Origin of the sequence: Streptomyces flavotricini (genome assembly GCF_020639365.1) — a bacterium.
GTDB classification, from domain to species: Bacteria; Actinomycetota; Actinomycetes; order Streptomycetales; family Streptomycetaceae; genus Streptomyces; species Streptomyces flavotricini.
Window position 1 is genome coordinate 4,838,879 of sequence record NZ_JAINUL010000001.1, and the last position, 54,077, is coordinate 4,892,955.

Annotated in this window: 62 protein-coding genes, 1 tRNA gene and 1 pseudogene (1 of these 64 cut by a window edge); 42 read left to right on the forward strand and 22 right to left on the reverse strand. The window is 72.6% G+C overall.

Annotation, left to right across the window (positions count from 1 at the left end):
* Positions 1-166 precede the first annotated feature (166 nt).
* The 12 genes from K7B10_RS21965 (at position 167) to ygfZ (ending at position 9,278) form a co-directional block, all read left to right on the forward strand.
* Positions 167-1,492: a hypothetical protein gene (locus K7B10_RS21965; RefSeq protein ID WP_229345287.1), complete on the forward strand. Its 1,326-nt coding sequence runs from the start codon at positions 167-169 to the stop codon at positions 1,490-1,492.
* Positions 1,493-1,610: 118 nt separating this feature from the next.
* Positions 1,611-2,321, forward strand: coding sequence for an LmeA family phospholipid-binding protein (locus tag K7B10_RS21970; RefSeq protein WP_229338288.1), 711 nt, complete (start codon positions 1,611-1,613; stop codon positions 2,319-2,321).
* A 162-nt stretch (positions 2,322-2,483) separates the two neighbouring features.
* Positions 2,484-2,567 carry a putative leader peptide gene (locus K7B10_RS41635; RefSeq protein ID WP_350206375.1) on the forward strand — a complete coding sequence of 28 codons (84 nt, stop codon included), beginning with the start codon at positions 2,484-2,486 and terminating at the stop codon, positions 2,565-2,567.
* Between the two features lie 177 nt (positions 2,568-2,744).
* Complete coding sequence (locus K7B10_RS21975) at positions 2,745-3,590, forward strand: sulfurtransferase (protein WP_229338290.1); 846 nt, start codon at positions 2,745-2,747, stop codon at positions 3,588-3,590.
* A gap of 63 nt (positions 3,591-3,653) precedes the next feature.
* Positions 3,654-3,944: a DUF1416 domain-containing protein gene (locus K7B10_RS21980; protein WP_229338292.1), complete on the forward strand. Its 291-nt coding sequence runs from the start codon at positions 3,654-3,656 to the stop codon at positions 3,942-3,944.
* A 56-nt stretch (positions 3,945-4,000) separates the two neighbouring features.
* Positions 4,001-4,336 carry a DUF3099 domain-containing protein gene (locus K7B10_RS21985; protein ID WP_372481558.1) on the forward strand — a complete coding sequence of 112 codons (336 nt, stop codon included), beginning with the start codon at positions 4,001-4,003 and terminating at the stop codon, positions 4,334-4,336.
* Between the two features lie 113 nt (positions 4,337-4,449).
* Positions 4,450-5,223: a hypothetical protein gene (locus tag K7B10_RS21990; RefSeq protein WP_229338296.1), complete on the forward strand. Its 774-nt coding sequence runs from the start codon at positions 4,450-4,452 to the stop codon at positions 5,221-5,223.
* Positions 5,220-6,041 carry a hypothetical protein gene (locus K7B10_RS21995; RefSeq protein ID WP_229338298.1) on the forward strand — a complete coding sequence of 274 codons (822 nt, stop codon included), beginning with the start codon at positions 5,220-5,222 and terminating at the stop codon, positions 6,039-6,041. Before K7B10_RS21990 ends, K7B10_RS21995 begins: the two co-directional genes overlap by 4 nt.
* A complete protein-coding gene (locus K7B10_RS22000; protein ID WP_229338300.1) occupies positions 6,038-6,928 on the forward strand; it encodes a hypothetical protein in 891 nt (296 codons plus the stop codon). Before K7B10_RS21995 ends, K7B10_RS22000 begins: the two co-directional genes overlap by 4 nt.
* Positions 6,929-7,203: 275 nt before the next feature.
* Positions 7,204-7,776: a heme-binding beta-barrel domain-containing protein gene (locus K7B10_RS22005; protein ID WP_229338302.1), complete on the forward strand. Its 573-nt coding sequence runs from the start codon at positions 7,204-7,206 to the stop codon at positions 7,774-7,776.
* A 67-nt stretch (positions 7,777-7,843) separates the two neighbouring features.
* On the forward strand, positions 7,844-8,299 hold the full coding sequence (locus K7B10_RS22010; RefSeq protein WP_229338304.1) for a Fur family transcriptional regulator: 456 nt from the start codon (positions 7,844-7,846) through the stop codon (positions 8,297-8,299).
* A 10-nt stretch (positions 8,300-8,309) separates the two neighbouring features.
* Complete coding sequence (gene ygfZ, locus K7B10_RS22015) at positions 8,310-9,278, forward strand: CAF17-like 4Fe-4S cluster assembly/insertion protein YgfZ (protein ID WP_229338305.1); 969 nt, start codon at positions 8,310-8,312, stop codon at positions 9,276-9,278.
* A 15-nt stretch (positions 9,279-9,293) separates the two neighbouring features.
* On the opposite strand, the gene dtd is transcribed toward ygfZ, so the two are convergent.
* Positions 9,294-9,719, reverse strand: a complete 426-nt coding sequence (dtd, locus tag K7B10_RS22020) for a D-aminoacyl-tRNA deacylase (RefSeq protein WP_229338307.1) — start codon at positions 9,717-9,719, stop codon at positions 9,294-9,296.
* Between the two features lie 163 nt (positions 9,720-9,882).
* On the opposite strand from dtd, the gene K7B10_RS22025 reads away from it, so the two are divergent.
* The 7 genes from K7B10_RS22025 (at position 9,883) to K7B10_RS22055 (ending at position 14,704) form a co-directional block, all read left to right on the forward strand.
* Positions 9,883-10,491, forward strand: a complete 609-nt coding sequence (locus K7B10_RS22025; protein ID WP_229338309.1) for an RsiG family protein — start codon at positions 9,883-9,885, stop codon at positions 10,489-10,491.
* Positions 10,492-10,575: 84 nt separating this feature from the next.
* Positions 10,576-11,820 carry a GNAT family N-acetyltransferase gene (locus tag K7B10_RS22030; protein WP_229338312.1) on the forward strand — a complete coding sequence of 415 codons (1,245 nt, stop codon included), beginning with the start codon at positions 10,576-10,578 and terminating at the stop codon, positions 11,818-11,820.
* A 15-nt stretch (positions 11,821-11,835) separates the two neighbouring features.
* Positions 11,836-12,603, forward strand: a complete 768-nt coding sequence (locus K7B10_RS22035; protein ID WP_229338314.1) for a putative protein N(5)-glutamine methyltransferase — start codon at positions 11,836-11,838, stop codon at positions 12,601-12,603.
* An 80-nt stretch (positions 12,604-12,683) separates the two neighbouring features.
* Positions 12,684-13,136: a helix-turn-helix transcriptional regulator gene (locus tag K7B10_RS22040; RefSeq protein WP_229338316.1), complete on the forward strand. Its 453-nt coding sequence runs from the start codon at positions 12,684-12,686 to the stop codon at positions 13,134-13,136.
* Between the two features lie 62 nt (positions 13,137-13,198).
* On the forward strand, positions 13,199-13,612 hold the full coding sequence (locus tag K7B10_RS22045) for a helix-turn-helix domain-containing protein (protein ID WP_229338318.1): 414 nt from the start codon (positions 13,199-13,201) through the stop codon (positions 13,610-13,612).
* Positions 13,613-13,638: 26 nt separating this feature from the next.
* Positions 13,639-14,214: a hypothetical protein gene (locus tag K7B10_RS22050; RefSeq protein ID WP_229338320.1), complete on the forward strand. Its 576-nt coding sequence runs from the start codon at positions 13,639-13,641 to the stop codon at positions 14,212-14,214.
* 142 nt (positions 14,215-14,356) lie between these two features.
* Positions 14,357-14,704, forward strand: a complete 348-nt coding sequence (locus K7B10_RS22055; RefSeq protein WP_229338322.1) for a DUF2516 family protein — start codon at positions 14,357-14,359, stop codon at positions 14,702-14,704.
* A 44-nt stretch (positions 14,705-14,748) separates the two neighbouring features.
* Here the strand turns inward: K7B10_RS22055 and K7B10_RS22060 are convergent, their stop codons facing one another.
* The 3 genes from K7B10_RS22060 to K7B10_RS22070 all read right to left on the reverse strand — a co-directional run bounded on the left by K7B10_RS22060 (position 14,749) and on the right by K7B10_RS22070 (position 18,424).
* On the reverse strand, positions 14,749-16,062 hold the full coding sequence (locus tag K7B10_RS22060) for a PP2C family protein-serine/threonine phosphatase (protein WP_229338324.1): 1,314 nt from the start codon (positions 16,060-16,062) through the stop codon (positions 14,749-14,751).
* A gap of 234 nt (positions 16,063-16,296) precedes the next feature.
* Positions 16,297-17,358, reverse strand: a complete 1,062-nt coding sequence (locus tag K7B10_RS22065; RefSeq protein WP_229338326.1) for a C40 family peptidase — start codon at positions 17,356-17,358, stop codon at positions 16,297-16,299.
* Between the two features lie 253 nt (positions 17,359-17,611).
* On the reverse strand, positions 17,612-18,424 hold the full coding sequence (locus tag K7B10_RS22070; RefSeq protein ID WP_229338328.1) for a class I SAM-dependent methyltransferase: 813 nt from the start codon (positions 18,422-18,424) through the stop codon (positions 17,612-17,614).
* A 305-nt stretch (positions 18,425-18,729) separates the two neighbouring features.
* On the opposite strand from K7B10_RS22070, the gene mshA reads away from it, so the two are divergent.
* From mshA to K7B10_RS22085, 3 genes and pseudogenes are all read left to right on the forward strand, one after another.
* A complete protein-coding gene (gene mshA, locus K7B10_RS22075; protein WP_372481444.1) occupies positions 18,730-20,112 on the forward strand; it encodes a D-inositol-3-phosphate glycosyltransferase in 1,383 nt (460 codons plus the stop codon).
* A complete protein-coding gene (locus K7B10_RS22080; protein ID WP_229338330.1) occupies positions 20,105-20,593 on the forward strand; it encodes a type III secretion system chaperone family protein in 489 nt (162 codons plus the stop codon). Before mshA ends, K7B10_RS22080 begins: the two co-directional genes overlap by 8 nt.
* 246 nt (positions 20,594-20,839) lie before the next feature.
* Positions 20,840-21,046 (forward strand): annotated as a pseudogene (locus tag K7B10_RS22085) (IS982 family transposase); the annotation flags it as partial.
* Between the two features lie 22 nt (positions 21,047-21,068).
* On the opposite strand, the gene K7B10_RS22090 reads toward K7B10_RS22085, so the two are convergent.
* Entirely contained in the window at positions 21,069-22,343 is a 1,275-nt protein-coding gene (locus K7B10_RS22090; protein WP_229338333.1) for an MDR family MFS transporter, read from the reverse strand.
* A 188-nt stretch (positions 22,344-22,531) separates the two neighbouring features.
* On the opposite strand from K7B10_RS22090, the gene K7B10_RS22095 reads away from it, so the two are divergent.
* Together K7B10_RS22095 and K7B10_RS22100 are read left to right on the forward strand one after the other, a co-directional pair.
* A complete protein-coding gene (locus K7B10_RS22095; RefSeq protein ID WP_229338335.1) occupies positions 22,532-23,290 on the forward strand; it encodes a phosphoglyceromutase in 759 nt (252 codons plus the stop codon).
* A gap of 263 nt (positions 23,291-23,553) precedes the next feature.
* The gene (locus K7B10_RS22100) at positions 23,554-24,537 is read left to right on the forward strand and encodes a hypothetical protein (protein WP_229338337.1); all 984 of its coding nucleotides are present in this window, start codon (positions 23,554-23,556) and stop codon (positions 24,535-24,537) included.
* A gap of 121 nt (positions 24,538-24,658) precedes the next feature.
* On the opposite strand, the gene K7B10_RS22105 is transcribed toward K7B10_RS22100, so the two are convergent.
* Together K7B10_RS22105 and phoU are read right to left on the reverse strand one after the other, a co-directional pair.
* Positions 24,659-24,811 (reverse strand): hypothetical protein, encoded by a 153-nt coding sequence (locus tag K7B10_RS22105; protein WP_229338339.1) that lies wholly within the window; start codon positions 24,809-24,811, stop codon positions 24,659-24,661.
* A 129-nt stretch (positions 24,812-24,940) separates the two neighbouring features.
* Complete coding sequence (gene phoU, locus K7B10_RS22110; protein ID WP_030858619.1) at positions 24,941-25,618, reverse strand: phosphate signaling complex protein PhoU; 678 nt, start codon at positions 25,616-25,618, stop codon at positions 24,941-24,943.
* 216 nt (positions 25,619-25,834) lie between these two features.
* Here phoU and phoR point away from each other — a divergent pair, with 216 nt between their 5' ends.
* The gene (phoR, locus tag K7B10_RS22115) at positions 25,835-27,058 is read left to right on the forward strand and encodes a two-component system sensor histidine kinase PhoR (protein WP_229338341.1); all 1,224 of its coding nucleotides are present in this window, start codon (positions 25,835-25,837) and stop codon (positions 27,056-27,058) included.
* A 61-nt stretch (positions 27,059-27,119) separates the two neighbouring features.
* Positions 27,120-27,791 (forward strand): two-component system response regulator PhoP, encoded by a 672-nt coding sequence (gene phoP / locus K7B10_RS22120; protein WP_466527820.1) that lies wholly within the window; start codon positions 27,120-27,122, stop codon positions 27,789-27,791.
* A 95-nt stretch (positions 27,792-27,886) separates the two neighbouring features.
* On the opposite strand, the gene K7B10_RS22125 is transcribed toward phoP, so the two are convergent.
* Positions 27,887-28,567, reverse strand: coding sequence for a DUF461 domain-containing protein (locus K7B10_RS22125; protein WP_229338343.1), 681 nt, complete (start codon positions 28,565-28,567; stop codon positions 27,887-27,889).
* 648 nt (positions 28,568-29,215) lie between these two features.
* Between K7B10_RS22125 and K7B10_RS22130 the strand changes: the two genes are divergently transcribed.
* From K7B10_RS22130 to K7B10_RS22155, 6 genes are all read left to right on the forward strand, one after another.
* A complete protein-coding gene (locus K7B10_RS22130) occupies positions 29,216-29,698 on the forward strand; it encodes a CarD family transcriptional regulator (protein ID WP_003953493.1) in 483 nt (160 codons plus the stop codon).
* 246 nt (positions 29,699-29,944) lie between these two features.
* The gene (gene ispD / locus K7B10_RS22135) at positions 29,945-30,691 is read left to right on the forward strand and encodes a 2-C-methyl-D-erythritol 4-phosphate cytidylyltransferase (RefSeq protein ID WP_229338345.1); all 747 of its coding nucleotides are present in this window, start codon (positions 29,945-29,947) and stop codon (positions 30,689-30,691) included.
* Positions 30,681-31,190 (forward strand): 2-C-methyl-D-erythritol 2,4-cyclodiphosphate synthase, encoded by a 510-nt coding sequence (gene ispF, locus K7B10_RS22140; protein ID WP_229338347.1) that lies wholly within the window; start codon positions 30,681-30,683, stop codon positions 31,188-31,190. The genes ispD and ispF overlap by 11 nt, the downstream gene beginning before the upstream one ends.
* 87 nt (positions 31,191-31,277) lie before the next feature.
* The gene (gene cysS, locus K7B10_RS22145; protein WP_229338349.1) at positions 31,278-32,678 is read left to right on the forward strand and encodes a cysteine--tRNA ligase; all 1,401 of its coding nucleotides are present in this window, start codon (positions 31,278-31,280) and stop codon (positions 32,676-32,678) included.
* A gap of 101 nt (positions 32,679-32,779) precedes the next feature.
* Positions 32,780-33,751, forward strand: a complete 972-nt coding sequence (gene rlmB, locus K7B10_RS22150) for a 23S rRNA (guanosine(2251)-2'-O)-methyltransferase RlmB (RefSeq protein WP_030300786.1) — start codon at positions 32,780-32,782, stop codon at positions 33,749-33,751.
* 158 nt (positions 33,752-33,909) lie between these two features.
* The gene (locus tag K7B10_RS22155; RefSeq protein WP_229338351.1) at positions 33,910-35,475 is read left to right on the forward strand and encodes a DoxX family protein; all 1,566 of its coding nucleotides are present in this window, start codon (positions 33,910-33,912) and stop codon (positions 35,473-35,475) included.
* Positions 35,476-35,561: 86 nt separating this feature from the next.
* On the opposite strand, the gene K7B10_RS22160 is transcribed toward K7B10_RS22155, so the two are convergent.
* From K7B10_RS22160 to K7B10_RS22170, 3 genes are all read right to left on the reverse strand, one after another.
* A complete protein-coding gene (locus tag K7B10_RS22160) occupies positions 35,562-36,341 on the reverse strand; it encodes a nucleotidyltransferase family protein (protein WP_229338352.1) in 780 nt (259 codons plus the stop codon).
* 54 nt (positions 36,342-36,395) lie between these two features.
* Positions 36,396-36,809: a hypothetical protein gene (locus K7B10_RS22165; protein WP_229338354.1), complete on the reverse strand. Its 414-nt coding sequence runs from the start codon at positions 36,807-36,809 to the stop codon at positions 36,396-36,398.
* A gap of 178 nt (positions 36,810-36,987) precedes the next feature.
* Positions 36,988-38,076: an ABC transporter ATP-binding protein gene (locus tag K7B10_RS22170; protein WP_229338357.1), complete on the reverse strand. Its 1,089-nt coding sequence runs from the start codon at positions 38,074-38,076 to the stop codon at positions 36,988-36,990.
* A gap of 222 nt (positions 38,077-38,298) precedes the next feature.
* On the opposite strand from K7B10_RS22170, the gene K7B10_RS22175 reads away from it, so the two are divergent.
* Positions 38,299-38,373 (forward strand) — tRNA-Thr (locus tag K7B10_RS22175).
* Between the two features lie 88 nt (positions 38,374-38,461).
* Positions 38,462-38,863 (forward strand): hypothetical protein, encoded by a 402-nt coding sequence (locus K7B10_RS22180; protein ID WP_308284618.1) that lies wholly within the window; start codon positions 38,462-38,464, stop codon positions 38,861-38,863.
* Positions 38,864-38,879: 16 nt separating this feature from the next.
* On the opposite strand, the gene K7B10_RS22185 is transcribed toward K7B10_RS22180, so the two are convergent.
* Positions 38,880-40,259 carry an NAD(P)/FAD-dependent oxidoreductase gene (locus tag K7B10_RS22185; RefSeq protein ID WP_229338360.1) on the reverse strand — a complete coding sequence of 460 codons (1,380 nt, stop codon included), beginning with the start codon at positions 40,257-40,259 and terminating at the stop codon, positions 38,880-38,882.
* 154 nt (positions 40,260-40,413) lie between these two features.
* Here K7B10_RS22185 and K7B10_RS22190 point away from each other — a divergent pair, with 154 nt between their 5' ends.
* The 3 genes from K7B10_RS22190 to K7B10_RS22200 all read left to right on the forward strand — a co-directional run bounded on the left by K7B10_RS22190 (position 40,414) and on the right by K7B10_RS22200 (position 42,698).
* Positions 40,414-41,163 carry a DsbA family protein gene (locus tag K7B10_RS22190; RefSeq protein WP_229338362.1) on the forward strand — a complete coding sequence of 250 codons (750 nt, stop codon included), beginning with the start codon at positions 40,414-40,416 and terminating at the stop codon, positions 41,161-41,163.
* A 5-nt stretch (positions 41,164-41,168) separates the two neighbouring features.
* Entirely contained in the window at positions 41,169-42,062 is an 894-nt protein-coding gene (locus tag K7B10_RS22195) for an aminoglycoside phosphotransferase family protein (RefSeq protein WP_229338364.1), read from the forward strand.
* A 120-nt stretch (positions 42,063-42,182) separates the two neighbouring features.
* Entirely contained in the window at positions 42,183-42,698 is a 516-nt protein-coding gene (locus K7B10_RS22200; RefSeq protein WP_229338366.1) for a GNAT family N-acetyltransferase, read from the forward strand.
* 28 nt (positions 42,699-42,726) lie between these two features.
* Here K7B10_RS22200 and K7B10_RS22205 read toward each other — a convergent pair whose 3' ends face one another.
* Both K7B10_RS22205 and K7B10_RS22210 read right to left on the reverse strand, forming a co-directional pair.
* Positions 42,727-43,230 (reverse strand): FBP domain-containing protein, encoded by a 504-nt coding sequence (locus K7B10_RS22205; RefSeq protein ID WP_229338368.1) that lies wholly within the window; start codon positions 43,228-43,230, stop codon positions 42,727-42,729.
* Between the two features lie 67 nt (positions 43,231-43,297).
* Positions 43,298-44,290: a zinc-binding dehydrogenase gene (locus K7B10_RS22210; RefSeq protein WP_229345289.1), complete on the reverse strand. Its 993-nt coding sequence runs from the start codon at positions 44,288-44,290 to the stop codon at positions 43,298-43,300.
* Positions 44,291-44,442: 152 nt separating this feature from the next.
* Here K7B10_RS22210 and K7B10_RS22215 point away from each other — a divergent pair, with 152 nt between their 5' ends.
* Positions 44,443-45,120 carry a pentapeptide repeat-containing protein gene (locus K7B10_RS22215; RefSeq protein WP_229338370.1) on the forward strand — a complete coding sequence of 226 codons (678 nt, stop codon included), beginning with the start codon at positions 44,443-44,445 and terminating at the stop codon, positions 45,118-45,120.
* A 54-nt stretch (positions 45,121-45,174) separates the two neighbouring features.
* On the opposite strand, the gene K7B10_RS22220 is transcribed toward K7B10_RS22215, so the two are convergent.
* The 4 genes from K7B10_RS22220 to K7B10_RS22235 all read right to left on the reverse strand — a co-directional run bounded on the left by K7B10_RS22220 (position 45,175) and on the right by K7B10_RS22235 (position 48,908).
* Positions 45,175-45,678, reverse strand: a complete 504-nt coding sequence (locus tag K7B10_RS22220) for a hypothetical protein (RefSeq protein ID WP_229338372.1) — start codon at positions 45,676-45,678, stop codon at positions 45,175-45,177.
* 82 nt (positions 45,679-45,760) lie between these two features.
* Complete coding sequence (locus K7B10_RS22225) at positions 45,761-46,945, reverse strand: M4 family metallopeptidase (RefSeq protein ID WP_229338374.1); 1,185 nt, start codon at positions 46,943-46,945, stop codon at positions 45,761-45,763.
* A gap of 209 nt (positions 46,946-47,154) precedes the next feature.
* On the reverse strand, positions 47,155-47,796 hold the full coding sequence (locus tag K7B10_RS22230; RefSeq protein WP_308284619.1) for a response regulator: 642 nt from the start codon (positions 47,794-47,796) through the stop codon (positions 47,155-47,157).
* A complete protein-coding gene (locus K7B10_RS22235) occupies positions 47,793-48,908 on the reverse strand; it encodes a sensor histidine kinase (protein ID WP_229345290.1) in 1,116 nt (371 codons plus the stop codon). The genes K7B10_RS22230 and K7B10_RS22235 overlap by 4 nt, the downstream gene beginning before the upstream one ends.
* A 354-nt stretch (positions 48,909-49,262) precedes the next feature.
* On the opposite strand from K7B10_RS22235, the gene K7B10_RS22240 reads away from it, so the two are divergent.
* Both K7B10_RS22240 and K7B10_RS22245 read left to right on the forward strand, forming a co-directional pair.
* A complete protein-coding gene (locus K7B10_RS22240; protein ID WP_229338376.1) occupies positions 49,263-49,829 on the forward strand; it encodes a GlcG/HbpS family heme-binding protein in 567 nt (188 codons plus the stop codon).
* Between the two features lie 42 nt (positions 49,830-49,871).
* Positions 49,872-51,296, forward strand: coding sequence for a M1 family metallopeptidase (locus K7B10_RS22245; protein WP_229338378.1), 1,425 nt, complete (start codon positions 49,872-49,874; stop codon positions 51,294-51,296).
* 47 nt (positions 51,297-51,343) lie between these two features.
* Here K7B10_RS22245 and K7B10_RS41300 read toward each other — a convergent pair whose 3' ends face one another.
* The 3 genes from K7B10_RS41300 to K7B10_RS22255 all read right to left on the reverse strand — a co-directional run bounded on the left by K7B10_RS41300 (position 51,344) and on the right by K7B10_RS22255 (position 52,567).
* Positions 51,344-51,670, reverse strand: a complete 327-nt coding sequence (locus K7B10_RS41300) for a GNAT family N-acetyltransferase (protein WP_308284620.1) — start codon at positions 51,668-51,670, stop codon at positions 51,344-51,346.
* Between the two features lie 52 nt (positions 51,671-51,722).
* A complete protein-coding gene (locus tag K7B10_RS41305) occupies positions 51,723-51,884 on the reverse strand; it encodes a hypothetical protein (RefSeq protein ID WP_308284621.1) in 162 nt (53 codons plus the stop codon).
* A gap of 107 nt (positions 51,885-51,991) precedes the next feature.
* Positions 51,992-52,567 (reverse strand): TerD family protein, encoded by a 576-nt coding sequence (locus K7B10_RS22255; protein WP_229338380.1) that lies wholly within the window; start codon positions 52,565-52,567, stop codon positions 51,992-51,994.
* A 182-nt stretch (positions 52,568-52,749) separates the two neighbouring features.
* On the opposite strand from K7B10_RS22255, the gene arfB reads away from it, so the two are divergent.
* Positions 52,750-53,175, forward strand: a complete 426-nt coding sequence (arfB, locus tag K7B10_RS22260; protein WP_229338383.1) for an alternative ribosome rescue aminoacyl-tRNA hydrolase ArfB — start codon at positions 52,750-52,752, stop codon at positions 53,173-53,175.
* A gap of 23 nt (positions 53,176-53,198) precedes the next feature.
* On the opposite strand, the gene K7B10_RS22265 is transcribed toward arfB, so the two are convergent.
* Positions 53,199-53,768, reverse strand: coding sequence for a flavin reductase family protein (locus K7B10_RS22265; RefSeq protein WP_229338385.1), 570 nt, complete (start codon positions 53,766-53,768; stop codon positions 53,199-53,201).
* A 303-nt stretch (positions 53,769-54,071) separates the two neighbouring features.
* On the opposite strand from K7B10_RS22265, the gene cdgB reads away from it, so the two are divergent.
* Positions 54,072-54,077, forward strand: the beginning of a protein-coding gene (cdgB, locus tag K7B10_RS22270; protein ID WP_229338395.1) for a diguanylate cyclase CdgB. It continues 1,761 nt past the right edge of the window; only the first 6 of its 1,767 coding nucleotides appear in the window; its start codon is at positions 54,072-54,074; its stop codon lies off the right edge, out of view.

Here is a 54,077-nt window from a genome sequence, read left to right on the forward strand (position 1 = left end):
CGGCGCCCCGGCTCCCGCGGCCGGCTGGCAGCCGGGTGGCGGGGCGCCCGCCGCCTCCGCCCCCGAGGCCGGCTGGGGCCGGAGCGAAGAGGCGCCCGCCGCCTCCGGCTGGGCGACGGGCGGTGGCTCCTGGAGCGAGGGCTCCGCCGCGGAACAGACGGCGTACCTGCCGCCGCAGCCCGCCGCACCGGCGGCCGACGCCGCCGAGCAGACGGCCTTCCTCCCGCCCTACCCGGGCCCGGCCGCCTCCCAGGCGGCCGCCGGTGCGCCGTACCCGTACCCGGGTTCCGACGCGGGCGGGCGTCAGCCTGCCGCCGCCGCGGCCGAGACCGCCTACCTGCCGCCGTACCCGGGGCCCGGTGCGGCCGAGCCGCAGGCGCAGCCCGTGGTCCCCGAGGGGTGGTTCCGGGACGAGGCGCCCGCCGCCCAGCCCCCCGCCCCCGGCGGCGACCGGGCGCCGGGCGGGTCAGGCGCGGGATGGGCCGACGGGTCCGCCGCCGAGCAGACCGCCTACCTCCCGCCGCAGTCCGCCGCCCCGCAGGCCGCCCCGGCGGGTGGCGCCGCCGAGCAGACCGCCTTCCTGCCGCCCTACCCGGGCCCCGGTTCCGGCTCCGGGGAGCCGGCCGCCGGCGCCCCCGCCCCGGTCGCGGCCCCGGCCGCTTCCGCGGCTCCGGCCCCCGCGGACGGCGAGGAGCCCGAGTACTCCCCGCCCACCCTCGGGGGGAACACCGTGCGGGCCGTCGATCCGGCCCAGGCGCGGGCCGAGGGGCGTTCGCCGATCATCGATCCCGGGCCGCAGCCGGCCATACTGACCGCCGCGCTCGGGCTGCTGCTGGCCGGCGCCGCCGCCGTCGGGGACTTCGCCCTCCTCGCACCCCTGATCGTCCTCCAGGGGCTCACCGCGGCCGGCTGGTTCCGGCTCAACGGCATGTGGCCCGCCCGCCAGGGCATCGCCCTCGCCTTCCTCGGAGCCCTCGTCGCCGACGCGGCCGTGCTCGCCGTGGACGACACGTACGGCCCCGGCGCGATCATCGGCACCCTCGGCGCCTGGGTGCTGCTCACGCTGGTCCTCCAGCTGCGCAGCCACGCCGACCCCGACGAGCGGATGTACGGGCTGATGGCCTCGGTGACCTCCGCCGCGCTCGCCATCGTCTGCGCCGGCTACCTGGCGGCCGACTCCGCCGCCGTCAGCGTCGGGGCCGCGGCCGTCGCGGTCGCCGTCTTCACCCGCGCGCTGCCGCTGCCGACCCCGGCCTCCGTCGGCGTCTCGCTGGCCGCCGCCGCCGGAGCCGGCATCGCCGTCGGCGGGCTGACCTCCGTCGGCGTCGGCGGGGCGCTGCTCGGGCTGGCCGCCGGGGTGTGCGCGCTGATCGGGCTGCGGGTGGCCGCGTACGACTACCCGTCCAAGTTCGTCCACATGACGGCCGGTGTCGCGCTGCCGCTGGCGGCGGCCGCTCCCGCCGTCTACCTCATCGGGCGGGTGGTCGGCTGACGCGGGGCGCGGGGCGCGCGGCGGCGCCCGCAGCCCGGTCCGCTCCGGTCCTGACGGCCCCCGTACGGCCGTCCATGGTCAACTAGAACGCACGTACCGGTCTACAGGGGGAGGGCACGTGCGGTTCCTGCGCGTCGTTGTGATCATCGGAGTCGTGCTGGGGGCGCTGTTCGCCGGCGTCGACCGCTGGGCGGTGAACTACGCCGAGAACCGGCTGGCCGAGCGCATACAGGCCCGCCAGGGGCTGGCCGGGTCCACGGAGGTGGACATCCACGGGTTCCCGTTCCTGACCCAGGCGCTCAGCCACGACCTCGACCGCGTCGACGTGAAGCTCAAGGGCGTCGAGGCAGTGTCGGACGGCCGCAAGACGCGGCTCTCGGAGCTCGACGCCGGCTTCCACGGCGTGAAGCTGAACGGGGACTACAGCGGGGGCACCGCGGAGCGGGCCGAGGGCACGGCCCTCGTCACGTACCGGGACCTGACCGAGGCCTCGCAGACCGGCGTGACGATCACGTACGGCGGAGCGCCCGGCAAGGTGAAGGTGACGGCGGCCGTGGAGGTCCTCGGCCGCAGGCTCGCCCCCAGCGTGGTGTCGACGGTCACGCTCGTGGACGCCCCCGGCGGCGGCAAGACGGTCCGCGTCCGGGCCGACGAGGTGCCGGGCGAGGGCCTGCCCGGGATCGAGAGCGCGGTCCGCAAGAAGACCGACTTCGACCGCAGGCTCGACAGCGGACTGCCGTCCGGGCTCAAGCTGACCGCGCTGACCTCGGACGAGTCCGGCGTACACCTCACGCTGAGCGGTACGGACGTGGTGCTGGCCGGATCGTGAGACGGTGCCGTCCGATCCGCAGAAGGGCCGGTCGCGCGAAGGCCCCGGGAGGCGGTGCGGCAGCCACCCCAGGGGCTCTGCATCCCACTATCCGGACGATCCTGTCTCGGAATATGACACACCGGTGACAGGGCGGCCGATTCGTCCCTACGATCCATGGCTATGAAGCATCAGCAGGCGGACCTCACGAAGCGACGGGCAGTAGACCTGTGTCGCGTCGCCGCCATGCTCTGTCGATCCATGTGACCTGTGAGCGCTTCCGCTCCATCAGCCGGACGACCGTCCTTCCCGCGTGACCGCACCGCAGCCGCCCCCTCCTGCCCGCTGACGCCTCCCCGCGCAGGGCCCGAGGAAGCGGCCCGCAGCGGTACGCACCAGGAGTACCCGCAGATCCCGCCGCACACTGCCCCGGAGGAGAACACCATGAGCCGCAGCGACGTCCTCGTAGACGCCGACTGGGTCGAGGCCCACCTGAACGACGCGAACGTCGTCATCGTCGAGGTGGACGAGGACACGTCCGCGTACGACAAGAACCACATCACCAACGCCGTCCGGATCGACTGGAAGCAGGACCTCCAGGACCCGGTCCGCCGCGACTTCGTGGACCAGGAGGGCTTCGAGAAGCTCCTCTCCGCCAAGGGCATCTCCAACGAGGACACGGTCGTCCTCTACGGCGGCAACAACAACTGGTTCGCCTCCTACGCCTACTGGTACTTCAAGCTGTACGGCCACCAGGACGTCCGCCTCCTCGACGGCGGCCGCAAGAAGTGGGAGCTCGACTCCCGCGACCTGGTCGACGGCACCGAGGTCCCCAACCGCCCGGCGACCCAGTACAAGGCCCAGCCGCAGGACGCTTCGATCCGCGCCTTCCGCGACGACGTCGTGGCCGCGATCGGCACCCTGAACCTGGTCGACGTCCGCTCGCCCGACGAGTTCTCCGGCAAGCTGCTCGCCCCGGCCCACCTCCCGCAGGAGCAGTCGCAGCGCCCCGGCCACGTGCCGAGCGCCCGCAACATCCCGTGGTCGAAGAACGCCAACGACGACGGCACCTTCAAGTCCGACGAGGAGCTGACGGCCCTCTACCAGGCCGAGCAGGTCGACCTCGCGAAGGACACCATCGCGTACTGCCGCATCGGTGAGCGCTCCGCGCTCACGTGGTTCGTGCTGCACGAGCTCCTGGGCCAGGAGAACGTCAAGAACTACGACGGCTCCTGGACCGAGTACGGCTCCCTGGTCGGCGTGCCGATCGAGCTCGGCGCCAACAAGTAACCACGACGGCCGGGCACGCGACGCCCTCCGTAGATACGACCTCTCTAGGACAGGACAGAGAACATGTGTGGAGCACAGATCGGCGGGCCCGACCTCGCGACGCTCAAGCCCGGTGAGACGGCCATCCAGGGCCAGGTGACGCGCGACGGCGAGCCCGTCGTCGGCTACGTGCGCCTGCTCGACTCGACCGGCGAGTTCACGGCCGAGGTCCCGACCTCGGCGACCGGCCAGTTCCGCTTCTACGCGGCGACCGGCTCGTGGACCCTGCGCGCCCTGGTCTCCGGCGGCCAGGCCGACCGCGCCGTGGTCGTGGCCGAGGCCGGCGGCGTGACGGACGTGGCGATCGCGGTCTGAGCACCGCACGCCTGAATGACCGGCCGAAGGGCCGCACCCCCGGGGGTTGGACGCCACTGGAACGGGGTGCGGCCCTTCGTGCCGTCGCGAACCTGCACGCCGTCCCCCTCCGGCCCTACGCTGGAGACATGTACGCCCGGCGGCGCCGCGTCTACTTCGTGCTCATGGGCGGATGCGTCTTCCTCTTCGTGTCCGCCTGGTCCTTCGTGCGGCTGTTCTCGGTCGAGGCGGCCGTGGCCCTGTGCGTGGTCGCCATGGTCATCCCGCCGGTCGCCGCGATGATCGCGAACCGCCGGGGACCGGAAGACCGCTGGTGGGACGATCCCTCGGGGGATCCGAAGTCCGACGAGTGGTGGGACGAACTGGACGGAAAGCGGCGGCACGAGGACTGAGGCGCCGCGAGATGACAATGTAATGAGCGCGTGTACAACCACCCCTCTCCCGTACAGGTCATGCGTGTGCACGGGTGATCACCCGATGCCCCATGTCCTGTGGGGGGACTTCCTTGGAACACGCAGAGACCATCCCTGAGCAGCCTGCCGGGGAGGAGACCGCAGTCCGCCGCCCTCGCGACGGCCGCCGTACGGTCCTCCTGATCGCCGGCGCCGTCGTACTCGGCGTGCTCGCGGGCACGGTCACCGGCTACGCGATCCAGTACGACCGCGAGCCCACGCCGCTGCCGCCGCTGGCGCAGCAGAAGATCGACCAGCCGAAGCCGCAGGCTCCCGACGAGTCGACGAGTGCCCGCACGATCAACGCCGGGCGCTGGCACAAGACGGACGACGTCCTGACGAAGCTCCTGATCGAGGCACCGCCCGGAGTGGAGGTCCGCTACTCGGGCAGCCAGTCCCCGGACGAGTTCTCGGCGGACTTCTACAAGGAGCCGGGTGGCGGCCTCACCAGCCAGATCGGCCACGGCGTGCGGCGGATCGCCATGCTGGACTGGGCGCAGGACGACCGGAACTTCGTCACGGTCCGGCTCTTCCAGTACCGGGACCGTTCCGGTGCCGACTGGTACCAGCACGCCCACAGCTACCTGGAAAAGAAGGAGTACGCGGGCAACCCCGGCAAGGACCTGCCCGGCGTGCCTGCCGGCTTCGGCCACTTGTGGGTGGATTCCGAGCAGCGGGAGAAGCCCGGTTACCTCCCGACGAAGTCAGTCCGGGCCGTTGCCCGGCGCGGCGACATCGTCATGGAAATCGAATACGTGAACAACCGCGGTGTCGTCGACGAGAACGAGGTCGTCGAGATCGCCAAGCGGCAGTGGGAGCGGCTGTGAGCGAACCGCAGGACGGCGCCGTAGCCGTGACGACCGAGCCGGCCGCCCCCGGGGCCGGGCAGGCCCCCGCGCCCCGGACGCGCGGACGCAGGACCGCGGCGCTGATCGCGGGCGGAGTCGTCGTCGCCGTCCTCGCGGGCGGGGCCCTCTGGGGTGCCGGGCGAATCGCCGATGCCGACCACGCCGCGCAGACCCGCTACTGGAGCGCGTCGGACGCCGGTACGCGGCCCACCGCACAGCCGGAGCCGACCGTGCCTCCGAACGAGCTGACGGGCAAGCTGCTGCCGTTCTCCGGCGATTTCGAGCGTGGCCCGGACATCGACGAGGACGGCAACGACTTCTACGTGTCGGGCGAGCGCGCCCTCCAAACTCTCAAGGACGCGCGCTCCGGGCTGTCCGGCGAGCAGAGGGCGGAACGGGACAAGGCGCTGGCCGACCTGAAGCTCAAGGGAATGGCCGGACGCAGCTACCGGCAGAGCCGCGAGAGCCAGGTGGCGGAGATCCAGCTCACCCAGGCCGATCCTCAGACCCTTGTGAAGTTCTCCGAGTTCAGCAAGAAGCTCCTGGAGCTGACCGGAGGCGACCGCGATGCCCCGAAGATCGAGGGCTTCCCGGACGCCGCGTGCGCACTGGAGACCCTCGGCAAGGAGAAGGTGGACGACAAGAACAAGATCGGGGCCATGGACTGCGTGGCGCTGCAGGGCGATGTCCTCGTGGCCTTCCGGATGTACGGGCCGAAGCCCTTCTCGGCGAACGCCGGCGCTGACCTGTTCAAGCGGCAGCTGAACCACCTGAAGTCCCCCGGGGAGTCCGTGTGACCGAGCAGAACACCACCGACCGCGCCCCCGCAGGCGACACGGCGCCGGTCGAGCCGGATGCGGCCCAGCCTGCACCGGCCGCCGCCCCCAAGGGCCGCCGCAAGCTGTTCGCCGCGCTGCGCTGGACGGCAGCCGTCGTCGTCTTCGCCGCCGTCGGCACAGCCGTCACGTACGGGATCACCCGGGTCGAGCGCACCGACGTCCCCGGTCTGTCCACCAAGGACGACGGTCGCTGGAACTACCCGGCGCTGGCCAAGCCGCAGCTGCCGGCGGGCGCCCCGCTGCCGTTCGCCGAGGACAACCCGGAGGCGATCCACTACGCCGGTCTGAACCAGCTGCTGCTTCCCGCTCCGGTCGGCGCGACGCCCGACTCCGGACCGAAGCCGGAGAAGGACGAGGCGGTGACGGTGGACACCTTCCTGGAGGAGTACCGGCCCGCCGAGCGCGAGAAGCTCAAGACGCAGCTCGTGAACGAGGGGCTGCGCCAGATCGCCGGGCGCGGCTGGACGACCCCGGACGGCACCCGTACCCGCATCTACCTGCTGCGTTTCCACGGTCCGCGATTCGTGGACGCTTTCCAGGGCTGCACCTTGTCCACGGGTCTGACCAACGTCTCCGCGCTGGAGGCGGACCCGGTCTGGAGCGAGGTCAAGAGGAGCCAGCGCAACGATCTGGGGAGGGACAGCGCGGCCTCCGGCCCCTCCTGGCGCAGTGCGCACGACGTCACCCTCTACCAGGAGGCCAAGCCGGCGGGCGACGAGCAAGTCCGGATGGGCTGCGTCCAGTCGGGCGACATCCAGGCCCTGGTCCTGCAAACCCGCAAGGGGGAGGCTCCGGTCGTCCCCTTCCACCAGACGGTGATCCTGCAGAGCCAGCTGCTGGGCTGACACCTGACGGGAAATGCCGTGCGGCCTACCTCACGGAGTGCGCCGGTCCCCGGGCCAGTAGGCTTGGGGACCGGCCCCGTACACGCCCACATCACTTCGAGGAGCACCCCGTGCTTGAGGCATTCTTCACCTCCCTGCTGGTCCTGGTCTGCGTCGGCGTGCTCGCCTTCACCGGCCTCGCAGTGAAGAAGCTGTACCAGGGCCAGCGCTGATCATCCGATCGGCCGCCGTCCCGGACCCGGAACCCCTCCCACAGATCGCCTGAGCAGCCACACATGATCCAGATCCCGTCCGACCTGAACCCGGGCCTCGTGCCCCTCGCCTTCCTCCTCGGTACCTGGGAGGGCGCGGGCGTCTTCGACTTCCCCGGCGAAGAGAAGTGCAACTTCGGCCAGGAAGTCGTCTTCGGCCACGACGGCCGGGACTTCCTGGAGTACACCTCCCACAGCTGGGTCCTCGACGCCGAGGGCAACAAGGTGCGGCCGCTGGAGTCCGAGTCCGGCTACTGGCGCATCGACAAGGACCGCAAGGTCGAGATCGTCATGGTCCGCGACCAGGGCGTCGTCGAGGTCTGGTACGGCGAGCTCGCCGACCAGAAGCCCCAGATCGACCTGGCCACGGACGCCGTCGCCCGCACCGCCGCCTCCGGCCCGTACAGCGGCGGCAAGCGCCTCTACGGCTACGTGAAGAGCGACCTGATGTGGGTCGGCGAGAAGGCCACCCCGGACGTCGAGCTGCGCCCGTACATGTCGGCCCAGCTCAAGAAGGTCGTCACCCCGGAGGAGGTCGCCGAGATGGCGCGCAACCTCCCGGACATGCCGGACGACGGCATCGCCTTCTTCCGCTGACGGTTCTTCCACGAAAGGGGACCGCGGGCTCGGCCCGCGGTCCCCTTCGCGCGCTTACACTGGCCGGGTGGGGAGCATCGGAGACACCGAGAGTGCCGACTGGAAGAGCGACCTGCGGCAGCGCGGCTACCGGCTGACCCCGCAGCGCCAGCTCGTGCTGGAAGCGGTCGACAGCCTGGAGCACGCGACACCGGACGAGATCCTCGCCCAGGTGCGCAAGACCGCGTCCGGGGTCAACATCTCCACCGTCTACCGCACGCTGGAGCTCCTGGAGGAGCTGAAGCTGGTCTCGCACGCCCACCTCGGGCACGGGGCCCCCACGTACCACCTCGCCGACCGGCACCACCACATCCACCTGGTCTGCCGCGAGTGCACCGACGTGATCGAGGCGGACGTGGACATCGCCGCCGAGTTCACCGCGAAGCTGCGCGCCACCTTCGGTTTCGAGACCGACATGAAGCACTTCGCGATCTTCGGGCTCTGCAAGAAGTGCGCCGCCAAGCACCAGGACACCCCGTCGTAGGCTTGGTGGCATGACCAGCAGCCCCTTGCTCCATCTCCCCGGCGCCGTACCGGCCGAAGGCCGCGACGAGGGCGTCGCCGCCCACTACGGAGAGCTGTACGGCGAACAGCGCGCGCTCGCCGACGGCCGAGGTTTCGTCGACCTCTCGCACCGCGGAGTCGTCACCGTCACCGGACCGGAGCGGCTGAGCTGGCTGCACCTGCTGCTCACCCAGCACCTGACGGAACTCCCGCCCGGGCAGGCCACCGAGGCGCTGATCCTCTCCGCCAACGGCCACATCGAGCACGCGCTCTACCTCGTCGACGACGGCGAGACCGTGTGGGCGCACGTGGAGCCCGGCACCCAGGAGGCGCTGATCGCCTACCTGGAGTCGATGAAGTTCTTCTACCGCGTCGAAGTCGCCGACCGCACCGCCGACTTCGCCGTCGTCCACCTGCCGGCCGGCTCCATCGCCGAGCTCGCCAAGGAGCACCCCGTACGGGAGACCCCGTACGGCCGCGACGTCTTCCTGCCCCGCGCCGAGCTGGAGGCCTTCGCCGCCTCCCACGGGCCCGCCGCGGGCCTCCTCGCGTACGAGGCCCTGCGCGTCGAGGCGCACCGGCCGCGGCTCGGACTGGAGACCGACCACCGCACCATCCCGCACGAGCTGGGCTGGATCGGGACCGCCGTGCACCTGCAGAAGGGCTGCTACCGCGGCCAGGAGACGGTGGCCCGCGTCCACAACCTGGGGAAGCCCCCGCGCCGCCTGGTCTTCCTGCACCTGGACGGCTCCGAGGTGCTGCTCCCGGCGCACGGCACGCCGATCCGGCTCGCCGCCGACGGTGAGGAGGGCCGCCAGCTGGGCTTCGTGACCACCGCGGTCCGCCACCACGAGCTCGGCCCGATCGCGCTCGCGCTGGTCAAGCGGAACGTGCCGGTCGACGCCCCGCTGCTGGCCGGCACGACGGCCGCCGCGCAGGAGGTCGTCGTCGCGCCGTAACGGCGCCCCCGCGGTTCAGATGTCGATGACGACGGTGAACGGGCCGTGGTTGGTCAGCGAGACGCGCATGTCCGCGCCGAACCGGCCCGTCTCCACCGTCGCCCCCAGCGCCCGCAGCTGCGCGACGACCTCGTCGACCAGCGGCTCGGCGACCTCGCCGGGCGCCGCCGCGTTCCACGTGGGGCGCCGGCCCTTGCGGGCGTCCCCGTAGAGCGTGAACTGCGAGATCACCAGGAGCGGCGCGTCCACGTCGCTGCAGGACTTCTCCGCCTCCAGGATCCGTACGGACCACAGCTTGCGCGCCAGCTGCGCCGCCTTCTCCGGGGTGTCGTCGTGGGTCACCCCCACCAGCACGCACAGCCCCTCGCCGACGATCTCGCCCACGGTCTCGCCGGCCACGACGACGCTCGCGCCGTCCACCCTCTGCACCACTGCTCGCATACCACCTGTGTATCAGGCGTGCACCCATCAGGGGCCGATCGGGTGGAGTGGGACTGCACCTGCACCACGGAGAGTGGCACGATGCACGCAGGCGGTGCTTCTCCCCCGGCCCCACGGGCCGGGGGAGACCCCATGCACCGGTCGAGGGGACGGACACGTTCACATGAATACTTCTGGTACATCCGTACCGGCATCACCCGTACCGGCATCACCCGCGGCCACTGCGCCGGGCACGGTCCGCCCGCCCGTGCAGCGCACGGGCGGGGAGCAGGCGCTGACCACGCCCGCGACCGCGCTCGGGCTGCCGGAGCTGCGGACGCTGCGCCGCGACGCGCAGCGCGACGAGGCCGATCTGAGCTACGTACGCAGACTCCTGCAGGGCCGGATCGACATCCTGCGTGCCGAACTGGCCCGGCGCAGCGACCCGGAGGCCCCGGTGACCCCGGAGCCGCCGGTGGTGGACCGGCTCTCGGAGATCCTCGCCGACGCGCCCTCCAGCCGCAGCGCCTCCGCCCGGCACGTCACGCTCTGCACCCCGCACAGCGAGGAGTTCCGGCTGCTGGCGGCGGAGATGCTGTCGGACGTGGAGCTGTCGGACCTGGCCGCCCGTACCGACGGCGAACTGCACGACGCGATGGGCCGGTTGGTGCGGTACGAGCAGCAGGTCTCGCGGCGCCGGCAGCAGCTGCAGCGCACGGCCGACGACTGCAGCGCGGAGATCACCCGGCGCTACCGGGAGGGCGAGGCACAGGTGGACGACCTGCTGGCGTAGCCCGCGCGGGGTCGTCCGTCCGGCGCGGTCCGGCGCGGGTAATTCACGCGACGAGGACCGGAGCGGCGGTTAGCGTGGCCGGTTATGAGTGCTGCCGTCCGGCCGATCGCCGAATCCGAATTCCCCGAGTGGCTCCAAGCCGTACACAGCGGCTTCCTGCGCCCTGAACGCGCCGACGCATCCGAAATCGCCCAGCGCGCCAAGCACACCGACTTCGCCCGCACGCTCGGCGCCTTCGACGAAACCACCGGGCGCTGCGTGGCCACCTTCCGCTCCTTCGCCCAGGAGCTGACCGTCCCGGGCGGGGCGAGCGTGCCCGCCAGCGCCGTCACCAACGTCGCCGTGCTGCCCACGCACCGACGGCGCGGTCTGCTGACCCGGATGATGGCCACCGAGCTGGCGGCCGCGCGGGAACGCGGCGACGTCGTGTCCACGCTGATCGCCGCCGAGTACCCGATCTACGGGCGGTACGGGTACGGGCCCGCCGCGTCGATCGCCGAGTGGGAGATCGACGTGAGCCGCACCGGGCTCGACCCGCGCTGGTCCGGGCCCGCGGACGGGGGCCGGATCGAGCTGGTGGACGCGGCCGAGGCACGCGCGATCGGACCCGGGCTGCACGAGGGGCTGCGGGCGGTGTCGCCCGGCACGGTCAGCCGGAACGCGCGCTGGTGGAGCCTGGCCACCGGACTGGAGGAGATGTCCTCCCGCCCGTACCAGGAGAAGTTCCACGCCGTGTACCGGACGGCGCAGGGCGAGCCGGCCGGTCTCGTCGTGTACGGGGCCGACGCGCACTGGACGGACGCGAAGGTCCCGCTCAACACCGTGCAGGTCAAGGACCTGATCGCGGTCACGCCGGAGGCGCAGCGCGCGCTGTGGCACTTCCTGTGCTCGATCGACTGGGTGCTGAAGGTCCGCACGGGCTACCGCGCCCCCGACGACCTCGTGGCCCAGCTGCTGCCCGACCCGCGCGCCGCCAGGATCGTGACGGCCTCGGACTTCCTGTGGGTGCGCGTGCTGGACGTCGTACGGGCTCTGGGCGCGCGGACGTACGCGGTGCCCGGGGTCCTGGTGCTGGAGGTCACGGACCCGGCCGGTCCGGCCGCCGGGCGCTACCGTCTGGACGCGGGCACGGGGGAGTGCGCGGCCACCGGGGAGCCGGCGGACCTGCGGCTCGACGCGTCGGCGCTGGGCTCCCTGTACCTCGGCGACGAGTCGGCGGCGCGGCTCGGCGCGCTCGGGCGGATCGTGGAGGAGCGGCCGGGGGCGCTGGCGCTCGCGGACGCGGTGTTCCGCACGGCGCGCCGCCCGTGGTGCCCGGACATCTTCTGAGAGGGATCGGATCCAGTGACTTCGATTGTCGAAACCCTGCGGGCGGCGGGCTGCGTCTTCGCGGAGGAGGAGGCGGAGCTGCTGACGGCCGCCGCCGAGGACGACGGGCACCTGGCGGCCCTGGTGGCCCGCCGGGCCGGCGGTGAACCGCTGGAACACGTCGTCGGCTGGGCCGATTTCTGCGGGCTGCGCATGCGCGTGGGCGAGGGGGCCTTCGTACCGCGCCGGCGCACCGAGTTCCTGGTGCAGGAGGCGGTGTCCCTGGGCCGGCCGGACGCCGTCGTCCTGGACCTGTGCTGCGGGGTCGGCGCGCTGGGCGCGGCGGTGGCGGCGCAGCTGGGCCCGCGGGTGGAGCTGCACGCGGCGGACATCGACCCGGCGGCGCTGGCGTACGCGCGGTTGAACGTGGCTCCGTACGGCGGACAGGTCCACGAGGGCGACCTGTACGCGGCGCTGCCCGACTCGCTGCGCGGCCGGGTGGACCTGCTGCTGGTCAACGCCCCGTACGTGCCGACGGAGGAGATCGGGCTGCTCCCGTCGGAGGCCCGCGACCACGAGCCGCTGACCTCCCTGGACGGCGGCGCGGACGGCCTGGACGTCCACCGCCGGGTCGCGGCGGGGGCCCTGCCCTGGCTGGCCCCGGGCGGTCGCCTGCTGATCGAGACGAGCGCCCGCCAGTCCCCCCGTACGGCCTCGGCCCTCGCGGCGGCGGGCCTGGTCGTCCGCGCCACCACCTCGGAGGAGCTGTACGCCACGCTGGCGATCGGGACGCGCGCGGCCTAGGGGGCGCGGGCCTACGGGCAACGCGGCGGTGGGGCGGGCGAGTTGGTGTGGGGCCCGGCGGCGGCGCGTACGCTGGCGGGGTGACGTTGGACGATCTCAGACGGCTGCGCCGGGCCCGGGACATGATGGACCGCGAGTACGCCCGGCCCCTCGACGTGGCCGAGCTGGCGCGGGTCGCCCTGATGTCGCCGGGGCACTTCTCCCGCAGCTTCCGGGCCGCCTTCGGGGAGACCCCGTACAGCTATCTCATGACCCGCCGCGTCGAGCGGGCGAAGGCGCTGCTGCGGCGGGGGGACCTGAGCGTCACGGAGGTCTGCTTCGAGGTCGGCTGCACCTCGCTGGGCTCGTTCAGCTCCCGCTTCACCGAGCTGGTCGGCGAGAGCCCGAGCGCGTACCGGGCCCGCGGCCACGAACCGGGCGCGGCCATCCCGGCGTGCGTCGCCAAGATCCTCACGCGGCCGGTCAGGAACGGCCCCGCCACGAGCGGGCCCGCCGAGAGCGGCCCGGAAGCGGATTCCGCCGCCCGCGCCTAGCGTGTGGGTGATTTTGCAAGCAGCTGCTTGCAATAGTTAGCAAGGTGCGGCAGGATCGGGGCATGGCATCGCTCAACGTCGGAAATCTCGGCGAATATCTCCGCGAGCAGCGGCGGCAGGCGCAGCTCTCGCTGCGGCAGCTGGCCGACGCGGCGGGGGTGTCGAATCCGTACCTGAGCCAGATCGAGCGCGGGCTGCGCAAGCCGAGCGCGGACATCCTGCAGCAGCTGGCCAAGGCGCTGCGGATCTCCGCGGAGACGCTGTACGTGCAGGCCGGGATCCTCGACGAGCGCGATCGCGACGAGGTCGAGACGCGGGCCGTCATACTCGGCGACCCGTCCATCAACGAGCGGCAGAAGCAGGTGCTGCTCCAGATCTACGACTCGTTCCGCAAGGAGAACGCGGCCGAGGCCGACCCGGCCGATCCGTCCGACCCGCCGTCCGGCGGGGACGACGCGATGCACCCTACGAACTGAACTGTGATCCGGGAGGACCAGCCACCATGGCCATCGCCGATGACCTGAAGAAGACCCTCACCGACCCGACGCCGCTCTACTTCGCCGCCGGCACCGCCGACCTCGCGGTCCAGCAGGCCAAGAAGGTGCCCGGGCTCATCGAGCAGCTGCGCGCCGAGGCACCCGCGCGCATCGAGGCCGTGAAGAACACCGACCCCAAGGTCGTGCAGGAGAAGGCCCGTGAGGCGCAGGAGGCGGTCGCCGCCAAGTTCGCCGACGTGCTGACCGCGATCGACCCGAAGAAGCTCGGGGAGACCGCGCAGGACCTGGCGCTGCGCGGCGTCGGCGTGGCCGCCGAGTACGCGGTCCGCGCCAAGGAGACGTACGACAAGGTCGCCGAGCACGGCGAGCAGGCCGTGCGGACCTGGCGCGGCGAGGTCTCCGAGGAGATCGTCGAGATCGCGGTCGCCGTCGAGCCGAAGCACGAGCAGGTACCGGCGCAGGAGCAGGCCGAAGGGCCCGCCGCCGACGCCTCGGCCGAGGAGAAGCCCGCCGTCCGGCGCAACGCGGCGCGCAAGAACAACGTGAAGAAGGCCGCCGTCGTGGCCGGCGACGAGAGCTGAATCCCGAACGGGAATCGAATGGCGTGACGGCGGGCCGGGCACCAGCGAGGTGTCCGGCCCGTTGTTGTTCGGGAAGGGCGCTCTGCCGGTAGCGTGGAGGCAGGCGGCATCAGGCGTGCGAGCGTGAGAAGGCGGTCAGGCGATGTTGATGAACGGGTTCGATAACGGAGTGCTTCCGTTGCTCGGGTTCGCCATGCTGGCACTCGCCGTCGTGGCCTTCGTGTTCGCGCTGCTGGCGCGCGAGGACGCGTACCGCGCCGCCGACAAGCAGACCAAGACCTTCTGGCTGGTCATCCTCGGCGTCACCGTGCTGGTGGACTTCTTCCTCGGGATGCTGTTCCTGGAGATCGCCGGCCTCGTGGCCACCATCGTGTTCTTCGTCGACGTGCGCCCGGCCCTCAAGCAGGTCTCGGGCGGCGGGCGGGGCGGCCGGCCCAGTGGCGGGAGCAGCAGCGACGGTCCGTACGGCCCGTACAACGGCGGACGCTGACCCGTCGGGTCAGGGCAGGTCAGGGCAGGGGCTCAGCAGGACCGTCAGGATCCGTCGCGGGAGAGCAGGACCACGGCCACGTCGTCGGTGAGCTCGCCGCCGTTGAGGCGGCGGGCCTCGGTGACGGAGGCCTCCAGCAGGCCCTCGCCGCTCAGCCCGCGGTCGAGGTGGCGGTTGATCATCTCGACCATCCCGTCCTGCCCCAGTCGGTCCTTGCCCTCGCCGATGCGGCCTTCGATCAGCCCGTCGGTGTAGAGCATCAGGCTCCAGGTGCCGCCCAGCTCGACCTGGCGGCGCGGCCAGCGGGCCTTGGGCAGCAGTCCGAGCGCCGGGCCGCTGTTCTCGTACGGGAGGAGCCGCGCGCGGCGGCCCGGCCGGGATATCAGCGGGGCCGGATGGCCGGCCAGGCACAGGCCGGCGCGGCGGCCGTCGGGGGAGATGTCCACCGTGCACAGCGTCGCGAAGATCTCGTCGTTGGGGCGTTCCACCTCCAGGACCTCCTGGAGGGTCGACAGCAGGTCGTCACCGCACAGGCCGGCCAGGGTCAGCGCGCGCCAGGCGATGCGGAGCTCGACGCCGAGGGCGGCCTCGTCGGGGCCGTGGCCGCAGACGTCGCCGATCATGGCGTGGACGGTGCCGTCGGGGGTGCGGACGGTGTCGTAGAAGTCCCCGCCGAGGAGCGCGCGGCTGCGGCCGGGCCGGTAGCGGGCGGCGAAGCGGAGGTCGGAGCCTTCGAGGAGGGGGTTGGGGAGCAGTCCCCGCTCCAGGCGGGCGTTCTCCTGGGCCCGAAGTTTCGATTCTGCGAGCTTGTACTGGGCGATGTCCGCCCGCTTTCTCTCCACGGCGTAGCGGATCGCCCGGCTCAGCAGCCGGCCGTCGAGCTCGTCGCGGAAGAGGAAGTCCTGCGCGCCGACCCGTACGGCCTCGGCGGCGCGCTCGGCGTCGGCCTCGGCCGTGAGGACGAGGACGGCGTGGCGGGGCGCGATCCGGAGCACCTCGCGCAGGGTGTCCAGCTGGTCGACGACGGCGGTGCGCGAGCCGCCGGCCGTCGTGGATCCGGCGGCGGGGAGGGAGAGGTCGAGCAGGATGCAGTGCACGTCGTGGGTGAGCAGGCGCGAGGCCTCGGTCAGGTTGCGGGCGGTGCGGAGCCGGATGCGGTGCCCGTCGGCGTCGAGGATCTCGGGCACCGTGAGCCCGCCCGCGGGGTCGTCCTCGATCACCAGCAGGGTCAGGGACGCCTGGGGCGCGGTGGCGTGCGCGGCGGTGACCTGCGCGGCTGCCGGCGGGGTTGCCTGCGGGGTTGCCTGAGCGCTCTCCGTGGCGGGAGTGTCCCTCTGCCGCGGTACGGGTACGGCCATCGTCTCCGGTTCCTTCCCTCCCCCCGAGGGTGCGTCCGGCAGACCCTAGCGGGCGGTGGCCGGGGAGCGGAATGGCGTTCCGGGCCGGCGCCGCGGGCATATGCCGTTATCGCGGGGGAAAGTCCGCCTCACTGGGTGCCCACCGAATGAGAAACGTCACGGCGACGGCGATCACCGTCCCGGTCACCGAGACGTCGCCCGGCCCCGCCGGGTTCCCTCACCGCGGGGCTGCCGTCACGCGTCGGGGCGGACCACCGCCTTGATCGGCATCGAGCCGGCTCCGGCCAGGGTGACGTTGCGGCCCGGGCGGGGGGCGTGGATCATCGCGCCGTCGCCCACGTACATCCCGACGTGGGTCGCGTCGTCGAAGTAGATGATCAGGTCACCCGGCCGCATGTCCTTGATCGCGACCTTCGGCAGCAGCCGCAGCTGCTCCTGAGACGTACGCGGGATGCTCTTGCCCGCCGCCCGCCAGGCCTGGGAGGTGAGGCCGGAGCAGTCGAAGGAGGACGGTCCCTCGGCGCCCCACTCGTACGGCTTGCCCATCTGCGCCGTGGCGTACTGGACCGCCTTCTTCCCCGACTCCGACGCCGAGGTGTTGATCTCCTTCAGCACGCCGGTCGAGAGCCAGGCCGTCTGCGCCTTGTACTGCGCTTCCTGCTCCAGCTGGATCAGCCGGGCCTTCTCCTCGGCCTGCAGCTTGCTCTCCAGCGCCTCCGCCGACTTGATCTTCTCCTCGATCTGCTTCTTCGAGGTCTCCTGCTTGATCCGGTTGGCTTCGAGCTTCTCCCACTGCGCGCTCGCGTCCTTCGCGTACTGCTGCAAGTCGCTCTGCGTGCGGTTCATTTCGGAGAGCAGGGCCGTGGTCGCCTTCTCGCCCTGGCGGATGCGGTCCGCCCCGTCGAGGAACTGGCTCGGGTTGTTGCTCAGGGCCAGTTGGGCGCCGGCCGGCATCCCGCCCGAGCGGTATTGGGCGCGCGCGGCGGCCCCCGCGCGGTTCTTCAGGGCGGTGATCCGGTCCTGCCCGGCCACCACCTGCTTCGCGATCTCGACGATCTTGGCGGACTGCGCCTTGGCCTCGCTCTCCGCGAGGTTGTACGCGTCCGTCGCCGTGCCCGCCTGGCGGTACAGCTCGTCGATCTCTTTGCGCACCTGCTCAAGGGACTTGGCGCCCGGCTCGGGCATCGGCGCCGCCTGGGCCACGCCCGTCATGGCCGACACCGCCAGCAGCGCCGTCGCACACAGCAGCGTGAGAGCGGACGCACCACTCCATCGCCTGCGCTCCACGGTCCCCATGGTCCCCCCAAGGTGCCCCGAGTCGGATCCGGTATCAGATCTGACTATTCATCAGTAACTTTGCCCTGCCTTCGGGATGGTGCCACGAGTGGGTGAATTCCAACACCCTCACCGGTGCGGTCCCGCCGATCTTCGCCCAGGCCCTGGATCCGGTCCTGGATCCGCCCTCGGTCCAGACCCCGACCAGTCCCCCATACCCGTCCCCGACGACTCAACGGGCCACCCCGGCAACCGGTTCCCCGCCGCGCCACATTCACCCCGCCGGGCGCAACGCCTCCCAGCGCACCGTCAGTTCCCCCTGCCGCCACCGCACCGGCCCGTCCGCCAGCGGCCAGTCCGCGGCCAGCGCCCGCGCCGTCCGGATCCAGCGCTGCCGTGCTCCGTACGAGGCGTACGGGGCGGCCGCCGCCCACGCCCGGTCGAAGTCGCGCAGGAACGCGTGCACCGGTTCCCCCGGCACATTGCGGTGGATGAGCGCCTTCGGCAGCCGCTCCGCCAGGTCCGAGGGGCGCTCCAGGGAGCCCAGCCGGGTCGCGAACGTCACCGTGCGCGCTCCCTCGGGCCCGAGCGCCACCCACACGTGACGCCGCCCGATCTCGTCACAGGTGCCCTCGACGAGCAGCCCGTCCGGGGTCAGCCGGGCGCACAGCCGCTCCCACACCGCCGCGACCTGATCCTCGTCGTACTGGCGCAGTACGTTCGCCGCGCGGATCAGCGTCGGCCGGGCCCCGCCCTCCAGCGGCACCTCGAACCCGCCGTGCCGGAAGCTCAGCCCCTCCCGCTCGTACGGCTTCGCCCCCGCGACCCGCGCCGGCTCGATCTCGATGCCGACCACCCGCACCCGCGGCGCCGCCTCCCGCAGCCGCGCCAGCAGCTCCACCGCCGTCCACGGTGCGGCCCCGTAGCCGAGGTCCACCGCGACCGGGTCCTGCGAGCGCCGCAGCACCGGCCCGTGCGTGGCCGCGATCCAGCGGTCCATCCGGCGCAGCCGGTTCGGATTCGTCGTCCCGCGCGTCACCGTGCCCACGGGGCGGCGCGGGGGCGGGGCGGCGGAGCGGGAGGACATGCGCCGAGGGTAAGCGGAGCGGGCCCACCGGATGAAAACGCCCCCGCGGCGCGAAAGGGCCCACCGCACGAAAGGGCCCGACCTGACGGAAACCGCCCCCGGGCGGGCCGCCGACGCAAACACCCGGGAAAAAGGCGCGCTCCCCCGGAATGCGGGACGCGGCCATCCGGGTTGCACTCCTTGAAGGGCGCCCCGTGCGCTCCGTCCGTCATGCCCTGTCCGTGTCCGTACGAGTCCCGCCGGTGGGTCACGCCCCTCCCACCGCGCGCCGTCCGAGTGTCGTCCGAGCGAGAGGAACTGCTCCCTTGAGCCAGTACGTGTCCCGCCTCGGCGGCAGCCTCGGCGGTCGCATCGCCGCCGCCCGCGGCACCCGCCACGACCCGCCGCGCCTGCGCCTGCCGGCCGTCGGCCACCACCGCAAGCCGCGCCGCGTCGCCATGCTCAGCGTGCACACCTCACCGCTGCACCAGCCCGGCACCGGCGACGCCGGCGGTATGAACGTGTACATCGTGGAGCTGGCCAGGCGCCTCGCCGCGATCAACATCGAGGTCGAGATCTTCACCCGCGCCACCGAGGGCGGCCTGCCGTCCTCGGTCGAGCTGGCCCCCGGGGTCCTCGTACGGCACGTGGACGCCGGCCCGTACGAAGGCCTCGCCAAGGAGGAGCTCCCGGCCCAGCTGTGCGCCTTCACCCACGGCGTCATGCAGGCCTGGGCCGGCCACCGGCCCGGCTACTACGACCTCGTCCACTCCCACTACTGGCTCTCCGGCCACGTGGGCTGGCTCGCCGCCGAACGCTGGGGCGTCCCCCTCGTCCACGCCATGCACACCATGGCCAAGGTCAAGAACGCCGCGCTCGCCGACGGCGACACGCCCGAGCCCGCCGCCCGCGTCATCGGCGAGACCCAGATCGTGGCCGCCGCCGACCGGCTCATCGCGAACACCACCGAAGAGGCCGACGAGCTCGTCCGCCACTACGAGGCCGACCCCGGCAAGGTGGCCGTCGTCCACCCCGGGGTGAACCTCGACCGCTTCACCGTCGGCGACGGCCGGGCCGCCGCCCGCGCCCGCCTCGGCCTGCCGCAGGACGCCGTCATCCCGCTCTTCGCGGGCCGGATCCAGCCCCTCAAGGCCCCCGACATCCTGCTGCGCGCGGTCGCCGAGCTGGTCGACCGCGACCCGACGCTGCGCCGACGCCTCTTCGTCCCCGTCGTCGGGGGGCCCAGCGGCAGCGGACTGGCCAAGCCGGAGGGGCTGCAGAAGCTCGCCGCGAAGCTCGGCATCGCCGACATCGTCCACTTCCACCCGCCGGTCCGCCAGGACGCGCTCGCCGACTGGTTCCGGGCGGCGTCCGTGTTGGTCATGCCCTCGTACAGCGAGTCCTTCGGGCTCGTCGCGATCGAGGCCCAGGCCACCGGCACCCCGGTGCTGGCCGCCGCGGTCGGCGGGCTGCCCGTCGCCGTCAACGACGGGGTGACGGGGATCCTCGTCCCCGGTCACGACCCGGTGGACTACGCGCGCGAGCTGCGGCGCTTCGTGGACGAGCCGGGACTCGCGGACCGGATGGGCGCCGAGGCCGCGCGGCACGCGCAGTTCTTCGGCTGGGACACGGCGGCGAGCGGCACGGCGGACGTGTACACCGCGGCGATGCATGATCACCGCCGTCGCGTACGCTCCCACCATGGCTGACACCGCCGCGATCATCGAGAACACGCTGACCGAGGCCGGACTGGGCTGGGAGAGCCCCGAGCCCGGCTCGTACGTCGTGCAGCTCCCCGGCACCCGCAAGCTGTCCACGACCTGCTCGATCCGGGTCGGCCGGCACTCGCTGTCGGTCAACGCCTTCGTGATCCGCCACCCCGACGAGAACGAGGCGGGCGTCCACCGCTGGCTGCTGGAGCGCAACCTCAAGCTGTACGGGATGGCCTACGCGGTCGACGCGCTCGGCGACGTCTACCTGACGGCCCGGCTCCCGCTGTCCGTCGTCACCCCCGAGGACCTGGACCGGCTGCTCGGCACGGTCCTGGAGGCGGCGGACGGCGCGTTCAACACGCTGCTGGAGCTGGGCTTCGCGAGCGCGATCCGACGCGAGTACGAGTGGCGGGTCTCGCGCGGCGAGCCGACGCGCAACCTGGACGCCTTCAAGCACCTGACGCGGCCGACGTCCTGAGCGCGGGACCGGGCCCGTGCCTGGTCCGTGTCTTTCGGATCAGGGCGGGCCCGGGGCGTCTGGTGCCGCGCCTCGCGGCGTTCTCGTCGGTCGCCGGCACACCACGTCGGCTCCCTCCTCGGCCTTGCGACGCAGGGCACCAGACCCCCCTAGACGAGTAAGTCCGAAGTCCTTGGGCGCATGAAGCGAGGGTCTCGTTGGTTCGTGTGTGACGACAAACCTCAAGACCCTCGCGACAGCACTGAACACCTGCTCAAACCGATCCGACAGCTGATCGAATCCGTCAACGACACCCTCAAAGGCCAACTCGACCTCGAACGCCACGGCGCCAGAACCCCCGCCGGAGTCCTGGCCCGCGTCGGACAACGCATCCTGGCCCTGACCGCCGCCATCTGGCACAACCGAGCCAACGCCACACCCCTGACCAGGTCACTCATCGCCTACGACCACTGACCAAGACTTCGGACTTACTCGTCTAGGCCTCGGCGACGGCCGGGGCGGGTCGGACAGTCGGAGCCGAAGCCGAGACGACTGACCCCGGCCCGCTCTCGGCGAGGTTCCGCATCAGCAGCCAGTACCCCAGCGCCGCCACCGTGCCCAGCACGGCCACGGACGCCCAGAGCCAGCCCGCGCCCCACCGGTCGATCATGAAGCCGGCCATCAGCGGAGCCACCAGCGAGGCCACCGCCCAGGACATCGTGTACATGCCCTGGTAACGGCCGCGCCCGTGCAGCGGGGAGAGCCGGGCGACCAGGCCCATCTGGGTCGGGGAGTTGACGATCTCGGCCAGCGTCCACACGCAGACCGTCAGTCCCAGGCTCCACACCGACCCGGCGAACGCCGTCAGCCCGAACCCGTACCCGGCCAGCAGCGCCGAGACCACCAGCAGCTTCTGCGGGTCGCCCTTCTCGATGAACCGGGTGACCGGGATCTGCAGCAGCACGATCAGCACCCCGTTCACGGCGGCGACCATGCCGTAGTCCGCGGCGGAGAACCCGCCCGTGCCCATCGCCAGCGGCAGACCGAACGAGCCCTGCGTGAAGATCAGCGAGATCAGGAACGACAGCCCGACCACGCCCATGAAGGGCCCGTCCCGCAGCACCGTCCCGAGCCCGATCTCCGGTTCTGCCGCCGCCTGCTCCGCGGCGGTCCGCTCCGGCCGAGACTCCGGCAGCTTCACGTACACGAGCACCGCGCAGACCAGCGTCAGCGCCGCCTCGCCGAGGAACCCGGCCAGGTAGCTGTACTCGGCGACGAACCCCGCCACCGTCGCCGAGACGGCGAAGCCGAGGTTGATCGCCCAGTAGTTCAGCGCGAAGGCCCGGACCCGGTCCTCGGGCCGGACGATGTCCGCCATCATCGCCTGCACCGCCGGGCGCGAGGCGTTCGAGGTCATGCCGACCAGCAGCGCCACGGCCGCGATCGCAGCCGGGTGTTCCATGAAGCCGAGCAGCGCCACCGAGAACGCCGTCGAGGCCTGGGCCGCCAGCAGGGTGGGGCGCCGGCCGAGGCGGTCGGTCATGACGCCCGCGCCGAGCGAGGAGACGACCCCGCCGAGCCCGTGCAGGGCGACCACGAGTCCCGCGAAGGAGGCCGAGTAGCCCCGGTCCACGGTCAGGTACAAGGTCATGAACGTGGCGACGAAGGCCCCGAGCCTGTTCACCAGGGTGCTGGTCCACAGCCACCAGAACTCGCGGGGGAGGCCGGCCACGCTCTCGCGCGCCGCCCGTCTGAGACTGGCAACGGACATGACGGATTCCCCCCGGTAATGTAAGTGGCTCTCCTGCACATAGCACCCTACGGTTGGGAGTGTCGCGAGAGCCAATGGATTGACGCGCACCGTCAATCCACGGCCTCGTCAACGGCCTTGTCCACGGCCTCGTCCACGGCCGTGGACACGCGCGCGGGCGCGCCCGCGCGTCCATTAGGCTCGTACGCATGGCCGACGCACCGTACAAGCTGATCCTCCTCCGCCACGGCGAGAGCGAGTGGAACGCGAAGAACCTGTTCACCGGCTGGGTGGACGTCAATCTCAACGAGAAGGGCGAGAAGGAGGCGGTCCGCGGCGGTGAGCTGCTCAAGGACGCCGGCCTGCTCCCCGACGTCGTGCACACCTCGCTCCAGAAGCGCGCGATCCGCACCGCGCAGATGGCTCTCGAGGCAGCCGACCGCCACTGGATCCCGGTCCACCGCTCCTGGCGCCTGAACGAGCGGCACTACGGTGCGCTCCAGGGCAAGGACAAGGCCCAGACCCTCGCCGAGTTCGGCGAGGAGCAGTTCATGCTGTGGCGCCGCTCGTACGACACCCCGCCGCCGGCCCTCGAGGACGGTACGGAGTTCTCCCAGTCCGAGGACCCGCGCTACGCGACGATCCCGCCGGAGCTGCGCCCGAAGACGGAGTGCCTGAAGGACGTCGTCGTCCGCATGCTCCCGTACTGGTACGACGGCATCGTCCCGGACCTCCTCGCGGGCCGCACCGTCCTGGTCGCCGCGCACGGCAACAGCCTGCGCGCGCTGGTCAAGCACCTGGACGGCATCTCCGACGCCGAGATCGCGGGCCTGAACATCCCGACCGGCATCCCGCTCGCCTACGAGCTGGACGCCGAGTTCAAGCCCCTCAAGCCGGGCGGCACTTACCTCGACCCGGCCGCCGCGGCCGCCGCCATCGAGGCCGTCAAGAACCAGGGCAAGAAGTAGCACCGACCTACGGACAGGCCCCCTACCCGCTGGTTCTCGGCGGGTAGGGGGCCTGTTGGCGTGTGGGGCGGGGAAACCGGCGGCGGTTCGGGGATCTTGGTCGCTCGGGTGGGTCAAGCGGTCACCTGCGCGGGTCAAGCATCCGGTTTCCGGGGTGCGCAGTGCGCAGGGCGAGGGTCCGATGGGCTCGCGGACCGGCCGGTCCGACCATTCCCTCGTCCTCCGCGACGGCCTCGGCCCACCGCGGGGAAGGAACTCGCTCCGTGAACCAGAAGCCCGTTTCCCAGCGCTCCCGCGCCCCCCGCCGGGTGCTCCTCGCCTCCGCCCTCGCGGCGGTCGCCTTCTCCGGCCAGCTGCTCACCACGGCACCCGGCGCACTCGCGTACGACGGTCCCCACGGCGGGGGTGACAGGCCGAGCTCCGACGGCTCCCACGCCAGGGGTGACAGGCCGAGCTCCGACGGTTCCTACGCCGGGGGTGACAGGCCGGGCTCCGACGGCTCCCACGCCGGGGGTGACAGGCCGGGCTCGGGCTCCAAGGAGAAGGGGAAGGAGAAGGAGCCGCAGGCGCCCGCTGTCGTCCACGGCCTGCGGGACTTCACCGCGGACGGATTCTTCACCCCGCCCGAGGGCGTGACCTCGGTCCACGTCCAGGCCTGGGGCGCCGGAGGCGGCGGAGGCGGCGGAGGCGGCGGTGCGAGCGCGCCTCTGGCGGGCAACGGAGGCCAGGGCGGTGGCGGCGGCGCCGGCGGCTTCACCTGGTGCGTTCTCAAGGTGAAGCCCGGCCAGAGCTACACGGTGGACGTCGGCTCCGGCGGCGCCACGGGCACCGCCGGCCCCGGCGCGCCCGCCGGCGGTACCAACGGACTGCCGGGCGGCACCGGCGGGACCGGCAGCCCGACGACGTTCTCCTCCTCGGCCGGCATCCAGCTCAGCACCACGGGCGGCGGCGGCGGTGGCGGAGCGGGCGGCGGCAGCACCACGACGGGCACCCCGGGTACGGGCGGCACCGGCGGCACCGGAACCTGCAACAGCCTCGACGTGACGAACCGCAGCGGCGCGAACGGCCAGGGCGGCGCCCAGGGCGGAGTGGGCGCGGCGGCCGTCGACGGCATCGTCCAGCTGCCGCCGGCGAACACCGGCGTGGGCGGCAACGGCGGCGGCGGCGGGACCGGCGGCACCGAGACCGGCGGCGCGGGCAGCCCCGGTGGCGTGGGCGGCAACGGCTACCTCGTCGTGTTCTGGTAGGACGCAGGACGTCAGGGCCGGCAACGGCGAAAGGCCCCCTGCCCGCGGATCTCCGCGTGCAGGGGGCCTCTCCTTGCTCCTGGTGCCGTGACGGCCGGGCCGCCGAGCCGGTCGGGCGGGGTCAGCCGCCGCACTGGCAGGGTGCGCCGGACTGGCAGCCGCAGCCGCAGCCCGAGCCGCAGCCGCATGCGGCGAGCAGCGGGAGCCGCAGCGGCTCGGGCCGCGGCGGCTGCTGCTCGTGCTCCGGGGTGATGGGGACGGGGGAATCGGGCATGGATCCTCCTCGCAGGCGGCGTGCGTGGCGTCGTACCGGTACGTCTCGTACGCAAGGCCTCTTACTGCCTTCGCCCTCATTCATGCCCAGCCGCACCGGCGCGTCAACGGCGCATTGGAGCAGAGCGCCTCAGACGCCCTCGACCTGCGTCGGCGCCTGCAGCTCGTCCGCGTGCTCGCCCGTCACCAGGTAGACCACGCGCTTGGCCACCGACACCGCGTGGTCCGCGAAGCGCTCGTAGTAGCGGCCCAGCAGGGTCACGTCCACCGCGGTCTCGATGCCGTGCTTCCAGCGGTCGTCCATCAGGTGCTGGAAGAGCGTGCGGTGCAGCTGGTCCATCTCGTCGTCGTCCTGCTCCAGCTGGAGGGCCAGGTCGACGTCCTTCGTGATGATGACCTCGGCCGCCTTCGCCATCAGGCGCTGCGCCAGCTGCCCCATCTCCAGGATGGTGGCGTGCAGGTCCCGGGGTACGGCGGTGTCGGGGAAGCGCAGCCGGGCCAGCTTCGCCACGTGCTGGGCCAGGTCGCCCGAGCGCTCCAGGTCCGCCGACATGCGCAGCGAGGTCACCACGATGCGCAGGTCGGTGGCGACCGGCTGCTGGCGGGCCAGCAGCGCGATGGCGCGGGCCTCCAGGTCGTGCTGGAGGTCGTCCACCTTCTGGTCGGCGGCGATGACGCTCTCGGCGAGCTTCAGGTCGGCGTCGAGCATGGACGTCGTGGCCCGCCCGATCGCGGAACCGACGAGCCGTGCCATCTCGACCAGGCCTTCCCCGATCGAGTCCAGTTCCTCGTGGTACGCGTCACGCATGGCTTGTCCCTCTCTTGCCTACTGCCTCTGCTGCCCGTGTGGGACGGGCCGGGGCGGCCTCGTGCCCCCACGTTGACACGGTGGGGCGCAAACGCGTCCGACTCCGGCATCACAAGTGAATCAACCCCGTCGCCACGGTGAACTCTGGGCGACGACTGTTCGAGGTGCCACCCGAACGGCTGTGGAAGTGCCGTCGGGCCTGCTTAACCTTGAGTCATGGACGTGAACGCGGCGGTCGCCGCAGCTGCAGCGATCGCCGGTCTTTGCACCGGTGTGATCGCGATGCTGGCGTTCCGCTGGAGCGAGCGCGACCAAGCCCGCCCCACCCGGAGCTCCATGCGCCCCGACATCAACGCGGTGCTCCCGCCCGGTGTGGACACCGTCCTCTCCGTGCTCCGCTCCTCCGCCGTCGTGCTCGACGAGGGCGACGCGGTGGTCAAGGCCAGCTCGGCGGCGTACGCCCTGGGACTGGTACGCGGCGGCAAACTCGCCGTCGAGCCCATGCTCCACATGGCCCGCGACACCCGCCGCGACGGGGAAATACGCCAGGTCGAGCTCGACCTGCCCCGGCGCGGCACCGGCCGCGGCGAGGCCCTCGCGGTCTCGGCGCGCGTCGCCCCGCTGGGCTCCCGGCTGGTCCTGCTCCTGGTCGAGGACCTCACCGAGGCCCGCCGCATCGAGGCCGTGCGGCGCGACTTCGTCGCGAACGTGTCGCACGAGCTGAAGACGCCGGTCGGAGCCATCTCCCTGCTGTCCGAGGCCGTCATGGACGCCTCGGACGACCCCGAGGCGGTCAGCCGCTTCGCGGGCCGCATGCAGATCGAGGCCACCCGCCTGATCAACCTCGTACAGGAGCTCATCGACCTCTCCCGGGTGCAGAACGACGACCCGCTCGAGGACGCGGAGCCCGTACGGGTGGACACGCTGGTGGCGGAGGCCATCGACCGCTGCCGCCACACGGCCTCCTCCAAGCACATCACCATGGCCGCCGGCGGCACCGCCGACCTGCGCGTCTGGGGCAACCGGGGGCAGCTCGCGGCCGCCCTCGGGAACCTGGTCGAGAACGCCGTCAACTACAGCCCCGCCCGCACCCGCGTCGGCATAGCCGGACGCAGGGTCGCGGCACCTGGGGGAGACTTGATCGAGATCGCCGTGACCGACCAGGGCATCGGCATCCCGGAAAAGGACCGCGAGCGCATCTTCGAGCGCTTCTACCGCGTGGACCCGGCCCGCTCCCGCGCCACGGGTGGAACCGGCCTCGGCCTTGCGATCGTGAAGCACGTAGCGGCCTCACACGGCGGGGAGGTGTCCGTATGGAGCTCGGAGGGTCAGGGCTCCACGTTCACCCTGCGCCTGCCGGAAGCAGCCGCTCCGGCACCTGCCCCCGCCACCACCCCGGCCGCGGGGTCCTCCGCGCCGAGCCACCCCACGCCTGCCTGAACCACGCTTCTCCGCGAACCAAGCCAGCCATTCCTGCCCCGGAGGTCCTTCCGTGACCCGAGTGCTCGTCGTCGAGGATGAGGAATCCTTCAGCGACGCCCTGTCCTACATGCTCCGCAAGGAGGGCTTCGAGGTCGCCATCGCCGCGACCGGGCCCGACGGGCTCGACGAGTTCGAGCGCAACGGCGCCGACCTCGTCCTCCTCGACCTGATGCTCCCCGGTCTGCCCGGCACGGAGGTCTGCCGGCAGCTGCGCGGCCGCTCCAACGTGCCCGTCATCATGGTGACGGCCAAGGACAGCGAGATCGACAAGGTCGTCGGGCTGGAGATAGGAGCCGACGACTACGTCACCAAGCCCTTCTCCTCGCGCGAGCTGGTCGCCCGCATCCGCGCGGTCCTGCGCCGCCGCGGCGAGCCGGAGGAGGTCACCCCGGCCGCGCTGGAGGCCGGCCCCGTACGGATGGACGTCGACCGTCACGTGGTCACCGTCGCCGGAGCCAAGGTGGACCTCCCGCTGAAGGAGTTCGACCTGCTGGAGATGCTGCTGCGCAACGCGGGCCGCGTGCTGACCCGCATGCAGCTGATCGACCGGGTCTGGGGCGCCGACTACGTCGGCGACACCAAGACGCTGGACGTCCACGTCAAGCGCCTCCGCGCCAAGATCGAGCCCGACCCGGGCGCCCCGCGCTACCTGGTCACGGTCCGCGGCCTGGGCTACAAGTTCGAGCCGTAAACCGCGGGCGGGCGGCTCGGGCAAGAGGAGCCGCACACACGAAAGGGCCCCGTCCGCCGGAGCGGACGGGGCCCTTCGTACGTGGTGCCGCAGGCTCAGTGGCCGGCGCTGTGCGACGGGGAACCCGACGGGGCGCCCGAGGCCGCGCCCGACGGGGTGCCGGAAGCGGCGCCCGAGGGGGTCGTGGCAGGGGAGCCGGACGGGCTGCCCGAGGGGGCGCCCGAGGGGCTGCCCGACGGCGTGGCGCCGGGGGCGGCGATCGGGGCCTCGGTCGGGCCGAAGCCCGCGTACATGCCGGTGCCCGGGACGACGAAGGCGGCGATCGGCACGTCCCCCGCGTTGCTCAGCTGGAAGACGAGCTCCTGCGCGTTGCCCTTCTGCACGGCCTCCCCGCCCTCGATCACGGCGGAGGGGTTGCCCTTGCCGCCCAGGACGATCGAGCCGTTGGCCGGCACGGTGACCTTGGACGCGCCCTCGGCGGGCTTCAGCACGACCTTGCTCTTGCCACCCACGAGGGTGATGGCGTCGAGGGTCTGCGGCTTGATGCCGGTGTTGAAGAGCGTCGCGGAGACGGCGGCCGGGCCCTTGCCCTCCTTCTCGCCCTGGGTGATCACCAGCGCGTTCTGGATCTTGATGTTGCCCTTGGTGACAGCGGCGTTGTCCGGCTTGATCTGGAGCGTTTCCGCGTCTTGGCCTGCACCGCAAGCGGCCAGCGAGGCGATCGAGAACACGACGGCGGTGGCGGCGAGGGCGCCGCGTCGAAGGCTGCGGCTCACGGCGGCGGCAACTCCTTGGACGTACGGAACGGAAGGGTGGGCAGTCTCGGAGCGGCCGAGGTAAAGCCGCCCTAAGGGTGTGTCAGCGCGCTTAGGTTACCGAGCCGCCGCCCCGCCCCCGCACCCGACCCTCCGCAGCGCACGGGCCACCCTGCGCCGGTCCCGCGATCTTGCATTCCGCCGTGGTTCACGCCGCTCTTCCTGCGGCTCTTCCCCCTGCCCTTCCGCCCGTCACTTCCCGTGCCGTTCATCTGCCGATCACGTGCCGCCCGCATATCGCCCGCCGGGGTCCCGGTGATCAATTCCGGGATTCCTTCGAACGGCCCCCCGTGATCAATTCCCGATTGGGCCTGAACCGCTCCGTACGGGTGGTCGCCAGTCGAACGGAGTAGTTCGGTTTCCCGGCTTCGAAACCGGCAAAACGGGATGTACGTCACACTGCTGCGACCGGCGCCCGGGTGTAGCGTGGCCGTTTCGCCCGGTCCGCACAGCGCCTCCGACCTGCGAATACCCCCCTCCGGAAGCTCTTCGCAGCACGTTCGTGTCGTTGTTGTCAAGCCCCGAGATGTGCCCTGACCTGCGAAAACGCCATTCATAACAGTCGGTTCTCGTGTTACCCTGGATAGCCACGGAAGGGGTACCTGTCACATGACGTTCAAGGTTGGCGACACCGTGGTCTATCCCCATCACGGGGCCGCGCTGATCGAGGCCATCGAAACTCGCCAGATCAAAGGCGTGGACAAGACCTACTTGGTGCTCAAGGTCGCCCAGGGCGACCTGACGGTTCGTGTGCCTGCGGACAATGCGGAGTTCGTCGGCGTTCGCGACGTAGTCGGCCAGGACGGGCTGGACCGGGTCTTCGAGGTGCTTCGTGCACCGTACGCCGAAGAGCCGACGAACTGGTCCCGGCGCTACAAGGCAAATCTGGAGAAGCTCGCTTCTGGCGATGTCATCAAGGTCGCCGAAGTGGTGCGTGACCTGTGGCGTCGTGAGCGTGAGCGCGGGCTTTCCGCGGGTGAGAAGCGCATGCTCGCGAAGGCGCGCCAGATCCTGGTGAGCGAGCTCGCGCTCGCGGAGAACACCAACGAGGACAAGGCAGAGGCCCTCCTCGACGAGGTTCTCGCGTCCTGACGCGGGAAAACCTTCACACAGTTGTGCCGCGGTGCCCGATGACATGCCCTCTCCTCCACGAGAGGGCTGTTGCCGGGCGCTGCGGCATGTCTGTACCCACACCTTTGCTGCACTCTTTCCACCGGCGTGCCGGGTCCTGACAGCCTGCTCGACCGGTCGTCACGGAAGGGGCGAGGGCGTCGCACCCGGCACCCTTCAGGCCATACCCATGTCGGCCGAAGTCACAAACCTGGCTCGGAGCTACTGATGTCTGACGAATCGCGCCCCCACCGCACCGCCGCGGTGATCCCGGCCGCCGGCCGCGGGGTACGCCTCGGCCCCGGCGCCCCCAAGGCCCTGCGGGCCATCGGCGGCACCCCCATGCTCATCCACGCCGTCCGCGCGATGGCCCGCTCCCGGGCCGTTTCCCTCGTGGTGGTCGTGGCCCCGTCCGACGGCGCCGCCGAGGTGCGCCGGCTCGTCGACGAGCACGCGCTGCCCGAGCGGACCGAGATCCTGGTCGTCCCGGGCGGCGAGACCCGCCAGGAATCCGTGAGCGCCGGCCTCGCAGCGCTCCCCGCGGACATCACCTCCGTCCTCATCCACGACGCGGCCCGCCCGCTCGTCCCCGTGGACACCGTGGACTCCGTCGTCGAGGCCGTGCGCGAAGGCTCACCCGCCGTCGTACCGGCCCTGCCGCTGGCCGACACCGTCAAGGAGGTCGAGCCCGGCGGGCCCGGCGAGCCCGAGCCGGTCGTCGCCACCCCCGAGCGGGCCCGGCTGCGCGCCGTGCAGACCCCGCAGGGCTTCGACCTCGCGACCCTCGTACGGGCGCACGAGGCCATCGCCGTCAACGGCGAGGGCGCCACGGACGACGCCGGAATGGTGGAACGGCTCGGCGTCACCGTCATGGTGGTTCCCGGCCACGAAGAGGCCTTCAAGGTCACCCGCCCGCTCGACCTGGTCCTCGCCGAGGCCGTACTCGCCCGCAGGAGGGCCACCGATGCCTACTAGCCCCACCGGTTCCGCCGCCCCGCTGATCCCGCTCGTCGGGATCGGCACCGACGTGCACGCCTTCGAGGCCGGGCGCGAGCTGTGGTGCGCCGGGCTGCTCTGGGAGGGGGAGGACGGCCTCGCCGGGCACTCCGACGGCGACGTCGCCGCCCACGCCGCCTGCGACGCCCTCTTCTCCGCCGCCGGCGTCGGCGACCTCGGCGCGCACTTCGGCACCTCCCGCCCCGAATGGTCCGGCGCCGCCGGCGTCACCCTCCTGGCGGAGGCCGCCCGCATCGTCCGCGCCGAGGGCTTCGAGATCGGCAACATCGCCATCCAGGTGATCGGCGTACGCCCGAAGATCGGCAAGCGGCGCGAAGAGGCCCAGAAGACCCTGTCCGCTGCCGCCGGGGCCCCCGTCTCCGTCTCCGGCACCACCACCGACGGCCTCGGCCTCACCGGCCGCGCCGAAGGGCTCGCCGCCCTCGCCACCGCACTGGTGTACCGGACGAATCCGTAGCCCCGGGGACACCTGTTCCGCAACAAAGCACCCCCGCGCCCCGAAAGGGTCGCGGGGCACTGCTACAGGCCCACTACCCTGGATGCCGTGACTATTCGCCTGTACGACACCAGCGCCCGGCAGATCCGCGATTTCGTCCCGCTCACGCCGGGCTGCGTCTCGATCTACCTCTGTGGCGCCACCGTGCAGGCGGCCCCGCACATCGGGCACGTCCGCTCCTACCTGAACTTCGACATCATGCGCCGCTGGTTCGCGTACCGCGGTCTCGACGTCACCTTCATCCGCAACGTCACCGACATCGACGACAAGATCATCACGAAGGCCGAGGACCAGGGCCGCCCGTGGTGGTCCATCGGCTACGACAACGAGCGCGCCTTCAACGACGGCTACGACGCGCTGGGCTGCCTCCCGCCCACGTACGAGCCGCGCGCCACCGGCCACGTGCCCGAGATGATCGAGATGATGCGCGGGCTCATCGAGCGCGGCCACGCGTACGAGGCCGACGGCAGCGTCTACTTCGACGTGCGCTCGTACCCGGGCTACCTGGAGCTGTCGAACCAGGACATCGACGACCTGCGCCAGCCCACCGAGCAGGGCATCACCGGCAAGCGCGACCCCCGCGACTTCGCCATGTGGAAGGCCACCAAGCCGGGCGAGCCCGACTGGGAGACCCCGTGGGGCCGCGGCCGTCCCGGCTGGCACCTCGAATGCTCCGCCATGGCGCACAAGTACCTCGGCAGCGCCTTCGACATCCACGGCGGCGGACTCGACCTGATCTTCCCGCACCACGAGAACGAGATCGCCCAGGCCAAGGCCTTCGGCGACGAGTTCGCGCAGTACTGGGTGCACAACGCCTGGGTCACCATGTCCGGCGAGAAGATGTCGAAGTCGCTGGGCAACTCGGTGCTCGTCTCCGAGATGGTCAAGGCCTGGCGGCCGATCGTCCTGCGCTACTACCTCGGCACCCCGCACTACCGCTCGATGATCGAGTACAGCGAGGAGTCGCTGCGCGAGGCCGAGTCCGCGTTCGCGCGGATCGAGGGCTTCTACCAGCGCGTCATCGAGAAGGCCGGCAAGACGGTCGAACCGGCCCCCGAGGTCCCGCTCGCCTTCGCCGAGGCCATGGACGACGACCTGGGCGTGCCGCAGGCGCTGGCCATCGTCCACACCACGGTCCGCCAGGGCAACAGCGCCCTCGCCGCCGATGACAAGGACGCCGCCGTCGCCCGGCTGTCCGAGGTGCGCGCCATGCTCGGCGTCCTCGGCCTGGACCCCCTCGACCCGCACTGGGCCGGTGAGTCCGACCGCGGCGAGGACCTGCACGGCGCCGTCGACACCCTCGTACGCCTCGTCCTGGAGCAGCGCGAGTCCGCCCGGGCCCGCAAGGACTGGGCGACCGCCGACGCCATCCGCGACCAGCTCCAGCAGTCGGGCCTGGTCATCGAGGACAGCCCCACGGGACCGCGCTGGTCGCTCGGCCCGCGCTGAGGCGCCGCCGCCCGGAGCAGTCCGACTGTGCCGCCCGGCCTCCCGGGCGGCACACTCTTCATACGTACATATCGCAGCATCAACGAAAACAGGTAGAGGTCATGGCCGGGAACAGCCAGCGCAGGAACCGCCGCACGTCCAACAAGAAGGGCGCCACGGTCGGCAGCGGTGGCCAGCGGCGCAAGGGCCTGGAAGGCAAGGGCCCCACGCCCAAGGCCGAGGACCGCAAGAAGCACAAGGCGAACCGCATCAGCAACGCCATGGCCCGGCAGGCCGCCAAGCGCCGTCCGGCCCCGCGCCGCGGCGGCCCCAAGGGCACCAGCGAGATGGTCGTCGGCCGCAACCCGGTCTTCGAGGCGCTGCGCGACGGCGTCCCCGCCACCACCCTCTACGTGCAGCAGTTCATCGACAACGACGAGCGCGTCCGCGAGGCCCTCCAGCTCGCCGGCGAGCGCGGCAACATCAACCTGATGGAAGCCCCGCGCCCCGAGCTCGACCGCATGACCAACGGGCTCAACCACCAGGGCCTGGTCCTCCAGGTCCCGCCCTACGAGTACGCGCACCCGGAGGACCTCACCTCCGCCGCGTACGACGAGGGCGACGACCCGCTGATCGTGGCCCTCGACGGGGTCACCGACCCCCGCAACCTCGGCGCGATCGTCCGCTCCGTCTCCGCCTTCGGCGGTCACGGCGTGGTCATCCCCGAGCGCCGCGCCGCCGGTATGACCGCCGGCGCCTGGAAGAGCTCGGCCGGCACCGCGGCCCGCACGCCGGTCTCCCGCGTCACCAACCTGACCCGCGCCCTCCAGGACTTCAAGAAGGCCGGCATCGCCATCGTCGGCCTCGCCGCCGAGGGCACGCACGAGGTGCAGGACCTGGAGGCGCTCGGCGGTCCCGTCGTCATCGTCGTCGGCTCCGAGGGCAAGGGCCTCGGCCGCCTCGTCGGCGAGAACTGCGACTACCTCGTCCGCATCCCGATGCCGGGTGGCGCCGAGTCGCTGAACGCCGGTGTCGCCGCGGGCGTCGTGCTCTACGAGGCGGCCCGCCGCCGGGCCACCCGCGGCCGCGTCTGACCCCCGGGCGGTCCCGCCGCCTTGATCCACTTGGCTCATGGAACGTGACCCGTGAGCGTGCCACCCCGCCCGTTTCGGGCGGGGTGGCTTGATCTTGACGGGTCTCGGACACATCCCTGCTGTCAAGGCAGTGTCCTAAACACTGATCACTCGGTTAGATGAGTGTGGACACCAGAACGTCAGGGTTCGACGACCAGCCCGCGCTGAGCATGGTCAAGGTGCCGTGCGATCCCGCACAGGTCATCGTCAACCACGCCAGCTTCCGCGTGCGGCTCGCACCGAGCCCGAGCGCGCGTTCCAAGCCCGCGAACGCCCCCGGCCGCGTGCCCGTCCTCGGCGGCGCCGTGGTCGCCGCCGCTGCCGGCGCGGGCCGCCGCCGGGCCCCCGTCGTCTGGAGCGGCAAGTCCGCCCCCGGCGACACCGCAGCCATGGGCGGACTCCTCCAGGCCGTACGCGAACACGGGCGCGGACACGGCGGCTTCGACGACGGGGACGGCGGCGCCACCCAGACCATCCCCCGCGTCGACCTCGCCCACGACCTGGCCGAGGACACGCTGGCCACGCCGACCGTCATCGGCCAGCGCACGTACGGAGACCCGGACGAGACCCGTCCGCTGGCCGCCGTACGCGACCTCCCGTACGACCCCCGGTACGGCGGGCCGTACGACGGCCTCGACGGCGGGCCCGGCACCGACTCCCGCCGCACCCCCTCCGACACCCGCGGGCAGGCCTCGTACTACCCCGGCCGCCGGATGAACCTCGGCGTCGTGCTGCTCCCGCTGCGCGTCTTCCTCGGTTTCATCTGCATCTACGCCGGCATGGGCAAGCTGTGCGACCCCGTCTACTTCGACGGCGGCGAACGCGGCTCCATGGTCACGTGGCTGCGCACCCTGCACCCCTGGGCGCTCGCCGAGCCCCTGCGCGACTTCGCGCTCGCCCACCCCGTCGGGGCCGGCCTCAGCGTGGCCTTCCTCCAGGTCATCGTCGGCGTGCTGACCGTCCTGGGCCTGTGGCAGCGGTTCGCCGCCTGCATCGGCGCCCTGCTGTCCGCCGCGCTGCTGATGACGGTGAGCTGGAAGACGGTCCCCGCCTACGACGCGCCCGACATCATCTACCTCGCCGCCTGGAGCCCGCTGATCATCGCCGGCGCCCCCGTCTACTCCCTCGACGGGCGCCTCGCCGGCGAGGCCTGGCGCACCCTCGGACCGCGCTCCGAGATCTGGCGGCTGCGACGGCGCGTCCTGCGCCGCGGAACCATCATGGCGACCGTCGTCTGCGGACTCACCCTGCTCATCGGCTCGCTCCTCGGCAGCGCCGTCCGCTCCACCACCGTGGTCACCGTCCCCGGACCCGGCCAGGCCCCCAGCAACTACCTGCCCGGTTCCCCGCTCCCGCAGGCCCCGGCCGGCAAGCAGCAGCAGCCGCGGCAGCAGCAGCCCGCCACCCAGCAGCCCTCCAAGGCGGCCGAGCCCAGCGCCAGCGCGTCGGCGCCGGCCGCCAAGTCCGGGCGCGGATCCACCGGTTCCACCGCCAAGGCGACCGCCGGTACCGGCTCGCAGTCGCCGACGGCGACCCGCGGCTCCGGCAGCGGCCTGAAGTCGGGCAGCTCGCCCAAGCAGTCCACCCCGAAGCCGCCGTCGTCCAGCTCCGGCAGCGGAAGCGGCGGCAGCGGCGGGGACCCGGCCCCGAACAAGCCCGGCCTGGTCGGCGGCCTCCTCGGCTGACGACGGAACGCGGAGAGGGGCCCGGTGCGCACACGGCGCGCCGGGCCCCTCTCCGCGTTCCGCACGGCTCCGCCGCGCGCAGGGCCTCAGGAGCCGCTCTGGGCGGCCAACTCCCTTGCCGCCTCGGTCAGGTCCTTCGCCGTGTCGATGGCCCGCCAGTAGGCCCCCTGCGGCAGCGGGAAGCCCGCCAGCCGCCGCTCCCGGGCCAGTCGCGGGAACGTCGTACGCTCGTGGTCGCCCAAGTCCGGCAGCAGCGCCGCGAATTCGGGGCCGAAGACGTACACGCCCGCATTGATCAGATAGGGCGACGGCGGCGACTCGATGAAGTCCAGCACCTGGCCGAACTCGTTGGTCTCCACCGCCCCCCACGGGATCCGCGGCCGGGCCAGCGCCAGCGTCGCCGTCGCCCCGCGCTCGGCGTGGAACTCCGCCATCTCGCGCAGCGAGAACCGCGTCCAGATGTCCCCGTTCGTCGCGTACCAGGGCCGCTCCGGGTACGGCAGGTGGCGGGCCGCGTACTTCAGCCCGCCGCCGCGCCCCAGCGGCTCCTCCTCCACCACCGTGGTCACCCGCAGCGGCAGGTCCGCCTTCGCCAGCCAGTCCTGGAGCACCTCCGCGAGATGCCCGCACGAGACCACGGCGTCCGTCACCCCCTCGGCCGCCAGCCAGGCCAGCTGGTGCCCGATGATCGGCACCCCGGTTCCCGGGATCTCCACCATCGGCTTCGGCCGGTCGTCCGTATACGGACGCAGCCGCGAACCCTGGCCGCCCGCCAGGACCACCGCCTGAACAGGCGCCTGAGCGAGGGAGGCCGGGTACGCGGCCGCGGAAACGGAGGAGCGGGACACGGGGGGTACGTCGGTCATGGCCGTCAGCGTAGAGGCCCCGACGCGGGGGAGAACGGCGACGCCCGTCAGCCGTCAGCCCATCGAGGCGACGCCGGTCGCGTACGCGGTGTCACAGACGGGGCGCGCGAAGGACTGGGCCTTCGTCGGGCCGTACACGTCCACGGCGGCGCGGCCCAGCGCCCGCGCGATCCCCGCGCAGTGCTCGGCCAGCGACGGGCGCCGGTCCACCTCCTGCTGAAGGTGGGTCAGGACGTCGCCCGGCGCCTCGCCCTGCTGGAGCTCGCCCAGCAGCTTGTCGCGCAGCACGTCCTGGGCGGCGCGCGGCTTCGCGGGGACGGACACGTCCTCGGCGGACGCGGTCAGGATCTGGGAGGGCGTGTTGTCCGCCCAGGGAACCATGGTGACCGCGAGGGTCCCGGACAGGACCAGGACGACGGGCAGGACCAGGGCGAGGGAACGGCCGATACGGCGGGCAGTGTGGGTCACGAGGGCGAGAGTAGCGCTCGGTGAAGATTTGGCGACATTTAGTCACCCGGTCGGGGGATGGTTCGACGTGGCTTTTCGAATTAAGGGTTGACGGGTGGGCCCGAATGGCCCGGTCTGCCCCGGATGGCGGACAGGGGCGCCCCCGGAAGGAACGCCCCTGACCGTACTCGCTCGCGGGTCAGCCGGAGAGCCGCTCGCCCGACGAGGTGGAGAAGACGTGGATCTCGTCGGCCCGCGGCACCACGTGCAGCGTCGAGCCCTTCTCGGGCACCTGGCGGCCGCCCACGCGCACGACGATGTCCTGCGCGCCCTCGGCGTCGGTGGTGCGGCCGTAGACGTAGCCGTCGGCGCCGAGCTCCTCGACGACGTTGACGATGATCGTCAGGCCGCCCTCGGTGCCGATGTCGAAGTGCTCGGGACGCACGCCGACCGTGACGGTGCGGTCGCCCGCGTCCGCGGCGGCGGACAGCGCCTCGCGCGACACCGGGACCACGCTGTCGCCGAACTTCACGCCGCCGTCGGCGATCGGGACCTCGACCAGGTTCATGGCCGGGGAGCCGATGAAGCCGGCGACGAAGAGGTTGGCCGGGCGGTCGTACATGTTGCGCGGGGTGTCGACCTGCTGGAGCAGACCGTCCTTGAGGACCGCGACGCGGTCGCCCATCGTCATGGCCTCGACCTGGTCGTGGGTGACGTAGACGGTGGTGATCCCGAGGTCGCGCTGGAGCGCGGCGATCTGGGTGCGGGTGGACACGCGCAGCTTGGCGTCGAGGTTCGACAGCGGCTCGTCCATGAGGAACACCTGCGGCTTGCGCACGATGGCGCGGCCCATGGCGACGCGCTGGCGCTGGCCGCCGGAGAGCGCCTTCGGCTTGCGGTCGAGGTACTGGGTGAGGTCGAGCATCTTCGCCGCGTCCTCGACCTTCCTGCGGATGGTCGCCTTGTCCTCGCCGGCGATCTTGAGCGCGAAGCCCATGTTGTCGGCGACGGTCATGTGCGGGTAGAGCGCGTAGTTCTGGAACACCATCGCGATGTCCCGGTCCTTGGGCGGCAGGTGCGTGACGTCGCGGTCGCCGATGCGGATGGCGCCGCCGTTGACGTCCTCCAGGCCGGCGAGCATGCGCAGCGAGGTGGACTTGCCGCAGCCGGAGGGGCCGACGAGGACGAGGAACTCGCCGTCCTCGATGTGCAGCTCCAGCTCGTCGACGGCGGGCTTGTCGCCGCCGGGGTACAGCCGGGTCGCCTTGTCGAAGGTGACAGAAGCCATGGTGATGAATCCCTTCTACCGGCAGGAACGTGCCGGACGATCCGAGTGGAAGGTCTAGTCCAGTAAGGAGGACTCCGCCCGACGCTACCCGTCGTATCCCGTCCTGTCAGCACCCTTGGGCCCGTGACTTCCGCCTCTGTCGCAGCGGTCCGCCGACCACCCGCGGGCGGGACGACGTGATGGCCCGGGGGATGGGGCGCTGTGTAAAGTGAGGGCGGTTGCGCCTCCTTAGCTCAGTCCGGCCAGAGCAACGCACTTGTAATGCGTAGGTCGTCGGTTCGAATCCGACAGGGGGCTCCGCTGACGGCCCGGCTCGGATCTCCTCCGAGCTGGGCTTTCGCCTTCCAGTGGACCTGCCCGCACGACCTTCCCCGAGGAAACGCGCATGACCGTGCACACGGCGGCGCCGCTCGACGGAGAGCTCCCCGCCCCCGAGCGGGTCGGGTACGCCTCGTACGCGTCCAACATGCACACGGACCGCTCGGCCGCGTACATCGCGGGAGGCACGCCCCCCGGCGCCGGGCGGACGTACCCGGGCTGCCGGGACCGGCGGGCACCGGAGCGGTCCGTCGCCGTGGAGTTGGCCGGCCGCCTCTGCTTCGCGACCGAGTCCCCCGTGTGGACGGGAGGACGCGGGTTCCACGACCCGACCGCCCCGGGCCGCATGCGCGCACGCGCGCACCTGGTCACCGTCGGCCAGGTGTCCGACATCGCCGCACAGGAGGTGTACGAGGAGCCCACGGCCCTCCAGGTGCTGGAGCTGCTCACCACCGGCACCGGCCGGTGACTTCGGGGGTCCGGGGTCAGTGGCGGCCCGAGATGCGGTCGGCCAGGCGGGCCAGGGGGGTCGTCGTCGGGGTGTGGGTGGTCGACTCGCGGCGGTCCGCTTCGCGGTAGGCCGCGTAGAGGGTCTGGACGCCGAGCCAGCGGAAGGGTTCCGGCTCCCAGCGGCGGACGCGGTGGTTGACCCAGGGGAGGGCGGTGAGGTCCGTGGAGCCGCCCAGGACCAGGTCGCGCAGCGTGCGGGCCGCGAGGTTCGAGGTGGCCACGCCCGAGCCGACGTAGCCGCCGGCCCAGCCGAGGCCGGTGGCGCGGTCCAGGGTGACCGTGGCGCACCAGTCGCGGGGGACGCCCAGGACGCCCGACCAGGCGTGGGTGATCTCCACTCCCGTGAGGACCGGGAAGAAGGAGGTGAGGAGGTTCGTGAGTGACGTGATCGTCGATCGCTGCGTGGTGCCGTCGGTGTCCGTCCGGGAGCCGAAGCGGTACGGGACGCCCCGGCCGCCGATCGCGATGCGGTCGTCGGCGGTGCGCTGGGCGTACATGTAGGCGTGGGCCATGTCGCCGAGGGTGCAGGCGTCCGACCAGCCGATGCGCGACCACGTCTCGGGCGGCAGCGGGGCCGTGGCGATCATCGAGGAGTTCATCGGGAGCCACGAGCGCTTCTGGCCCTTGAGCGCGGCGGTGAAGCCCTCGGTGCAGCGCAGGACGTACGGGGCGCGCACGGTGCCGTACGGGGTGACGGCCCGGCGGGGGGCGATCTCCGTGACGGGCGTGGATTCGTGGATCACCACGCCGAGCCGTTCGCAGGCGGCGGCCAGGCCCTTGACCAGCTTGAGCGGGTGGATGCGGGCGCCGTGCGGGGTCCAGGAGGCGCCGACCGCGTCGGCGATGTCGATGCGGGCGCGGGTGTCGGTGGCGTCGTAGAGCTCGCGGTCGGTCTCGCCGAAGGCGAGTTCGGCGGCGTGGAAGGCCTTCAGGCGGCTGAGTTGGGCGGGGGTGCGGGCGACTTCGAGGACCCCGCCGCGGTGGATGTCGGCGTCGATGGATTCCTTGGCGGCCACGTCGATGACCTCGGTGACGGTCTCGTTCATGGCCTGCTGGAGACGGAGCGCGCCCTGGTGGCCGTGGAGTTCGGCGTAGCGGTCGCGGCCGGCGATCCCGTTGTAGAGCCAGCCGCCGTTGCGGCCGGAGGCCCCGTAGCCGCAGAACTTCTGCTCCAGGACGGTGACGCGGAGGTCGGGGGCGGCGGTCTTGAGGTAGTACGCGGTCCACAGGCCGGTGTAGCCGCCGCCGACGATGACGACGTCGGCCGTGGCGTGGCCGGTGAGGGGGGCGCGGGGTGGCTGCCGGGCGCTCTGATCCGTCGCGTACCAGAAGGAGATGCCGCCGTTGATCGTCATGGGGAGTTGGTACAGGGCGTTCCGGACGGGTGTCCAGGTACCGGATGCCGGGTTTCGGGGCGGGAGAGGTGGCCTTTTGGCTGATGTGGCGGGGGTGGCGGGGTCCGTAGGGTGCCGGTGGGGTGGTTTGTGCCGGTTGAGAGAGGTTTGGTTCGTGGTGGAGATACGTAGGGCAGGGCGCGCGGGGCGTGTCGTCGGGGCGGTCGTGGCGGCGGCTCTGCTCGCCGGGGCGGCGGCCGGATGCGGCACCGGGGAGGAGTCGGGGGCGGGTTCCGGTGCCCGAGCGGGAGCCGGGGCCGGGGAGGTGCGGACGAGCCCGATCGCCGGGCGGCTGGCGGAGCTGCCGGCCAGGGTCGACGGGGCGAAGGTCGTCGTGGGGGATCCGGCGGCTCCGCGCACGGCGCAGGTGCTGGTGGATCCGCGGTGCGGGTACTGCGCGAGGTTCGAGGAGGCGGGCGGTGAGGTGCTGCTGGAGCTGGCCGCCGAGGGGAAGGTGAAGGTCGAGTACCTGCTGGCGTCGTTCCTGGACCGGGGCGGGGTCAGCGGTTCGGTGCGGGCCGTGAACGCGCTGCGGGCGTCCGTGGAGGCCGGGAAGTTCGCCGAGTTCCAGGCGGCGGTGTTCGCGAGCCAGCCGAAGGCGAAGTTCACGGACGGGCATCTGCTGGCGATCGCGGCGGAGGTGCCGGGGCTGCGCGGGGAGGCCTTCGACCGGGCGGTGGCGGAGCAGACGTACAAGGGGTGGGCCGGCGAGGCGGAGAAGGCGTTCGAGGCGACGGGGGCGCAGGGCACGCCGATGGTGCTGGTGGACGGGCGTCCGGTGGGGTCGAAGGACGGGGCGATGTTCGACGCGGCGGCGTTCGCGCGGGCGCTGGAGGCCGTCGGCATCGGCGGTCGGGCAGCCTAGAGGACATGGTGGAGATTCCGGACGGGCTGGTGCGGGCGCAGATCGGGTACGAAGGGGAAGCGGGGCGGGAGTTCATCGCCGCACTGCCCGCGCGGGCGGCGGAGTTCCTGGAGCGGTGGGACCTGCGGCGCACCGGGCCCGGGATGCACGGGGTGACGGCCCTGGTGCTGCCCGTGGAGCGGGCGGACGGGTCGGCGGCCGTGCTGAAGCTGGGGCGGGTGGACGAGGAGAGCGCGGGGGAGCCGCTCGCGCTGCGCGCGTGGGACGGGCGGGGCAGCGTACGGCTGTTGGCGCACGACGCGGCGACCGGCGCGCTGCTGCTGGAGCGCCTGGACGAGCGGCGGCCGCTGTCGGAGCTGGCGGAGCGGGATGCGCGGCAGGCGGTACGGGTGGTGGGGGAGTTGCTGGCGCGGCTCACGCGGGTGCGGGCTCCGGCCGGTGTGCGGGGGCTCGGGGGTGTGGCCGCGGACATGCTGGAGTCCGTACCGGCGGCGCTGGAGCGGGTGGCTCCCGGGCGGGCGCGGGGGCTGGTGGTGGACTGCGCGGCGGCGCTGGCGGAGGTGGCGGGCGAGCCGGGGGACCGCTTGCTGCACTGGGACCTGCACTACGGCAACGTCCTGGCGGGCGGGCGGGAGCCGTGGCTGGTGATCGACCCGAAGCCGCTGGCGGGCGATCCGGGTTTCGAGCTGCTGCCGGCGATCCGGAACGAGTTCGCGGTGGGCGAGGTGCGGTGGCGTTTCGACGCCCTGACGGCCGCGCTCGCCCTGGACCGGGACCGGGCCCGCGCGTGGACGCTGGGCCGGGTGCTGCAGAACTGCCTGTGGGACGTGGAGGAGGGGGAGCGGGAGCTCGACGAGGAGCAACTGCTGGTGGCGGAGGTCCTGCTGGGCCGCCGGTGACGGTCCGGTGCCGGCACGATCGGCGAGACACCCCCTGGGGAGTGTCGTCAACGTGGCGCAGGCGGCCCGAAGGTCCCGCCGGCCGGACGGGACTTTGACGAAACGACCTAGGCTGCCGACATGATCCGTAGCGCTGCCCTCGAAGACGTTCCCGTCATCCACGCCATGATCCGCGAGCTCGCGGAGTACGAGAAGGTGCCGCACGAGGCGCGGGCCACGCAGGAGCAGCTGCGGGAAGCGCTGTTCGGGGAGCGGCCGGCGGCGTTCGCGCACATCGCGCAGGCGCAGGACGGGGAGGCCGTCGGGTTCTCGCTGTGGTTCCTGAACTTCTCGACGTGGCGCGGGGTGCACGGGATCTACCTGGAGGACCTGTACGTACGGCTCGGGGCGCGCGGCGGCGGGTACGGGAAGGCGCTGCTGGCGGAGCTGGCGCGGATCTGTGTGGAGCGCGGGTACGAGCGCCTGGAGTGGGCGGTGTTGAAGTGGAACGCGCCGGCGATCGCGTTCTACGAGGCGTTGGGGGCGCGGCCGCAGGACGAGTGGTCCGTGTACCGGCTGACGGACGACGCGCTGAGGCGGCTCGGCTCGGGGCCGGGCCCGGCCCCGGACTCGGCACCCGGCCCGGTGCGGGGCTGAGGCGGCCGCGCCGGGCCGGGGTGCGGCGTCAGGCGGTGATCTTCGCCGTGAAGGAGTCGAGGTTGGCGCGGGTGCGCTCGATCTTCTCGGCGAGCGTGAGCGTCTCCTCGTACCGGCCCGCCCGCAGCTTCGGCTGCCGCTTGCCCCGGACGTAGAGGGAGCAGGCGAGGTCGGAGCAGACGTAGACGCCGACGGTGTTGCCCTCGCGGCCGCGGGCCCCGGCGAGGGGGGCGACCAGGAGGGAGACGCCGGAGGAGGCGTGCCCGGTGAGGCAGATCTGGCAGACGCTGGACTTGAGCGCGCTGGTGCGGCTCGTGCCCGGGACGCGCAGGGTGATGCCGAGGGGGGCGCCGTCGGCGTCCTGGCGTACGAGGTGGGCCCGCAGCGGCGCGCCGGGGTCGACCCAGCCGAGGAAGTCGAGGTCTTCCCAGGGGAGTTCGCTGAAGTCCAGCGGGAGCTTGAGGCGTGCGGCCTCGCCCTTCGTGCAGTTCACGAAGGACGAACGGATCTGTTTTTCGGTGAGCGGGTCCACGTCGGTGGACGGTACGTGGCGATACGGGCCGCTGTCATCCGGTATTCCCGGCCGGGGCCGGAGCCCTTCAGGGTTCGAGGACGACCTTGCCGGTGGTGGCGCGGGTCTCCAGGGCGTGGTGGGCGGCGGCCGCCTCGGCGAGCGGGTAGCGCTGGAGGGCGGGCCGGAGCCGGCCGGCGGCGGCTTCGGCCAGGGCGCGGGTTTCGAGCAGGCGCAGGGGGTTCTCGCCGCCGGCCCGCCGGAGCATGGCGGGGCCGAGGACGTTCTCGGTGGTGACGCCGCGGGCGGCGAGGCGGGCGCGGTCGGCGTCGGTGAGCGGGATGGGGCCGCCGGACCAGCCGAAGACGAGGTGGAGGCCGCCCGGGGCGAGGAGGTCGAGGGCGGCGCGGGCGATGGGGCCGCCGACGGAGTCGAAGAGGACGGTGGCGCCGGCCGGGTGGCGTTCGCGTACGGCCTCGGGCCAGCCGGGGACGGTGTAGTCGAGGGCGAGGTGGGCGCCGTTGGCGGCGGCCAGGGCGGTTTTGGCGGGGCCGCCGGCGAGGGCGACGACGGTGGCGCCGGCGTTCAGGGCGTGCTGGACGAGCAGGGTGCCGATGCCGCCGGCGGCGGCGGGAACGAGGACGGTGGAATCCGGGCCGAGGTCGGCGAACTGCAGGATCCCCAGGGCGGTGCGGCCGGTGCCGATCATGGCGACGGCCTGGGCCGGGTCGAGGCCGGCCGGTACGGGGTGCAGGCGGTCGGCGTCGGCGACGGCGTACTCGGCGTAGCCGCCGGGGGCGAAACCGAGGTGGACGACGACCTGGCGGCCGAGCCAGGCGGGGTCGGTGCCGGGGCCGAGGGCGTCGACGGTGCCGGCGACCTCGCGGCCGGGGACGGTCGGGAGCTCGGGGAGGGCGTGGACGGGGCTCGGCACGCCCTGGCGCAGGGCGGTGTCGAGGAGGTGGACCCCGGCCGCGGCCACGGCGATGCGGACCTGGCCGGGGGCCGGGACGGGGGTCTCGGTGCGTTCGGGGGTGAGGTTCCCGGCGGGGCCGAAGGCGTGGAGGCGGACGGCGCGCATCGTCCGCGGGCTCTGCTGAGTCGGCGGGGTCGGCGCGGTCTGCGGGGTCTGCGGGGTCTGCGTGGTGTCCATGGCGACAGGCTCTGACCTCAAGTGTGGTTGAGGTCAAGGCCCCGGCGGGCGTTGTCAGTGGGGCGGGGGACGATGGGGGGATGGCGGCCAAGGGACAGCAGCGGGAGACGGTGAAGGCGGCGCGGCGGCCGGAGGTGCGGCTGCCGGAGCTGAGCGTGTGGGAGGGCGGTGAGCTGGAGCCGGACGGGGACTACGACGGGCTGGAGTTCGCGGACCTGGATCTGGCGGGACAGGAGGGGATCGGCGCCCGGTTCATGGACTGCGCGCTGCGGCGGTGCGCGCTGGACGAGGCGGGGCTGGCCAAGGCCCGGATCCTGGACTCGGTGCTGGAGGGGGTCCGGGGGGTCGGGACGGACCTGTCCGGGGCTTCGCTGCGGGACGTGGAGCTGGTGGAGGCGCGGCTCGGCGGCGTGCAGCTGCACGGGGCCGTGCTGGAGCGGGTGGTGTTCCGCGGCGGCAAGATCGACTACATGAACCTGCGGAAGGCGCGGCTCAAGGACGTGGTCTTCGACGGGTGCGTGCTGGTGGAGGCGGACTTCGCGGGCGCGGTGCTGGAGCGGGTGGAGTTCCGCGGGTGCGCGCTGCGGGGAGCCGATTTCACGGGGGCGCGGATGGCCGACGTGGATCTGCGGGGGGCCGCGGAGCTGGACATCGCGCGCGGGGTGGAAGCGCTGTCCGGCGCGGTGATCAGCCCGCCGCAGCTCTTCGACCTGGCCCCGGCCCTGGCGGCCCAGCTGGGCATCCGCGTGCTCTCGTAGCCGCCCGGCGGGGGCGCGTCCGGCAGGCGGGCCCGGGCCCGGCCGGGACGCGGCCTACGCAGGAACGCGGGGGAAGCGGGACTGGAGGGCCCAGATGGTGGGGTTGTCGGCCAGGGCGTCGTGCATGTCGCTCAGGTCCGCGATCACGTCGTGCAGGAAGTCGCGGGCCTCGCGGCGCAGCAGGCGGTGGCTGAAGGTCAGAGGCTCCTCCTCCGCCGGCATCCAGTCGGCCTCGATGTCCACCCAGCCGAAGCGCCGCTCGAAGAGCATGCGGTCGGTGGACTCGGTGAAGTCGAGTTCCGCGTACTGGCGGTTGGCCGAGCGGCTGCCGCGCGGGTCCTGGTCGAGCTGCTCGACGATGTCGCACAGCGCCCAGGCGAAGTCCAGGACGGGCACCCATCCCCAGGCTGTGGACACTTCCCGGTCCTTGACGGTGTCGGCGAGGTAGACGTCCCCGCAGAACAGGTCGTGGCGCAGGGAGTGGACGTCCGCCGAGCGGTAGTCGGTCTGCGGGGGGTCCGGGAAGCGCCGGGAGAGGGAGTAGCCGATGTCGAGCACGTACCCGATGGTGTCACGGTGCGGCCCGATGGTGTTACCGGTGCGCGGCGGTCCCTGTCCCGGCGGTGGCCGTGCAGCCGCGTCAGCGGACGTTGACGGCGGTCCAGGCGGCGGCGACGCGCCCGTATTCCGCACTGGCGGGCCCGTAGAGGTCGGCGGCGGCCGTGAGGGTGGCGGTGCGGGCGCGGGCGTAGTTGGTGGTGGAGGTCATGGAGGTGGTCAGGGCCCGGTACCAGATGCGGACGGCCTTGTCCTGGCCGATGCCGAGCAGCTTCGAGCCGTCGTAGGTGGGGGAGTCGTACGCGATCTTGTTGATCTCCTTGGGGCCGCTGCCCTCGGCGAGCAGGTAGAAGAAGTGCCGGGCGGGCCCGGAGGCGGCGTACGCGTCCAGTGTGCCGATGTCGCGTGACCAGTAGTCGCGGGAGTGGCCGTCGAGGCTGGGGTGGTCCATGCGGCGCAGGGGGCCGTCGGCGAAGGCGCGCTCGCCGATGAAGTAGTCGCCGACGTCGGTGGTGTTGTCGGCGAAGAACTCGATCGCGGTGCCGAGGATGTCGGCGGAGCCTTCGCCCAGGCCGCCCGGCTCGCCGGCGGAGCCGAGGCCGGCGGTGGAGGCGATCACGCCGTGGGTGAGCTCGTGGCCGACGATGTCGAGGGTGGCGAGGGTCTTGCCGGTGACGGGGTCGTCGCCGTAGTTGGCGCAGAAGCAGCTCGGGTCGAAGAAGGCGTTGGGGTAGTTGCTGCCGTAGTGCACGCGCGAGGTGACGCCGGTGCCGTCGCCGCGGATGCCGTTGCGGCCGAGGACGCCCTTGTAGAAGTCCCAGGTGACGGCGGTGGCGTAGTGGGCGTCCACGCCCGCGGACTGGCGGTTGGCGGGGGTGCCGGTGCCGCCCCAGTCGTTGTCGGGGTCGGTGAAGAGGGTGCCGCCGCCGGTCTGGTCCATGGCGTCGAGGGTGCGCTGGTTGCCGCGGCCGGGGTCGCGGAGCTGGTAGGCGCTGCCGGTGAAGTAGGTGCCGAGGGGGACGGTGCCGGCGTGCTGGCTGTGGCCCGTGCCGGCGGCGGCGCCGGGGCCGGGTCCGATGCCCGTCCCGACGCCGGCTCCGATGCCGGTTCCGGTTCCCGCCGCGATCGCGGCGGCGGTGCCGGCGGCGGCGTACGGGGTCTCGGCCGCGGCCGTCGCCGGGGCCGTCACCGCCGTGGCCGTCAGGGCGGCGGCCGTCCCGAGGAGGACGGCGAGGCGGGTGCGGCGAGAGGACGTGGGGTGGGTCACTCGGGCTCCTTCGCGGTGGCCGGGGTGGCGGCGCGAGAGAGCGTGACAGGGCGGGGGCCGGCTTTGGCAGGTCTACGACAAGGATTCCCGGGGATCCCGGCACGGTTGTCCGAACACGCCCCGCCCGGTGTCCGGATCCCGCACCGTCGGCGCGGCTGCGCCCCGCCCCGGCCGTGTCGTGCGGATCACGGCGTGCCCGCCGGAACCCCCTACGGCAGCAGGCGCTGCTCCTTGGCCACCGAGACCGCGCCCGCCCGGGTGTCCACGCCGAGCTTGTCGTAGATGCGGCCCAGGTGGGTCTTGACCGTGGCCTCGCTGATGAACAGGGCCCGGGCGATGTCCCGGTTGCCCAGGCCCCGCGCCAACTGGCCCAGGATGTCCAGCTCCCGGTCGGTCAGCGTCGGGCGCGAACCCCGCATGTGGGCCATCACGCGGCTGGCCACCGGCGGGGACAGCGTGGTGCGGCCCGCCGCCGCCGAGTGGATCGCGGCGAACAGCTCCTCCGGACGCTCCGCCTTCAGCAGGTACCCCGTGGCGCCCGCCGCGATGGCCCGGGTGACGTCCGCGTCCGTGTCGTACGTCGTCAGGACCAGTACGTGCGGGGGCCCGGGCACCGCCGTGATGCGGCGGGTGGCCTCCACCCCGTCGATGCCCTCGCCCAGCTGGAGGTCCATGAGCACCACGTCCGGGCGCAGCTTCGCCGCCAGGGCCACGGCCTCCTCGCCGCTGCCCGCCTCGCCCAGCACCTCGATGTCGGGTGCGCTGCCGAGCAGCGCCAGCAGGCCGGCCCGGACCACCGCGTGGTCGTCGCAGAGCAGGATCGTCGTCATCGGGCCGGGTCCGGTCGTCATGCGGGGGGCTCCAGGGGGATGGCCGCGGAGAGGACCGTGCCCTCGCCGGGGGTGGATTCGAGGGTCAGGGTGCCGCCGAGCTGGCGGACGCGGGCGCGCATGGCCGGGAGCCCGTGACCGCGGTCGCCCGCCGCCTCCCGCGGCTCGGTGAAGCCCGCGCCGTCGTCCGCGACGTCCAGGACCACCTGATCGCCCAGGAAGCTCAGGGTCAGGGCCGCGGTACGGGCGCGCGCGTGCTCCCGTACGTTGGCCAGCGCGCCCTGCGCGATCCGCAGCAGCGCCGACTGGACCCGGTCCGGGAGCGGGGCCGGCGCGCCCTCCAGGTGGAAGCGGACCTCGATGTCCGGGCCCGCGTCGAGCGCGCGCAGCGCGTCCGCGAGGCCACCGCCCCCTTCGAGCTCCGGCGGTGCCAGGTCGTGGACGAGGCGCCGCGCCTCCGCCAGCCCGCGGGCCGCGATGCCGGTGGCGGTGCGCACGTGCGCGCGGGCGGTGGCCGGATCGGTGTCCCAGGTGCGGTCCGCGGCCTGGAGCAGCATCTGCTGGCTGGACAGGTGCTGGGCGAGCGTGTCGTGGATCTCCATCGACAGCCGCTGCCGCTCGGCGAGGGTGCCCTCGCGGCGCTCGGTGGCGGCCAGCTCGCGGCGGGTGCGGATCAGGTCGTCGATCAGCGCGCGCTGGGCCCCGGCCTGGCGCTCCATGTGGACGAAGACGGCCGTGGCCAGGGCCGCGATCGCCGGCGGGGCCAGCAGCAGGTTCGGGTCGAACTCGCGCGACAGCTTGAGCTGGGCCGCCACCACGAACACCGTCAGCAGGGCCACCAGGACGATCGCCGCGCGGGGCGGCAGGGTGCGCAGGGCGGTGAAGAAGAGGGGGACGGCGCACCAGGCGAAGCTGGGCGCCAGGACGACCAGGACCACCCAGACCGCCACCACCAGCCCGAGCCGCAGCAGCCGGCGCGCGGTGGGCGCGGCCCCGAGCGCGGGGCCGAGTACGTACAGCAGGGCCAGCGTGATGCTGAGGGCGATGATCCACGGGGTGCTGGGCGAGCCGGGGTGGCGCAGCAGGAAGCGGGCCACCGAGGCGCCGAGGAGCAGGAAGAACGCCGTGTGCATGACGGCCGCCAGGGTCCGCGTGTCCGCCTTCCCGGGCGTGCCCGCGGCGCCCGCAGCCCCCGGCGCCGGCGGTGGTACGCGGCTCACGTGGCTCACAGCGGGCTCCCGGTTCGGTTTCTGGCTCCTCCATCGTGCCTGGTCGTACGCGATGGCGCCGACCATCCCAGCCGCAGCCGCACCCCGCCCGCATCCACCGATCGGTTGACCCCGGGGTCAACCGGTGCGGCAGCCGTCGCGAGCCGGTACGCGGACGGGTCGGCGCCGGGTGCGGCCCCAGGCTTGGAGCAGAGCAGGACGAGCCGGCGTACCCGACGGCCGCGACGTACTCAGCCGACGCACCCAGGAGCAGCAGACATGAACACCCGCACCCGCGTTCTCACCGGTACCGCCCTCGCCGTCGCGCTCGGCGCCGGGACCTTCGGCGCGGTCAGCGCCAGCGCCGCACAGGCCGAGACCGCCCCCGCCGCGGCTGCCGCCGCCTCCGCGAAGAAGGACGGCGGGGCGAACGAGAAGAACTTCACCGCCACGACCCACCTCACCGTCGACGCCGCCACCCGCGCCGCCCAGGCCGCGCTGGACGCCGCGCAGAAGGAGAACCAGAAGGTGACGGTCGCGGTCGTGGACCGCAACGGGAACACCATCGTCACCCTGCGCGGCGACGGCGCGGGCCCGCAGTCCTACGAGTCGGCGCAGCGCAAGGCCTACACCGCCGTGTCCTGGAACGCCCCGACCTCGGTGCTCGCGGGCCGCCTCGCCCAGACCCCGAACCTGAAGGACATCCCCGGCACCCTCTTCCTCGGCGGCGGTACCCCGGTGCAGGCCAAGGGCGCCCCGGTCGCCGGCATCGGCGTGGCCGGCGCCCCGTCCGGCGACCTGGACGAGAAGTACGCCAAGGCCGGCGCCGACTCCCTCGAGAAGTAATCACCCCGAAGTACGACATCGGGCCCGCATAGGATCGGGCGCGTGCCCCACCGCCGCGCGCTCTCCCGGCTCACCGCCGCCGCCCCCGCAGCCGCCGCTGCCGCCCTGCTCGCCCTCACCACGGCGTGTACGGCCGGCACGGTGCAGGGGCGGCCCGGTGCGTCCGGGCTGCGCGATCCGTACTTCCCCAAGGCGGGCAACGGCGGCTACCAGGTCGAGCACTACGACCTCGACCTCGACTACGACCCCGCCGACGGGGAGTTGAACGCCACCGCCGTCATCACCGCCCGCGCGCAGCAGGGCCTCAGCTCCTTCAACCTCGACCTCGCCGGCCTGGAGGTCGAGGACGTCACCGTGCAGGGCGAGGGCGCCCGGTACAACCGGACCGGCCGGGAGCTGACGGTGCGCCCCGCCAAGGACCTCAAGAAGGGCGAGGTCTTCCGCACGGAGATCGACTACCGCGGCAAGCCGAAGCCCATCGCGGACGCGGACGGCTCCGAGGAGGGCTGGATCGCCACGGCCGACGGGGCCGTCGGGGTCGGCGAGCCGATCGGGTCGATGGCCTGGTTCCCCGGTAACCACCACCCCAGCGACAAGGCCACGTACGACATCACCCTGACCGTGCCCAAGGGCTACGAGGCGGTCTCGAACGGCGAGTTGACCTCCCGGACCGACACCGCCGACGGGCAGACCGCATTCGTCTGGCACGACCCGGAGCCGATGGCGAGCTATCTGGCCACCGCCGCGATCGGGAAGTTCAAGGTGACCACCGGCCGGACCCCCTCCGGGGTCGGCCTGTACGAGGCCGTCGCGCCCGCCGAGGCGGCCGCCAGTGCCCCGGCGCTGGCGAAGCTGCCGGAGATCGTGGAGTGGGGCAGCCGCCGCTTCGGCCCCTACCCCTTCGGCACCGCCGGGGCCATCGTGCTGCCGGCCGAGTCCCTCACGTACGCGCTGGAGACGCAGACCAAACCCGTCTTCTCCGGCGCGCCCGACGAGAACCTCGTCCTGCACGAGACGGCCCACCAGTGGTTCGGCGACTCGGTGTCGCCGAAGTCCTGGAAGGACATGTGGCTCAACGAGGGCTTCGCGACCTACGCCGAATGGCTGTGGTCCGAGGACCACGGCGGCACCACCGCCCAGCAGTACTTCGACGCCTTCCTCACGGGCGACACCGCGGTGGACAAGGCCGCCGGATCCGACTGGGCCGCCTTCCCGCCCGCCGCCCCGCCCAGCGCCAAGGACATCTCCGAGACCCCGGTGTACGTGCGGGGCGCGATGGTGCTCCAGCGGATCCGGCAGGAGGTCGGCGACGAGAAGTTCTTCGCCCTGCTGCGCGGCTGGGCCACGGACCACACGTACGGGAACGCGAGCACGGCCGACTTCACGGCGTACGCGGAGCGGTCGACGGGGCACGACCTGAAGAAGGTCTGGGACGTCTGGCTGTACGGGGAGGGCCGGCCGAAGTAGCCCGTACGGCCCGCGCCCGTACGGGCCCGCCCGCCGCGCCCGCGCCCCTACAGGGCCTTGCGCATCACGGTGCAGTCGCGGCCGTGCTCGCGGTCCCGGGAGCGGCGCAGCGCGGTGTAGCCCCGGGACCGCCAGAACGCCAGGCCGGCCGGGTTGTTGTCGAGTACGGCGATCCGTACGCCGCCGCGGCCCGCGGCGCGGAAGCGGTCCTCGACGAGGTCGGCGACGGCGCGCCCGTACCCCGCGCGGTGCGCGGTGGCGTCGATGAGCAGCAGGCCGATCCACGGGTCCGGGTCGCCGGAGGCCGGATCGGGGTGGTGGGCGAGGGTGGCGGCCAGGCCGACCAGCCGGCCGGCGGAGCGGGCCAGGAGCACCTCGGCGCCCTCGTGGGCGAGTTCGTCGGCGAGGGCCGCGGCGACCTTCCCCCTACCTCCGGTGGGGGGACCCCCAGACCGTGATGCGGTCCGGGTCGGGGAAGTCCCCGCTGAGCTCGAAGAAGGCGTGGTTGGTCGCGTAGAGCGCGGCGATCTCGGTGAGGACGGGGCCCGGCAGGGCGCCGTCCACGGGCACGAGCGATTGCAGGATCACCTGCCGAACCGTAGCGAAGCCCCCTCCCAGGACGGCCGGGAGGGGGCTTCGACCACTGCTGCCGTCAGCCGCTCAGGCTCGGCCTCGGCTCAGGCCGGGCCTCGGACTCAGACGTTGACGCCGAAGTCCTGGGCGATGCCGGTCAGGCCGGAGGCGTAACCCTGGCCGACCGCGCGGAACTTCCACTCGGCGCCGTTGCGGTAGAGCTCGCCGAAGACCATGGCGGTCTCGGTGGCCGCGTCCTCGGAGAGGTCGTAGCGGGCGATCTCGGCGCCGCCGGCCTGGTTCACGACGCGGATGTACGCGTTGCGGACCTGGCCGAAGTTCTGGCTGCGGGCCTCGGCGTCGTAGATCGAGACCGGGAAGACGATCTTGTCGACATCGGCCGCGAGGCCGGCGAGGTTGACGTTGATGGACTCGTCGTCGCCGGAGCCCTCGCCGGTGCGGTTGTCACCGGTGTGGACGATGCTCTGGTCCGGGGTGGACTTGTTGTTGAAGAAGACGAAGTGACCGTCGGAGACGACCTTGCCCATCGCGTTGACCGCGATGGCGGAGGCGTCCAGGTCGAAGTCGACACCGGTCGTCGTACGGACGTCCCAGCCGAGGCCGACCGTGACGGCGCTGAGGCCGGGGGCCTCCTTCGTGAGCGAGACGTTGCCGCCCTTGGACAGGCTTACTGCCATTTTGACTGGTGTCCCTTCGTCTTCAGATGGCCGCGAGATCGTGGCCAAGGTACCGCTGACCTTCATAACGCGGGGAGGGGGCCGGTAGGTTCCGCGCGTCCGGCACCGTGACGGACACGATGACGGAATCCGGCGGCGAAATACGGGTGACGGGCATCGCGCGGGGCTGGATCATAGGGGGCATGCCTGGTCCCCATGTCATCCGCGGTTCGGTCGTGCTCCCCGAGGCGGAGCTCGCCTGGCGCTTCTCGCGGTCCTCCGGGCCGGGCGGCCAGCACGTGAACACGTCGGACTCGCGCGTGGAGCTCTTGTTCGACGTGGCGGCGACCAAGGCCCTGCCGGACGTGTGGAAGGAGCGGGCGCTGGAGCGGCTCGCGGGCCGGCTGGTGGACGGGGTGCTGACCGTACGGGCCTCGGAGCACCGGTCGCAGTTCCGCAACCGGGAGATGGCGCTGGTCCGGATGGCGTCCGTGCTCGCGGAGGCCACCGCCCCGCCGCCGAAGGCCCGCCGCGCCACGAAGATCCCGCGGGGGATCAACGAGCGGCGCCTGCGCGAGAAGAAGGCCCGGGCGGAGAAGAAGCGCGGCCGCACCGGCCGCGACTGGTAGCGACCGGCGGCGCCGCCGGGACCTCAGCCCGCCAGATGGCGGTAGCGGCCACGGAAGTACGCCAGCGGCGGGGAGTCCGGGGACGGGAGCGCCGCGGTCAGGACGCGGCCGATGACCAGGGTGTGGTCGCCCGCCTCGACGCGGTTCTCCGTACGGCATTCGAGGGTGGCCAGCGCGCCCGTCAGCAGTGGGGCCCCCGAGACCTCGCCGCGCCCGTAGGGCAGGTCCGCGAAGAGCAGCCGGTCGCTGATGCGGTTCTTCATCGAGAAGCGGCTCGCCACCTGCACCTGGTGGTCGGCGAGCACCGAGACCGCCCACAGCGGCTGCTCCGCGAGCAGGTCGTCCATCCGGGAGCCCTCGCGCAGGCTCACCAGCACCAGCGGCGGGTCCAGGGACACGGACATGAAGGCGGTCGCGGTCATGCCGACGTCCTCGCCGTCCGGGCCGGTCGGCGTCAGCGGCGGCTCGTGCGCGGTGATCAGGCACACGCCCGCCGCCAGTCGGGACATCGCGGCACGGAACTCGTCGTTGCTCACGCCCTCAGGATGAGGGGTGGCGGGGATCGGCACGGGTACAGGGGTCGTCTTCGGCACGTTCGGAACGCTAGTCTCGCCCTCCCGCGTCACGCATCGGGCCCGAGTCCGAGCCGCGTCCCCGCCCCTTGGCCTAGGCCCGGGCGTATCGTTTGCTCGCGGGAAGACGGGGGAGCGCTCCCAGGTGACACGACCCCCGGCGACCACCTTTATTCATCTCGTGTGACTTGAGTCACAGAGGGCAAGATTTGTTGACCCTGTGTACCGGCGGCACAGCTCACTGTGATTCAGTGGACGGGACACCGCAACGAAACGCCGATGACAAACCTGGAGTTGCTGTCGAGGTCTCGGGGAGAGCGAGCAATGGAG

Excerpts from the sequence above, each read along its gene's own strand:
- K7B10_RS41635 (WP_350206375.1), top strand. The coding sequence starts at position 2,484 with ATGAAGCATCAGCAGGCGGACCTCACGAAGCGACGGGCAGTAGACCTG.
- K7B10_RS21975 (WP_229338290.1), top strand. The coding sequence starts at position 2,745 with ATGAGCCGCAGCGACGTCCTCGTAGACGCCGACTGGGTCGAGGCCCAC.
- K7B10_RS21980 (WP_229338292.1), top strand. The coding sequence starts at position 3,654 with ATGTGTGGAGCACAGATCGGCGGGCCCGACCTCGCGACGCTCAAGCCC.
- K7B10_RS22005 (WP_229338302.1), top strand. The coding sequence starts at position 7,204 with ATGATCCAGATCCCGTCCGACCTGAACCCGGGCCTCGTGCCCCTCGCC.
- ygfZ (WP_229338305.1), top strand. The coding sequence starts at position 8,310 with ATGACCAGCAGCCCCTTGCTCCATCTCCCCGGCGCCGTACCGGCCGAA.
- dtd (WP_229338307.1), bottom strand. The coding sequence starts at position 9,719 with ATGCGAGCAGTGGTGCAGAGGGTGGACGGCGCGAGCGTCGTCGTGGCC.
- K7B10_RS22025 (WP_229338309.1), top strand. The coding sequence starts at position 9,883 with ATGAATACTTCTGGTACATCCGTACCGGCATCACCCGTACCGGCATCA.
- K7B10_RS22030 (WP_229338312.1), top strand. The coding sequence starts at position 10,576 with ATGAGTGCTGCCGTCCGGCCGATCGCCGAATCCGAATTCCCCGAGTGG.
- K7B10_RS22045 (WP_229338318.1), top strand. The coding sequence starts at position 13,199 with ATGGCATCGCTCAACGTCGGAAATCTCGGCGAATATCTCCGCGAGCAG.
- K7B10_RS22050 (WP_229338320.1), top strand. The coding sequence starts at position 13,639 with ATGGCCATCGCCGATGACCTGAAGAAGACCCTCACCGACCCGACGCCG.
- K7B10_RS22055 (WP_229338322.1), top strand. The coding sequence starts at position 14,357 with ATGTTGATGAACGGGTTCGATAACGGAGTGCTTCCGTTGCTCGGGTTC.
- K7B10_RS22060 (WP_229338324.1), bottom strand. The coding sequence starts at position 16,062 with ATGGCCGTACCCGTACCGCGGCAGAGGGACACTCCCGCCACGGAGAGC.
- K7B10_RS22065 (WP_229338326.1), bottom strand. The coding sequence starts at position 17,358 with ATGGGGACCGTGGAGCGCAGGCGATGGAGTGGTGCGTCCGCTCTCACG.
- K7B10_RS22070 (WP_229338328.1), bottom strand. The coding sequence starts at position 18,424 with ATGTCCTCCCGCTCCGCCGCCCCGCCCCCGCGCCGCCCCGTGGGCACG.
- K7B10_RS22080 (WP_229338330.1), top strand. The coding sequence starts at position 20,105 with ATGGCTGACACCGCCGCGATCATCGAGAACACGCTGACCGAGGCCGGA.
- K7B10_RS22090 (WP_229338333.1), bottom strand. The coding sequence starts at position 22,343 with ATGTCCGTTGCCAGTCTCAGACGGGCGGCGCGCGAGAGCGTGGCCGGC.
- K7B10_RS22095 (WP_229338335.1), top strand. The coding sequence starts at position 22,532 with ATGGCCGACGCACCGTACAAGCTGATCCTCCTCCGCCACGGCGAGAGC.
- K7B10_RS22105 (WP_229338339.1), bottom strand. The coding sequence starts at position 24,811 with ATGCCCGATTCCCCCGTCCCCATCACCCCGGAGCACGAGCAGCAGCCG.
- phoU (WP_030858619.1), bottom strand. The coding sequence starts at position 25,618 with ATGCGTGACGCGTACCACGAGGAACTGGACTCGATCGGGGAAGGCCTG.
- phoR (WP_229338341.1), top strand. The coding sequence starts at position 25,835 with ATGGACGTGAACGCGGCGGTCGCCGCAGCTGCAGCGATCGCCGGTCTT.
- K7B10_RS22130 (WP_003953493.1), top strand. The coding sequence starts at position 29,216 with ATGACGTTCAAGGTTGGCGACACCGTGGTCTATCCCCATCACGGGGCC.
- ispD (WP_229338345.1), top strand. The coding sequence starts at position 29,945 with ATGTCTGACGAATCGCGCCCCCACCGCACCGCCGCGGTGATCCCGGCC.
- ispF (WP_229338347.1), top strand. The coding sequence starts at position 30,681 with ATGCCTACTAGCCCCACCGGTTCCGCCGCCCCGCTGATCCCGCTCGTC.
- rlmB (WP_030300786.1), top strand. The coding sequence starts at position 32,780 with ATGGCCGGGAACAGCCAGCGCAGGAACCGCCGCACGTCCAACAAGAAG.
- K7B10_RS22155 (WP_229338351.1), top strand. The coding sequence starts at position 33,910 with ATGAGTGTGGACACCAGAACGTCAGGGTTCGACGACCAGCCCGCGCTG.
- K7B10_RS22160 (WP_229338352.1), bottom strand. The coding sequence starts at position 36,341 with ATGACCGACGTACCCCCCGTGTCCCGCTCCTCCGTTTCCGCGGCCGCG.
- K7B10_RS22170 (WP_229338357.1), bottom strand. The coding sequence starts at position 38,076 with ATGGCTTCTGTCACCTTCGACAAGGCGACCCGGCTGTACCCCGGCGGC.
- K7B10_RS22180 (WP_308284618.1), top strand. The coding sequence starts at position 38,462 with ATGACCGTGCACACGGCGGCGCCGCTCGACGGAGAGCTCCCCGCCCCC.
- K7B10_RS22185 (WP_229338360.1), bottom strand. The coding sequence starts at position 40,259 with ATGACGATCAACGGCGGCATCTCCTTCTGGTACGCGACGGATCAGAGC.
- K7B10_RS22195 (WP_229338364.1), top strand. The coding sequence starts at position 41,169 with ATGGTGGAGATTCCGGACGGGCTGGTGCGGGCGCAGATCGGGTACGAA.
- K7B10_RS22200 (WP_229338366.1), top strand. The coding sequence starts at position 42,183 with ATGATCCGTAGCGCTGCCCTCGAAGACGTTCCCGTCATCCACGCCATG.
- K7B10_RS22210 (WP_229345289.1), bottom strand. The coding sequence starts at position 44,290 with ATGCGCGCCGTCCGCCTCCACGCCTTCGGCCCCGCCGGGAACCTCACC.
- K7B10_RS22215 (WP_229338370.1), top strand. The coding sequence starts at position 44,443 with ATGGCGGCCAAGGGACAGCAGCGGGAGACGGTGAAGGCGGCGCGGCGG.
- K7B10_RS22230 (WP_308284619.1), bottom strand. The coding sequence starts at position 47,796 with ATGACGACCGGACCCGGCCCGATGACGACGATCCTGCTCTGCGACGAC.
- K7B10_RS22235 (WP_229345290.1), bottom strand. The coding sequence starts at position 48,908 with ATGCACACGGCGTTCTTCCTGCTCCTCGGCGCCTCGGTGGCCCGCTTC.
- K7B10_RS22240 (WP_229338376.1), top strand. The coding sequence starts at position 49,263 with ATGAACACCCGCACCCGCGTTCTCACCGGTACCGCCCTCGCCGTCGCG.
- K7B10_RS22255 (WP_229338380.1), bottom strand. The coding sequence starts at position 52,567 with ATGGCAGTAAGCCTGTCCAAGGGCGGCAACGTCTCGCTCACGAAGGAG.
- arfB (WP_229338383.1), top strand. The coding sequence starts at position 52,750 with ATGCCTGGTCCCCATGTCATCCGCGGTTCGGTCGTGCTCCCCGAGGCG.